The organism is Bartonella sp. AS69XJJH (genome assembly GCF_042195585.1).
Classification (GTDB): Bacteria; Pseudomonadota; Alphaproteobacteria; order Rhizobiales; family Rhizobiaceae; genus Bartonella.
The window spans coordinates 115,343-173,013 of sequence record NZ_JBHIOO010000002.1 but is presented as its reverse complement, the minus strand read 5'-3'; the positions used below and the strand labels follow the sequence as shown (position 1 = coordinate 173,013).

The 57,671-nt window shown below is 37.5% G+C and carries 41 protein-coding genes and 2 pseudogenes (1 of these 43 cut by a window edge); 20 read left to right on the top strand and 23 right to left on the bottom strand.

What is annotated here, in order from left to right; genetic code table 11:
- Positions 1-723: part of a DEAD/DEAH box helicase family protein coding region (locus tag ACFIK6_RS02000; protein ID WP_375641552.1), annotated on the bottom strand (this coding region is incomplete at its 3' end). The annotated region extends 616 nt beyond the left edge of the window; the window shows 723 of its 1,339 annotated nt.
- Positions 724-983: 260 nt separating this feature from the next.
- Positions 984-1,298: an SH3 domain-containing protein gene (locus tag ACFIK6_RS01995; protein WP_273788409.1), complete on the bottom strand. Its 315-nt coding sequence runs from the start codon at positions 1,296-1,298 to the stop codon at positions 984-986.
- A gap of 338 nt (positions 1,299-1,636) precedes the next feature.
- Between ACFIK6_RS01995 and greA the strand changes: the two genes are divergently transcribed.
- On the top strand, positions 1,637-2,110 hold the full coding sequence (gene greA / locus ACFIK6_RS01990) for a transcription elongation factor GreA (RefSeq protein ID WP_007347010.1): 474 nt from the start codon (positions 1,637-1,639) through the stop codon (positions 2,108-2,110).
- A 17-nt stretch (positions 2,111-2,127) separates the two neighbouring features.
- A complete protein-coding gene (locus ACFIK6_RS01985) occupies positions 2,128-3,186 on the top strand; it encodes a glycosyltransferase family 4 protein (RefSeq protein ID WP_375641551.1) in 1,059 nt (352 codons plus the stop codon).
- Between the two features lie 1,190 nt (positions 3,187-4,376).
- Here ACFIK6_RS01985 and ACFIK6_RS01980 read toward each other — a convergent pair.
- Positions 4,377-5,771, bottom strand: coding sequence for a TrkH family potassium uptake protein (locus ACFIK6_RS01980; protein ID WP_375641550.1), 1,395 nt, complete (start codon positions 5,769-5,771; stop codon positions 4,377-4,379).
- Between the two features lie 309 nt (positions 5,772-6,080).
- On the opposite strand from ACFIK6_RS01980, the gene trxB reads away from it, so the two are divergent.
- Both trxB and ACFIK6_RS01970 read left to right on the top strand, forming a co-directional pair.
- Entirely contained in the window at positions 6,081-7,037 is a 957-nt protein-coding gene (gene trxB / locus ACFIK6_RS01975) for a thioredoxin-disulfide reductase (RefSeq protein WP_375641549.1), read from the top strand.
- 42 nt (positions 7,038-7,079) lie between these two features.
- Positions 7,080-7,985 carry a LysR family transcriptional regulator gene (locus ACFIK6_RS01970; RefSeq protein ID WP_375641548.1) on the top strand — a complete coding sequence of 302 codons (906 nt, stop codon included), beginning with the start codon at positions 7,080-7,082 and terminating at the stop codon, positions 7,983-7,985.
- Between the two features lie 1,160 nt (positions 7,986-9,145).
- On the opposite strand, the gene ACFIK6_RS01965 is transcribed toward ACFIK6_RS01970, so the two are convergent.
- The 3 genes from ACFIK6_RS01965 to carB all read right to left on the bottom strand — a co-directional run bounded on the left by ACFIK6_RS01965 (position 9,146) and on the right by carB (position 14,610).
- Positions 9,146-10,348 (bottom strand): pyridoxal phosphate-dependent aminotransferase, encoded by a 1,203-nt coding sequence (locus ACFIK6_RS01965; RefSeq protein ID WP_375641547.1) that lies wholly within the window; start codon positions 10,346-10,348, stop codon positions 9,146-9,148.
- A 321-nt stretch (positions 10,349-10,669) separates the two neighbouring features.
- A complete protein-coding gene (locus ACFIK6_RS01960; protein ID WP_012754908.1) occupies positions 10,670-10,879 on the bottom strand; it encodes a cold-shock protein in 210 nt (69 codons plus the stop codon).
- Between the two features lie 245 nt (positions 10,880-11,124).
- Positions 11,125-14,610 carry a carbamoyl-phosphate synthase large subunit gene (gene carB / locus ACFIK6_RS01955; protein WP_375641546.1) on the bottom strand — a complete coding sequence of 1,162 codons (3,486 nt, stop codon included), beginning with the start codon at positions 14,608-14,610 and terminating at the stop codon, positions 11,125-11,127.
- A gap of 777 nt (positions 14,611-15,387) precedes the next feature.
- On the opposite strand from carB, the pseudogene ACFIK6_RS01950 reads away from it, so the two are divergent.
- Positions 15,388-15,911, top strand: a pseudogene (locus tag ACFIK6_RS01950) (methylated-DNA--[protein]-cysteine S-methyltransferase).
- Here the strand turns inward: ACFIK6_RS01950 and ACFIK6_RS01945 are convergent.
- The 9 genes from ACFIK6_RS01945 to thiC form a co-directional block, all read right to left on the bottom strand.
- Entirely contained in the window at positions 15,908-18,229 is a 2,322-nt protein-coding gene (locus ACFIK6_RS01945; RefSeq protein WP_375641544.1) for an ATP-binding protein, read from the bottom strand. The pseudogene ACFIK6_RS01950 and the gene ACFIK6_RS01945 sit on opposite strands and share 4 nt — an antisense overlap.
- Positions 18,230-18,515: 286 nt before the next feature.
- Complete coding sequence (pepN, locus tag ACFIK6_RS01940; protein WP_375677305.1) at positions 18,516-21,143, bottom strand: aminopeptidase N; 2,628 nt, start codon at positions 21,141-21,143, stop codon at positions 18,516-18,518.
- Between the two features lie 69 nt (positions 21,144-21,212).
- Positions 21,213-22,052 (bottom strand): uracil-DNA glycosylase family protein, encoded by an 840-nt coding sequence (locus ACFIK6_RS01935; protein WP_375641542.1) that lies wholly within the window; start codon positions 22,050-22,052, stop codon positions 21,213-21,215.
- 438 nt (positions 22,053-22,490) lie between these two features.
- The gene (locus ACFIK6_RS01930; protein WP_375641541.1) at positions 22,491-23,249 is read right to left on the bottom strand and encodes a hydroxymethylpyrimidine/phosphomethylpyrimidine kinase; all 759 of its coding nucleotides are present in this window, start codon (positions 23,247-23,249) and stop codon (positions 22,491-22,493) included.
- Positions 23,240-23,845, bottom strand: a complete 606-nt coding sequence (locus ACFIK6_RS01925; RefSeq protein WP_375641540.1) for a thiamine phosphate synthase — start codon at positions 23,843-23,845, stop codon at positions 23,240-23,242. Before ACFIK6_RS01925 ends, ACFIK6_RS01930 begins: the two co-directional genes overlap by 10 nt.
- A complete protein-coding gene (locus tag ACFIK6_RS01920) occupies positions 23,842-24,615 on the bottom strand; it encodes a thiazole synthase (RefSeq protein ID WP_375641539.1) in 774 nt (257 codons plus the stop codon). Before ACFIK6_RS01920 ends, ACFIK6_RS01925 begins: the two co-directional genes overlap by 4 nt.
- Positions 24,616-24,619: 4 nt before the next feature.
- Entirely contained in the window at positions 24,620-24,817 is a 198-nt protein-coding gene (gene thiS, locus ACFIK6_RS01915) for a sulfur carrier protein ThiS (protein ID WP_375641538.1), read from the bottom strand.
- Positions 24,818-24,820: 3 nt separating this feature from the next.
- Positions 24,821-25,771 carry a glycine oxidase ThiO gene (thiO, locus tag ACFIK6_RS01910; protein ID WP_375641537.1) on the bottom strand — a complete coding sequence of 317 codons (951 nt, stop codon included), beginning with the start codon at positions 25,769-25,771 and terminating at the stop codon, positions 24,821-24,823.
- Positions 25,768-27,603 (bottom strand): phosphomethylpyrimidine synthase ThiC, encoded by a 1,836-nt coding sequence (gene thiC / locus ACFIK6_RS01905; RefSeq protein ID WP_375641536.1) that lies wholly within the window; start codon positions 27,601-27,603, stop codon positions 25,768-25,770. Before thiC ends, thiO begins: the two co-directional genes overlap by 4 nt.
- Positions 27,604-30,860: 3,257 nt before the next feature.
- Between thiC and ACFIK6_RS01900 the strand changes: the two genes are divergently transcribed.
- On the top strand, positions 30,861-31,835 hold the full coding sequence (locus tag ACFIK6_RS01900) for a tail fiber protein (RefSeq protein WP_375656948.1): 975 nt from the start codon (positions 30,861-30,863) through the stop codon (positions 31,833-31,835).
- Between the two features lie 1,154 nt (positions 31,836-32,989).
- On the opposite strand, the gene ACFIK6_RS01895 is transcribed toward ACFIK6_RS01900, so the two are convergent.
- The 5 genes from ACFIK6_RS01895 to ACFIK6_RS01875 all read right to left on the bottom strand — a co-directional run bounded on the left by ACFIK6_RS01895 (position 32,990) and on the right by ACFIK6_RS01875 (position 39,337).
- On the bottom strand, positions 32,990-33,823 hold the full coding sequence (locus tag ACFIK6_RS01895) for a heme ABC transporter ATP-binding protein (RefSeq protein ID WP_375641534.1): 834 nt from the start codon (positions 33,821-33,823) through the stop codon (positions 32,990-32,992).
- Positions 33,820-34,917 carry a FecCD family ABC transporter permease gene (locus ACFIK6_RS01890; protein WP_375641533.1) on the bottom strand — a complete coding sequence of 366 codons (1,098 nt, stop codon included), beginning with the start codon at positions 34,915-34,917 and terminating at the stop codon, positions 33,820-33,822. The genes ACFIK6_RS01895 and ACFIK6_RS01890 overlap by 4 nt, the downstream gene beginning before the upstream one ends.
- 5 nt (positions 34,918-34,922) lie before the next feature.
- Entirely contained in the window at positions 34,923-35,825 is a 903-nt protein-coding gene (locus ACFIK6_RS01885) for a hemin ABC transporter substrate-binding protein (RefSeq protein WP_375641532.1), read from the bottom strand.
- A gap of 18 nt (positions 35,826-35,843) precedes the next feature.
- A complete protein-coding gene (locus ACFIK6_RS01880; protein ID WP_375641531.1) occupies positions 35,844-36,887 on the bottom strand; it encodes a hemin-degrading factor in 1,044 nt (347 codons plus the stop codon).
- A gap of 272 nt (positions 36,888-37,159) precedes the next feature.
- Positions 37,160-39,337, bottom strand: coding sequence for a TonB-dependent hemoglobin/transferrin/lactoferrin family receptor (locus ACFIK6_RS01875; RefSeq protein WP_375641530.1), 2,178 nt, complete (start codon positions 39,335-39,337; stop codon positions 37,160-37,162).
- A 241-nt stretch (positions 39,338-39,578) separates the two neighbouring features.
- On the opposite strand from ACFIK6_RS01875, the gene ACFIK6_RS01870 reads away from it, so the two are divergent.
- Entirely contained in the window at positions 39,579-40,349 is a 771-nt protein-coding gene (locus tag ACFIK6_RS01870) for an energy transducer TonB (protein ID WP_375641559.1), read from the top strand.
- 1,009 nt (positions 40,350-41,358) lie between these two features.
- Here ACFIK6_RS01870 and ACFIK6_RS01865 read toward each other — a convergent pair.
- Positions 41,359-43,449, bottom strand: a complete 2,091-nt coding sequence (locus ACFIK6_RS01865; RefSeq protein WP_375641529.1) for a lytic transglycosylase domain-containing protein — start codon at positions 43,447-43,449, stop codon at positions 41,359-41,361.
- A gap of 251 nt (positions 43,450-43,700) precedes the next feature.
- On the opposite strand from ACFIK6_RS01865, the gene dapA reads away from it, so the two are divergent.
- Both dapA and smpB read left to right on the top strand, forming a co-directional pair.
- Complete coding sequence (dapA, locus tag ACFIK6_RS01860; protein ID WP_375641528.1) at positions 43,701-44,585, top strand: 4-hydroxy-tetrahydrodipicolinate synthase; 885 nt, start codon at positions 43,701-43,703, stop codon at positions 44,583-44,585.
- A gap of 18 nt (positions 44,586-44,603) precedes the next feature.
- The gene (gene smpB, locus ACFIK6_RS01855) at positions 44,604-45,080 is read left to right on the top strand and encodes an SsrA-binding protein SmpB (protein WP_012231306.1); all 477 of its coding nucleotides are present in this window, start codon (positions 44,604-44,606) and stop codon (positions 45,078-45,080) included.
- A gap of 48 nt (positions 45,081-45,128) precedes the next feature.
- On the opposite strand, the gene ACFIK6_RS01850 is transcribed toward smpB, so the two are convergent.
- Positions 45,129-45,797 (bottom strand): uracil-DNA glycosylase, encoded by a 669-nt coding sequence (locus tag ACFIK6_RS01850; RefSeq protein WP_375641558.1) that lies wholly within the window; start codon positions 45,795-45,797, stop codon positions 45,129-45,131.
- Positions 45,798-46,354: 557 nt separating this feature from the next.
- On the opposite strand from ACFIK6_RS01850, the gene rpoZ reads away from it, so the two are divergent.
- The 11 genes from rpoZ to panB all read left to right on the top strand — a co-directional run bounded on the left by rpoZ (position 46,355) and on the right by panB (position 55,782).
- Positions 46,355-46,753, top strand: coding sequence for a DNA-directed RNA polymerase subunit omega (rpoZ, locus tag ACFIK6_RS01845; protein WP_273791104.1), 399 nt, complete (start codon positions 46,355-46,357; stop codon positions 46,751-46,753).
- A 127-nt stretch (positions 46,754-46,880) separates the two neighbouring features.
- Positions 46,881-49,106: a RelA/SpoT family protein gene (locus ACFIK6_RS01840; RefSeq protein ID WP_375641527.1), complete on the top strand. Its 2,226-nt coding sequence runs from the start codon at positions 46,881-46,883 to the stop codon at positions 49,104-49,106.
- A gap of 16 nt (positions 49,107-49,122) precedes the next feature.
- Positions 49,123-49,701: an orotate phosphoribosyltransferase gene (pyrE, locus tag ACFIK6_RS01835; protein ID WP_273723667.1), complete on the top strand. Its 579-nt coding sequence runs from the start codon at positions 49,123-49,125 to the stop codon at positions 49,699-49,701.
- 121 nt (positions 49,702-49,822) lie between these two features.
- A complete protein-coding gene (locus tag ACFIK6_RS01830; protein ID WP_375641526.1) occupies positions 49,823-50,413 on the top strand; it encodes a DUF2062 domain-containing protein in 591 nt (196 codons plus the stop codon).
- A 20-nt stretch (positions 50,414-50,433) separates the two neighbouring features.
- Positions 50,434-50,835, top strand: a complete 402-nt coding sequence (gene acpS, locus ACFIK6_RS01825; RefSeq protein ID WP_375641525.1) for a holo-ACP synthase — start codon at positions 50,434-50,436, stop codon at positions 50,833-50,835.
- 80 nt (positions 50,836-50,915) lie between these two features.
- The gene (gene lepB, locus ACFIK6_RS01820; protein ID WP_375641524.1) at positions 50,916-51,728 is read left to right on the top strand and encodes a signal peptidase I; all 813 of its coding nucleotides are present in this window, start codon (positions 50,916-50,918) and stop codon (positions 51,726-51,728) included.
- Complete coding sequence (gene rnc / locus ACFIK6_RS01815; protein WP_375641523.1) at positions 51,709-52,416, top strand: ribonuclease III; 708 nt, start codon at positions 51,709-51,711, stop codon at positions 52,414-52,416. Before lepB ends, rnc begins: the two co-directional genes overlap by 20 nt.
- Positions 52,409-53,314: a GTPase Era gene (gene era, locus ACFIK6_RS01810; protein WP_273723653.1), complete on the top strand. Its 906-nt coding sequence runs from the start codon at positions 52,409-52,411 to the stop codon at positions 53,312-53,314. The genes rnc and era overlap by 8 nt, the downstream gene beginning before the upstream one ends.
- Positions 53,315-53,339: 25 nt before the next feature.
- Entirely contained in the window at positions 53,340-54,086 is a 747-nt protein-coding gene (recO, locus tag ACFIK6_RS01805) for a DNA repair protein RecO (protein ID WP_375641522.1), read from the top strand.
- Between the two features lie 23 nt (positions 54,087-54,109).
- Positions 54,110-54,970 (top strand): pantoate--beta-alanine ligase, encoded by an 861-nt coding sequence (gene panC / locus ACFIK6_RS01800; RefSeq protein WP_375641521.1) that lies wholly within the window; start codon positions 54,110-54,112, stop codon positions 54,968-54,970.
- Positions 54,967-55,782, top strand: a complete 816-nt coding sequence (gene panB / locus ACFIK6_RS01795; RefSeq protein WP_375641520.1) for a 3-methyl-2-oxobutanoate hydroxymethyltransferase — start codon at positions 54,967-54,969, stop codon at positions 55,780-55,782. The genes panC and panB overlap by 4 nt, the downstream gene beginning before the upstream one ends.
- 64 nt (positions 55,783-55,846) lie before the next feature.
- On the opposite strand, the pseudogene ACFIK6_RS01790 reads toward panB, so the two are convergent.
- Positions 55,847-56,149 (bottom strand): annotated as a pseudogene (locus tag ACFIK6_RS01790) (integrase arm-type DNA-binding domain-containing protein); the annotation flags it as partial.
- Positions 56,150-57,671 lie beyond the last annotated feature (1,522 nt).

Here is a 57,671-nt window from a genome sequence, read left to right as displayed (position 1 = left end):
AATTGTATCCCCTCTAACACGAAAGGAACCACGAATAAAATTAATATCTTGTCGATGATAGTGTTGGGCAACTAAATCGGCCAGTAATTGCCGTTGATTGAGTTTATCACCTTTTTCTATTTTGAAGGTCATAGCAGTATAAGTTTCTACTGAACCAATCCCGTAGATACAGGATACAGATGCGACAATAATGACGTCATCACGCTCTAAGACAGCACGTGTTGCAGCATGGCGCATACGGTCGATTTGTTCATTAATTGAGGATTCTTTTTCAATATAGGTGTCAGAGCGTGCAACGTAGGCTTCTGGCTGATAATAGTCATAATAGGAAACAAAATATTCGACAGCATTGTGGGGGAAAAAACTTTTAAATTCTCCGTAAAGCTGCGCCGCTAAAGTTTTATTGGGTGCTAAAATCAGAGCTGGACGCTGTGTTTTTTCAATGATTTTGGCCATTGTATAGGTTTTTCCTGAGCCGGTAACACCCAAAAGCACTTGTGTACGTTCATCTTTTTGAATTCCATCAACCAGAGTTTTAATGGCTTGAGGTTGATCTCCCGCAGGCTCAAAAGGTGTTTCGAGTTGAAATGGAATACCACCTTCAGACTTTTCAGGACGAATAGGGCGGTGAGGTGTCCATAATGCACCATTCTTAAAAAGAGGATTACCTGAAGCAATGAGAGCAGAAAGAGCTTCGACGGTTGCTGTCACACCATTTTTCATTGTTGTATCCTTTGATAGAAAAGTGCTGGTGATTTTAAAGAAAATACTAATTTTTACAATTTCATCACGACAACAGCAAAACGTTATTGAACAGATTTATTTTGGTTTATTGGAGCTTTCATTAGGGTATTGATCAAGTTTTTTCTATGAGACGAATTCTTCGAAGTGTTTCTTTTGAGGGGACATATTTGTGGTTGTTCGTGGACACTATTGCATTTTTGCCATGATGATATTCAAGAGGGCATAAGTTATTATGGCTGTTATGGAGAATAATCGGTACGTTTGGGCACTAAAGACATTGTGTATGTGTGATAAAGATCATTTCCATCTTTAAATGAAAGATAACGAGATGACACCCAACCTATTTGAGTGTTATATCGGATATGGCACCAATTGCCTTCACAGTTTTTAACAAAAACCAATTCTCCAGCAGAAATTAAGCCGCAAAGTGCATACTGAGTGCTGGGACCTGTTCTAAAATTAAGATTTCTCGTAACAAAAGCATCCGCAGCTTCAGATACTGTTGTGGCGAAAAAGAAAGAGCCAAACATAAAAAAAATGACGATTTTTTTCATTTTTCTGTAAAGAATTTCTTTAGAGATTTTCTATCCTTCTCTCTTCATATCCCATATGATTTCTTTTGCTAGATTATGATAAAACAGAAAAAAATACAATTCTTTCTTTTTTAGGACACTTTAAAGAGAAGCGTGAAGTTTAAGGTTTTAAACACCAAAATGAGATGTTTTAATCACTATTTGTGCATGTTTTGTTTTCTTTATTTATTTTTGTATGGAAAATAGCGATACTGTACTATATAATAAAAGAGATCGTAGTTTTCGGATTCCAAAAGTAATTTTGGAAGCCGTTTTTTGTATTTTTATTAAACCTTCCGTGTAATAGAAAGGGACGGATTATGGAAAAAGTTCCGATGACTACAGCTGGTTTTGAGAGTCTTAAAGAAGAGTTGCGTTGGCGTCAACAACAGGAGCGTCCGCGAATTATTGAAGCAATTTCTGAGGCGCGTGCACATGGTGATTTATCAGAAAATGCTGAGTATCATGCAGCTAAAGAAGCGCAAAGCCACAATGAGGGGCGTATAAATGAGCTTGAAGATTATATCGCACGAGCAGAAGTTATAGATGTCTCGCGTCTTTCAGGCGACAAAATAAAATTTGGAGCAACCATTAAACTCTTGGATGAGGATACTGAAGAAAAAAAAGTGTATCAGATCGTAGGAGATCAAGAAGCTGATGTAAAGGTTGGTAAAATCTCTATTTCTTCGCCTATTGCACGTGCACTCATTGGCAAGCAAGAAGGTGATGTGATTGAGGTGAATGCACCCGGTGGTGCGCATAATTACGAGATCATTAAGGTTCAGTACATCTAAATAACATATGGATTATTATGCGTGTATCTTTGGACGAAACTGAGATTATTGCGCCTCACTTTAAAAGGCGTTTATCGGGAGTAACATCTACGATTATTCAGCTTATTCCACTGCAACGCGAACAGGGGGTGCGTATATCCACTTTGGGGTTTGGTTTACCACAAACTTTGCCGGCTCTTGCCTTTAGAGACCTTTTCAGACTTTGGAAAAGTCCGAAAGGGAAACCATTTCGTATTTGGCATGCACGACGCAATATTGAGATGCTTTGTGGGATCTTTTTGCGCGATATCTTGAAAATGAAGCTGAAACTTATCTTTACATCGGCTTCACAACGTCATCATAAGCCTTTTACCAAATGGTTGATTCGCTGTATGGATAAGGTTATCGCTACCAGTACACGTACGGGAACCTATCTAGAAGTGCCTCATAAGGTTATTATGCATGGGGTGGATGTGAGGCGTTTTACTCCACCCCAGACCTTTGATGATTGCTTTTCTTCGACAGGATTTCCAGGAAAATATGCGGTAGGATGTTTTGGGCGTCTGCGCTACTCAAAGGGAACAGATTTATTTGTTGATGCCATGATAGCATTATTGCCTGATTACCCCGAATGGACAGCACTTATCGCTGGTCGTACAACAGAGCAATATTATCATTTTGAAAAAGAATTACGCCAAAAGATTGCTGAAGCTGGTCTAGATGATCGCATTATTTTTCTTGGTGAGATTCTGGACATCCCTTTGTGGTATCGTCGTTTAACACTTTATGTTGCACCTTCTCGTACAGAAGGTTTTGGTTTGACGCCATTGGAGGCAATGGCATCACAAGTTGCGGTTGTAGCGAGTGATGCAGGGTCTTATAAAGAACTGGTTGTAGAAGCGACAGGAACAGTTGTTAAAGCAGGAGATGGAGCGGCTTTAACAGCAGCAATTGAACCTTATTTTGCTGATGTAGAAAAAACATTGGTAGCCGGAAAGAAGGCTTTAACCCATGTTCGTACTCACTTTCCTTTGGAAAAAGAGGCAAGCAAGATTGAAAGTGTTTACAAAGAGCTGTTTGCGGAAAAAACACTTTGATTATGATATCAAAAATCATTCTTGAGGAATGATAAAAGGTGTTTCCTTAAAGGTGTTTCATCGTCATCAAGAAAACAGCTCAATGATATAAATGTTATTTTACAAAATTTATATTGTCTTTAGTAGAACGCTATAAGAAGTTCTCAAAATTTTAGATAAAAGATTAAAAATGTATACGCTTGAGAGCGATATGTGGTTTATGATAAAGCATACTAGGAGAGAGGAAAGCTACTTTCATTCAGGGATATTTTAGAATAAGAAAATAATGCTTTAACTCAAGTCCAGAGATTTATGCACTATCTTATGCGGTGTTGTATTGGTATTGTTACATTTTGGAGGACTTAAATAGATAGCAAAAAAAAACGTTTTCTTGTCTTAAAAAAGATAATGATGGTATTTCTATAGATAAAATAGTTGTAAATATTTTCAATAAATTCATAATAAGATCGATTGAAGATCAATATATATATGATTTTTATAGATAAATTACCTTTTCAATTTGAATAAGAGCTTTGAATACCTTAAGATTTTCTCATGCCAAATCTGTTGATATTAAATCAATGAGAGCTATCCTCTTACACATTACAATTGGAAGAAGGCATGTAGTGGATAAAAACTATTGGAGACAAGGTGTAAAGAGATTTCTTATAAATTGTCTGAAATGCAGGCTGTTACGACATTAACAGAAAGAAAATAATATGGTGGTACTAATTTATATCTTATTTTGTGGTGCCGATTTGCGCCTTATTATTATTTAAATAAAAATGATGGTGCCCATTTTATATCTTTCATGAGGGCTGTCGTGAAATGGGGGTGATGAATATTGTGAGATGTTTTTTACAAGTTTGTGAATTCGTCATATAAGAGCATTACGGATGTCACTCTATTAAAGAGAAAAAACGCTTTTATTAGCAAATATTCATATTTTTTGCATGAGAGATTATTCGTAAAAAAGAATGTTCTATGCGTCCACTTTATTTGATAAAGAAGATCAATAAAGTGGAGTTTTATATGTTATGGCTTTGAAACTCTTGGTATTTAATTGTTTTTATATCATTGATATGATGATTTGTATGAAATTTTAGGAAATCTTCCATGGATTGAATGAGGGGTGAATATTGTGACGCATACTGTTTACACCTTTTTATCTTGTAAATTTTTTATCACGGTAGAATAAAATGCTCTATGCATTAGAATTGTTCACGCCAGAAAGCGGGAATAAAAAGGACGAATATTGTTATGATTTCAAGGCGTCCAGCTAACATTAGAAAACTTAAAATCCATAAAGCATGATCGTTGATTGTAGAGAAATTACCAGCGGGGCCAATAATATCTCCAAAGCCTGGACCAACATTTGAAAGTGCGGTTAAGACTCCCGTAAAGGCAGAGGTAAAGTCAAGACCGGTTGTGAGCAAAAGTGCAGTGCCGATAACAAGGCAAAACATATAAAGACAGAAAAAAAACAAAACAGCTTGAGCAGCATCGTTTGATATATTTGAGTGATCGTAGCGCGCCTTTACAACGACATTAGGAGAAAGAAGTTTCTCTATATTTGTTTGTGTAATACGCCAAAGAATAATGAGGCGATTGATTTTCATGCCGCCAGAAGTAGAACCAGCACATCCGCCTGTAAAAGAAACAATGAAGAAAATTCCAAGCGCAAACGGTCCCCAAAGTTGATAATCTTCAGCGCTGTAACCTGTGGTGCTAATAATGGATGAAAGGTGAAAAATGACATCAAGGAAAATCAAGTGGAACGCGCGATGATCATAAAACCGTAGCCATGCCGCTAAAGCAAAGCTAAAAAGGAGAACGATATGAATAAAAACAATCACTTGTGGGTCAAGAAAGCGTTTGGAGTGTCCAGGAAGGACTAATTTAACATAAAGTACGAAGGGCAAAGCAGAAAGCAACATGAAGATTGTTGAAATAATTAAGATGGCTGGTTTATCAGAAAAATAACCAAAAGAAGCATCATGCGTTGAAAAACCAGCTGTTGCTACTGTACTCATTGCATGGTTAATGGCATCAAATAAATTCATGCCTGCAGCAAAATAAGAAAGCATACAAGCCAATGTTAACCCAACATAAGCAATGATAATTCCGTTAGCAATTTGGTTGATGCGAGGCAATATTTTTTCAGATTTATCAGATGATTCCATATGAAAAAGTCGTACGCCACCCACACGCAGTGAAGGCAAAAGCAAGAGAGCTAAACCGATAAAGCCAATGCCCCCAATCCAGCATATAAGAGAACGCCATAACAAAATACTTCGCGATAAATTATCAAGATTAGAAAGGACTGTGGAGCCTGTTGTCGTAATTCCAGAAACAGATTCAAAAATGGCCCCTGCTAGAGAAATGGGAAGAGGAGAAAGATAAAGAGGTAAAGCACCTACGATGCTCCCTGTTAGCCAAAGACAAACAGTAAGCATAAAGCCAAGCCGTGCTGAAAAACGACAAGTAGCTCCCTTAGTTGCTAAAAGAATTAGGGTTGCTAACATGGTGGTTATGGCACAAGAATAGAGAAAAGTTATCCAATTATGATTGTTATCATGCAGATCCACAAAAATTGGCAAAAGCATTGCTCCTCCCATGATTAAGGCAAAACGTGCACAGACATTGATAATAAATTGAAAAATGATCGTTCCCTATCTTTGTATCTCTTTTTATTATGGTTTTGTGCTCATAAGAATTTACGTTTTTCTTTTTATAGGATAAGGATTAATTCGTAACATTAGCATGCCTTGATGAATTGGTAATCAGACCTTTTCATAAAACTTGAAAAGAAATATGTATAACATAATTGAGGCGCTTGAAAAATATTTTTTTAAAGGCTGTATTCCGTTATCATTTATAGAATAATTAAGTTATAATAAAGTGAAGGGGATTTAATGGTACAATCGCATATTCGTCTGCTGATTATTGGCTCAGGTCCGGCTGGTTATACAGCGGCGATCTATGCAGCAAGAGCAATGCTTAAGCCGGTTTTGGTGACGGGCTTGCAGCAGGGTGGACAATTAACAATTACAACTGATGTTGAGAATTATCCAGGTTTTGCAGATCCCATTCAAGGACCATGGTTGATGGAACAAATGGCGAAACAAGCTGAGAATATGGGGACAAAAATTGTCTATGATACAATTATAAAGGCTGATTTGTTGAAGTATCCTTTTGTCTTATATGGGGATTCAGGAACACAATATTCTTGTGATGCACTGATTATTGCAACAGGAGCTCAAGCGCGTTGGCTTGGTTTAGAAAGTGAACAGACCTTTATGGGCGGTGGTGTTTCCGCTTGTGCTACATGTGATGGCTTTTTTTATCGTGATAAGGACGTTATTGTCGTAGGAGGAGGAAATACGGCGGTTGAAGAAGCACTTTATTTATCGCATTTGGCAAAGAGTGTAAGCGTGGTTCACAGGCGGGGACAATTTCGGGCAGAGAAAATTTTGCAAGATAGGTTGCTTGCTTGCAAGAACGTGCATATCATTTGGGATCATGTGGTTGAAGAAATTGTTGGTTTGCCAGCTCAAGATTCAAAGGGCGCTGTTGTAACAGGGGCACGTCTGAAAAATGTTAAGACAGGTCACGAGATGACAGTGAATGCAGAGGGTATATTTATTGCTATTGGGCATGATCCTGCTGTTTCTCTGTTTGAAGGACAGCTGAAACAAAAACGAGGCGGTTATTTATGGACAGCACCGGACTCAACAGCAACAAGCATTGCTGGTGTTTTTGCTGCAGGCGATGTAACAGATGAAACATTTCGCCAAGCTGTAACGGCTGCGGGAAGGGGGTGTATGGCAGCGCTGGAAGCAGAACGGTTTTTGGATATACTCAAGCGTTAGTAACTCATTGAGAACATAAAGAATCTAGAGGTAGAATTAATTGTGGCGCCACCATTGGATTGGGATAAGTTAAGGGTTTTTCACGCTGCAGCAGAAGCGGGATCTTTTACGCATGCTGCTCAAAAGCTTCATTTATCTCAATCAGCCGTTTCACGACAGGTTTCGGCTTTAGAACAAGAGGTTGGGGTATCCTTATTTCAACGTCATGCGCGTGGTTTGATTCTTACAGAACAGGGAGAAACTCTTTATCGTACAGCTCATGATGTTTTGATGAAGCTTGAAAGTGTGCGTTTGCAATTAAGTGAAAGCTATGCAAAACCAACGGGGCATCTGCGTGTGACCTCGACCTTTGGAATGGGAGCAGGGTGGATTGCAGAGCGTATGCCAGAATTTCTTAGTCTTTATCCTGATATGCAGGTTCAGCTTTTGCTTTCCGATGAAGAGCTTGATTTGACAATGTGTCATGCGGATTGTGCTGTTCGCTTACATCAACCCCAACAACCTGATCTTATACAAAGAAAACTCTTTACAATTCATATGCATGTTTATGCTTCGGAAAAGTATATTGCAAATTATGGAAAGCCGGAAAAATTGTCTGATCTCGATGAACATCGTATTATTTCGTTCGGTGAACCTGTCCCACCTTATTTGTCTGGTTTAAATTGGTTGGAAAAGGCTGGTAGAAGTGATGGATCATTGCGCGTTTCAATTCTACAAATCAACAATATCATCTCAATAAAGAATGCGCTTATGCGTGATCTTGGGATCGCTGTGCTGCCTGATTATATCGTCAATAATGATGAGCATTTGGTGCGTCTTTTTCCTGATATGGTTGATATTCCTTCTTTTGATACTTTTTTTTGTTATCCTTATAATTTAAAGAATTTGGCAAGGTTAAATGCTTTTCGAGATTATATTTTTTTAAAAGCCCGTCAGTGGTCTTTTTAATGTTAATACCTTAATTTATAAGGAATAATTAACTGTTTTGCAACTTGAGATTCCCGTAATATTCTTTTGTTTCAAATTTTTCCATATTGAATCAATTAAAACTATTCATTGCACATTAAAAGTGGAGGGAGTCCGTGTGGATAAATACTTTTGAAAAAAGAGATAAATGTTCTTTATGAATGCTAGCAAGCATGAGGGATATTATATGGTATTATATATTGAAAAATGGACAATCATGTGATGGCATAGCTTACATTGTTATATTTAATTAAAGAGAGTGGTACATGATGGAGAAAAATGTAAAGCTATGTGTTTATTGCATAGCAGGTACGCTTAAGTCTTTATTGTACTTTTTTTTATAAAATGACATAGAATGTTATCTCTTGATTATGTTGCCTCCCAGTGCGTTTTCTTGAGTGTTCCCTTACGAAGATCTATCAGATTGATTTTATCTCTGAGGATTTTCCAAATTTGCCGGACATATGTCCGGCTTTTTTTTTATTTTTGAAAGAGTCCCTATAAATTGCAATATATGGGAGATGATAAGGAAAAAATTTCAAAATTTATGGATATCCAACAATTTTTTAAGAATAGTAAAATTCAATGAGGAGTTTGAGAGAGATTTATCCTGTTGCACCAGTCTATCTTTTAGTGGTGTGATATAAAAAATTTAAAACCTTATATATGAAATGCTTTTTATGAGAGTGTGAGGTGAATGTTTAAGGCAGGTCTTGTTCATAAATCCTATGAAGTAAATCAAGTAGTTATTAGAACTTAAAGGAAACTGGATTGTTTGCCCAACGAGGGGAGTGGATTCTTATTCATTTTAGGACGAAGAAGAAGCCGAGAAATAGAAAAGATTTGATTGTAAGGGCCGTTGATTATAAGGGCAATTGTGTTTAAAAGTGCTCGGTCTTTTTTAGAGTTATAAATTGAATAGAAAAAGCAGAATAGTTTTTTCATCATCTCATGATAATAGACCGATTCATTATATTTGATTGTTAGATTTTTTTGATCTTTATCTACAGCCTCTATTGTTGTGTTTATTCATGGATATTTTTGCTGAATCGATTGATTCAGATCATAATACAGTTTCCGATGTTTTATCGGATATACTGACATTCGGCAAAAAACGATCACAAGAGATGATATTAAAGATTTTAAATTAAATTGTTACAAAAGCGCTGTATACGTATACAAGCTTCTTCAAGTAATTCTTCTGATGTTGCATAAGAAATACGAAAAGCTGATCCAAGTCCAAAAGCAGATCCTTGGACGACAGCAACAGCTTCTGTTTCTAGAAGCGCTATGGCAAAATCTTCATCATTCGTAATACGTTGACCGTTAGGTGTTTTCTTTCCAATAAGTCCTGTGCAAGAAGGATAAACATAAAAAGCACCTTCGGGCGTTGGACAGTGAATGCCAGGAGCTTGGTTTAGCATGGAGACAACGAGATCACGGCGTGCTTGAAAAATACTTTTATTTTTAGCGATAAAGTCTTGTGGCCCATTGAGTGCTTCAACAGCAGCCCATTGTGAAATGACACTTGTTCCAGATGTTTGCTGGCCTTGAATGGTATCCATAGCTTTAATTAATTCTTGTGGTCCGCCTGCATAGCCGATTCTCCATCCCGTCATCGCATAGGCTTTAGAAACGCCATTCATTGTGAGTGTACGCTCATAAAGCGCTGGTTCTACTTGAGCTGGAGTAACAAAGGTAAAACCATCATATGTGAGATGTTCATATATATCATCGGAAAGGATATAAACATGAGGATATTTTACTAAAACATCTGTGAGTTTTTTCAATTCATTGTGTGTATAAGCGGCACCTGATGGATTTGAAGGAGAGTTAAAGATGAACCATTTGGTTTTGGGGGTAATGGCAGCTTCTAGCTCTTGTGGTTGGAGTTTATAAGAAAATTCAGCTTTTGTTTCTAAAAAGACAGGCGTACCATCGTTGAGTGCGACCATTTCTGGATAACTAACCCAATAAGGGGATGGAATGATGACCTCATCTCCTTTATTCAAAGTTGCCATGAATGCATTAAAGAGAATTTGTTTTCCACCGGTACCAACAATAATTTGTTCTGGTTGGTAAAGAAGGTTATTTTCTCTTTTAAACTTTGCAGAAATTGCTTGGCGCAATTCTGGAATTCCAGATATGGGAGGGTATTTTGTTTCTCCCCTTCGAATAGCTTCAATAGCCGCGTTTTTGATGTTGTCTGGGGTATCAAAGTCTGGTTCTCCAGCACTTAAAGCAATAACATCGCGCCCTAATGCTTTTAAATGGCGGGCCTTTTGAGAAGCAGCAATTGTTGCAGAAGGTTTGATACGAGACAGTTTGTCGGCAATAAAAGCCATAATTTTAAATCCTTATATTATATCAACAAATGGTTATTGCTTTAAGGATATTCTATAAGAGATTATATTGTATGCAATAAAAAACTTCCAAAATACCCTTACACGGGCTTTATATTCTTCTTTTTTGAGATTTTTACAAGATAATCTCGTTGTAGATTTTATGAAAGTTTTTGAGGAAGTATAAAGGAGGTTTGATAAATTGTACAAAGGAGATAAGAAGTCTTTTATTTTAACAAGGTAAAATGATGCTTTATAAAAATAAAAAAAATCTTCGTCGTTACAAACGAAGATTTTTAAATAAAATATTGCAGAATTTAAACTTTAAAGAGCTGCAAGGTTACCAGCGGCAAATTTTCCTGAACGACGATCTTGAAGAACATCATAAGAAATTTTTTGCCCTTCATTAAGACTGTTTAGACCAGAACGCTCGACGGCAGAAATATGTACAAATACATCTGCACTACCATCACTAGGTTGAATGAATCCGAAACCTTTTGTTGTATTAAACCACTTAACTGTTCCTGTAGACATAGGAAACTCCTTAGAATATATATTATATTGAGTATTGAAGCTTTCATTCCTTCAATACGGTTGTAGATCGAAATTAGGTGGGAGAAGTTTCGTCAAAAGTGCAGATTGCACAGGAAAGAAAGTCACGTAACCGAAAATTCGATGAAACCTCTATAAAAGTTTTTAGAACAAAAAGCAAGTCTTAATCAATTTTTATATAAAGAAAAAATAAGAAAACAGTGTACATTTTGCTATGTAGAAAAAATTTAACTAAAATAACTTTGTAGGGAACGTACTTCAAGGCGCCTTTTTTTGAGTGCTTTGATCGCTTCTACGACGGCTTCAGCCCCAGCTATTGTTGTATAGTAGGGAACATTTTGCATGAGTGCTGCATAACGTAATGATTTTGAGTCTGAGATGGCACTGGCAGTGCTAGTTGTATTAAAAATCAATTGAATTTGGCGATTACGAATAGCGTCTTCAATATGGGGGTGTCCCTCTAGAACTTTGTTGATTTTTTTTGCTTCAATGTGGTGTTCGGTGAGAAATTTTTGTGTTCCACTTGTGGCGACAACAGAAAAGCCGAGCTCAGTTAAACGTTTTACAGGATTTAAGATGCGTTTTTTATCTTCATCTCTTACAGAAACGAACAAAGTTCCCTCTTTAGGGAGTTTGACACCAGCTCCAAGTTGGGCTTTAGCAAAAGCAAGCGAAAATTCATAGTCAAGTCCCATAACTTCACCGGTTGAGCGCATTTCTGGACCAAGAAGTGTATCAACACCTGAAAAACGAGCAAAAGGAAACACTGCTTCCTTGACGGCAATATGTTGTTTTTCCTGTAAAGAAGGTAATCCACCATAAGCTTGAAGAGCATCATGGAGCGTTTCTCCTGCCATAATACGTGCAGCCATTTTAGCAATAGGGCGACCAATCGTTTTTGCAACAAATGGGACAGTACGTGAAGCACGGGGGTTGGCTTCTAAGACATAAATGGTGTCATCTTTTATAGCATATTGTACATTCATTAAGCCGCGAACATGAAGTGCTTGTGCTAATGCTTTGGTTTGGCGCTCTAATTCAGTAACTATTTTATGTGAGAGCGTATGGACTGGTAAAGAACATGCTGAATCACCAGAGTGGATACCAGCTTCTTCAATGTGTTCCATAATACCAACGATCAGTGTTTCTTTGCCATCACATAGACAATCAACATCTACTTCAATTGCTTCTGTTAAATAGGTATCAAAGAGAAGCGGATTTTTACCAAGCAATATATTGATTTGTCCTGTTGTATCGTTAGGATAACGGACTTTGATATCTTCTGGAATTAATTCAGGGACACTCTCAAGTAAATAATTTTGTAAGCTACGTTCATCACGAATAATTTGCATAGCACGTCCTCCTAAAACATAAGAGGGACGTACAACCAATGGGAAGCCTAGTTCGTGGGCAATGAGGCGTGCTTGTTCGATGGAGTGGGCTATACCATTTTGAGGTTGTGTTAAGTTAAGTTTAAATAACAGTTTTTGAAAGCGATCTCTATCTTCTGCTAAGTCGATAGCGTCAGGTGAAGTACCTAGGATGGGGATGTTGTGTTTTTCTAGAGCGCTTGCCAATTTCAAGGGTGTTTGTCCGCCAAATTGGACGATGACTCCAACCAAATCGCCTTTTTCCTGTTCTGCTTCTAAAATAGCGATAACATCTTCTGTTGTTAAAGATTCAAAGTAAAGGCGATCAGAGGTATCATAGTCGGTTGAAACTGTTTCAGGATTGCAGTTAATCATAATCGCTTCAAAACCTGCATCACGCAGTGCAAAAGCAGCGTGACAGCAACAGTAATCAAATTCAATACCTTGCCCAATGCGGTTTGGTCCACCGCCTAAAATAGCAATTTTTTTGCGTTCAGAAATGTGTGCTTCCGAGTGCTCTACACCTGCAAAGGGAACTTCATATGTCGAATACATATAGGCTGTAGGAGAAGAAAATTCAGCGGCACAAGTATCAATCCGTTTGAAGACGTGTTTAACATTCAGTGATTTGCGTAAAGCGGCAATATCATCGGGTTCTTTCTCAGTAAGGGAGGCTAATCTCGCATCTGAAAATCCCATAGCTTTTAACATACGTAAGTTATCTGCGTCTTGGGGTAATCCATGAATGCGGATACGCTGCTCCATTTCAATGATGGAGGCTATTTGTTCTAAAAACCACGGATCAATTTTGCTAATTTGGTGAATCTCATTTAAGGGTAAGCCTGTGCGCATGGCTTGAGCAATATAGCGTAGACGATCAGGGCTTGGTATGGCAATGGCTGAGCGTATAGAACTTTTTTCATCGCCTTCAGCATGCTCTGGAATAACAATTTCATCAAGACCCGTAAGTCCTGTTTCAAGTCCACGGAGTGCTTTTTGTAACGATTCTTGAAAAGTGCGTCCAATTGCCATGACTTCTCCTACAGATTTCATCGCAGTTGTGAGGACAGGTGATGAACCGGGAAATTTTTCGAAAGCAAAACGAGGAATTTTTGTCACAATATAGTCAATAGACGGTTCAAATGATGCTGGTGTTGCACCGCCCGTTATATCATTTTTTAATTCATCAAGTGTATAACCAACAGCCAGTTTAGCCGCTACTTTGGCAATGGGAAACCCCGTTGCTTTTGAGGCAAGTGCTGAAGAACGAGAAACACGCGGATTCATTTCAATAACAATGAGGCGCCCATTTTCAGGATTGACAGCAAACTGTACATTGGATCCCCCCGTTTCAACACCAATTTCACGTAAAACAGCAATCGAAGCATTACGCATACATTGATATTCTTTATCTGTTAAGGTAAGAGCAGGTGCTACAGTGATCGAATCACCGGTATGAATCCCCATTGGATCAATATTTTCAATAGAACAAACAATGATACAGTTGTCGTTCTTATCACGAACAACTTCCATTTCATATTCTTTCCACCCTAAAACACTTTCTTCAATTAAAACTTCTGTTGTAGGCGAAGCTTCAAGACCACGTTCGATAATTTCATAAAATTCAGAACGATTGTAAGCGATTCCACCACCGGTTCCACCAAGGGTAAATGAAGGACGAATAATAGCTGGAAGCCCAACAACATCAAGAGCTTGAACTGCTTTTGCTGTTGCATGGGCGATATAATGTTGTTTGCGATCAGTTTCGGTATGTCGCCAGTTGCGCTCAAGTTCTTCGAGAGCTTTGTCAAGCGCAGCACCAGAAAGTTTTGCTTTAAGTTCAGCACACGTTTTTGCGTGTTGTTGGCGATTTTCTTCTTTCAGTTCTGTTGCATTGGCTAACATAGAGCGTGGCGTTTCCAAACCGATTTTTGCCATCGCTTGGCGGAATAAAGCACGATCTTCAGCTTTATCAATAGCATCAGCATTAGCCCCTATCATTTCAACATGATAGCGGTCTAAAATACCCATACGCTTTAACGATAAAGCAGTATTGAGGGCTGTTTGTCCTCCCATAGTGGGCAAAAGGGCATCGGGACGTTCGTGGGCAATAATTTTGGCAACTATTTCAGGAGTAATGGGCTCTATATAAGTTGCATCAGCTAGATCTGGGTCTGTCATAATCGTGGCAGGATTAGAATTTACCAAAATAATTCGATAACCTTCTTCTTTTAATGCTTTACAGGCTTGTGTACCTGAATAATCAAATTCACATGCCTGACCAATGATAATAGGTCCTGCTCCGATGATAAGAATAGATTTTATATCTGTGCGTTTGGGCATGGCTTTTTCCTATGACAAATATCTGTGCGCGATTGTTGTGGGCAAAATATTTCAGTTCTGAGGCTACAGTTATTTTATAAGTTAAGTGACAAAGAAAGTAAGCACTAAAATACCTTTTCCATGCTTTTTTTCATAAAATTGAAGATAAATTTCTTTTTTTGAATTGAGTCATCTCGCCAGTATATCAAAAGTATGACCTTTGATAAAAAATAATAATAATGCTCCAACAAATTAGAATATTCAAGCATACTGTGGAGAATAAAAAGCCGGAACATCTTTCTAATCCATTGCCGGCATATTTTGTGTTTTATGACGTTGTTTGCCTAAGAGAGTACGCGCTTTTTCTGTTGCTTGTAAAACATAAGCCATTATTTATGGTTTGATGGGATTTTGCACGATGAAATGGGAAGCTTATCGTATTGTTCCGTAAAATACTGCCGTTTAGAGCTGTGATATAAGGTATGAAAATTTACCACATTAAGGTGTTTTTTGTTAGAGCTTATGAAATAAACCATATAAAATGGTCTCAGTTGGAATCTGTTAGATAAAAAGCAAGATTGTTGATAGATCGGCTCTGGTCGAAGTTTCCATTTTAGGGTAGGAAGAACGTCAATCTATGGATGTTTCCATTTGATTAAAAGGGTGAGAGTGTATTTTAATACAATGGCTAAGGAGATAATTTCAGAATAATTTTGTTTGTTTTTAAAAGATAGTGATTACTCCTCCTTTATTTTATGGATGATGTTCAAAACTTTTTAAAATATAAAGAAGGCTAAAATGCTGAACATTTCCCAAACGAGAATATTCTGTCTGAAAGATGTATCAATAGGAAAGCTTTTGGTGGCTAGGTCTCAAAGAGGGATTTGTTATATAGCGTTAGGAGACACTATAGAGCAATTATTACAGGAATTTACGATACGCTTTGGTGATGCACAACAAGTTGTAGGTGACAATACATTTAAGAGAGAAGTTGCCCATATTATAGCCATGATAGAAACACCTAAGTTGGTAAAAAAATATAATTTCCCTTAGATATAAATGGTACAGTTTTTCAACGACAAGTATGGGCAGTATTATGTGATATACCATGTGGTGAAACAATTTCATATAAAGTCTTAGCGTGCCGTATTGGTATGCCGAGTGCTTTTCGTGCCGTTGCTAATGCCTGCGCACGTAACGAATTGGCTGTTATCATTCCTTGTCATCGTGTTGTGCGTAAAAATGGTTTTATTTCAGGGTATCGTTGGGGGGACAAACGGAAACAGATTTTACTACAACGAGAACAAAATGGAGAAATTTAACTTTGTGTGATGGGCATTATAATCGTTACAGTTGTCCCTTTCATTTCTTTTGAAGTAATTTCAAGTTTTCCTTTGTGGAGTTCTAGCAAGGAGCGTGAAATGGCTAAGCCAAGACCTGAGCCCGTGTGAGATTTAGTAAGCTGATTTTCGACTTGTTCAAAAGGTTGTCCAAGTTTTTTAATCGCTGATTGGGGAATACCAACACCTGTATCTGTAATTTTAAAAATAAGGTTGTTTTTTTTCCTAAAAGCGCAGACATCAATATTTCCGCCAGAAGGCGTAAATTTAACGGCATTAGAGATGAGATTAAGGAAAATCTGTTTCATTGCACGACCATCAACCTCAGCATGAAGTTCTGGGGTAATGTTTGTTGTAACAACAATATTTTTTTCTTGAGCTTGAGGCGTTAGTGTTCGTACTGCTTCACTAATGATGGGCTCAAGATCGGTACTCTTACAATCAAGCGTAAATCTTCCAGCTTCAATTTTTGACATATCAAGGATGTCATTGATAAGGGTTAGAAGATGGGTTCCTGAATTGTAAATATCATGCATATATTCCTTGTAGCGTTGTGAACCAAGAGGGCCAAAAGTTGATTGCAACATGATATCTGAAAAACCGAGAATAGCATTCAGTGGCGTGCGCAATTCATGAGACATATTGGCTAAAAATTCTGATTTAGCCTTATTAGCACTTTCGGCGCGCTCTTTTTCTGCTTTCAAACTTTTATTAAGTTTTTCAACTTCTGTTGCGCGTTGTTGAGCACTCCCTCGCGCGCGCTTGAGTTCTTGAATGAAAGAAAAAAGACGCCTTTCACTATCTTCAAATTTCTCCTGTTGTTGTTTAAGCTCAGAAATGTCAGTACCAATACAAACCAATCCTCCGTCTTGGGTTCGCCGTTCGTTAATTTTGAGCCAACAACCATCTGCTGTTTGGCGAATACTGGTTAAGTTACCAGTACCATCATCTTTAAGGGGATATTCACTGAGTGCAGGGCGTGCCATGGCTTCGACGGTTGCACGTTGGATACCTGATTGTAGAATTTGTTTAGGAATAGCGGCATATTCGCAAAATTTGCTGTTGGACATGACTAAACGTCCTTCAGCATCCCACAAGACGAAAGATTCTGAAATGTTTTCAATCGCATCACGGATACGAAGGTCGGCTTGCGCTGTTTGTTCAGCCAATTGTTGCTGTTCACTAATATCGAAGGAAATACCAACCAAATGGGGTTCTTCTTCTTCAGTAACTTCGGCACGAATGCGCATCCAGACATAGTGGCCATCGGCATGGCGCATGGGAACGTTAATATCAATATGCTTTTTTTTACCGCTCATTAATTCCTGAGCAAGATCAAAAAAATTCGCATCATTTGGATTGATAATGGCGCTAATTTGGGAAATTGAGAGCAATGCATCCTGAGGGACATAGCCGAGCATTTCGTACATTGCTCGTGACCAGTAGACGCGTCCACTTGCCATATTCCAATCCCATAGTCCACAGCGTCCACGCATCATTGCCATATCAATACGATTTTGATTTTTTTCTGAAACAAGATCTGTTTTGCGTGCTCGTACAATTTGGTTGTAATAAGCATAAAGAAGAGCGAGGATAATGCCACTAGTTCCAATGAACAGAGTTATATTTAACGAGAGAATTTTCCGCCATTCTATGGCGCTATCTTGCATCTTTTCGCTAATGAATACGCCATATTGCCCATTTTCTGTTTGGTGAAATGAAGCAAGAGCAGGGGCATCTTTTCCTATTGTGATTTTCATAATTCCAACATGCTGTCCAAGAGATTGTAAAGCAATGCTGTCAGAGATAAAATCTTGCAAAGGTTTCCCTAAAGCAATCTCTGAACTGGATGAAGCCAAGACATTTCCTTTTTGATCAACAATGGCGATCAGAGTGCTAGGATTAATAAGCTCTTGATTACGAAAAGTGGTGAGGATATTTTGTAAATGACTATGAGAAAGGGTAGAGACTTTTCCTTTCTGAGAAACAGCCAGTAAGTCATGATTAATTGTATTGGTAATATGAGAAGCTAAAAGAGTGATGGTAGAACGCGTGTTTTTATCAATCGTGTTACGCCAATCATAGAGTGATACAAAACGAATTGATGCAAGTACAATAAGAAATGCTACAATGACAAATGGAAGTGAGCGACGCAACCAAGGCTCAATAAAGAGAAGCTTTTGATAGGCAGAGCCAGAAAGCAGATGAATACGTTTTTTCTGCGCTTTATGACTTGGAGCGCTCGATTTTGAATCAGCACATATCTCCCTTGGCGCATTATATGCGTCCAATTTAGCCATCTCTTGTTCCTTTAATTCCAGAATAATGTGATTTAAAAACTGCTTCGATATTCATAGTAACCCCATCGAGTGCAATGAATCAAAACAGGAGTCTTCTGTCCAGTCTTTTTTTTAAAAAAAATAATTTTACTTCTATGAACTTGGAATATGAAAAGGAAAAGGTACTTTAAACATGATCTATAAACAGGCTTAGATTGCCTGTTTATAGGTTTAATGATGATCGAATAGTTTGTAGAATTTATTTAAAAAAATATTATAGCATATTGATTTAAAATAATTTTTCGTTTCAAGTGAGCAGGCGGTTGATAATATCAGCGACATCACTTGATAATTTTGGCGCAGCAGCAATCGTTTTTAATTCAGTTTCAAGTTTTTGTTGTCGAATGGGTTCTAATTGTCGCCAAGAGCGCATCGTTGTTAATAATCGTGAAGCGAGCTGTGGATTTTTTTTGTCAATTTCCAAAATGATTTGGCAAAGAAAATGATAAGACGCTCCATCCATCCTATTAAAGCCCGTGAGATTGTTAGAGGCAAAAACACCGATTAGGGAACGTACACGATTGGGATTGTCTTTTGAAAATAGCGGGTGTTGCATGAGCTTTTGAACATTTTCTAGCGTTGATGTGCCAGCAACCATTGCTTGAATAGAAAACCATTTATCCATGACCAAAGGATCATGCCTATAGCGGTTTTCAAAATCATTTAAGGCATTTTGTGCCTGCTCACTTTCATTAAAACGTTTCACGAGAATAGCGATACTAGCCATACGGTCAGTCATATTATCAGCAGTTGCATATTGTGTGGCAGCACGATTTGGATTGGCTTCAGCAATGGAAAGATAATCCAATATGATATTCTTTAATGCTCGCTTTCCAGCTTGTACAGCGTTTGCTGAATAGGGCGCTTGGGTTTGCATTTGTCCATAGAATTTTGTTAAGAGCTCTTGATGGGTTTGTGCAAGTGAAGTTAAAAACTGATTGCGGACATAATGAATACGATCTGGATCAACATTTTTACCGATTGTATGAGCAAGCTCAACTTCACTAGGTAAATTTATACAGAAGGCACGAAATTCAGGCTCTAAGTTTTCATCTGTTATGATCGTTTCAATCAGCTTTAGCAAAGCAGAAGGAAGTGTTGCTTTTTCTTGTGTTTTACCTTGAATGCTTTGAATCAAAGCTTGCGTCATTAAATGATTAAGAGATTGCCAGCGATTAATGTGATTGTCATCATGTTGTGCAAGAAAAATAAGTTCTCTTTCATTGAATGGAGTGTGTAGAATGATTGGCGCTGAAAAGTCTCGCAGCAGTGATAAAACGGGTTTTTCACGCAGTCCCTTTAATGTAAACGTTTGGCTTTCCTTAGATAAAAGCATAACATCTGATTGAATATCTGTATCTGCTTCATAGGTGAGGTTTTCTCCGTTGTGTCCTAAGAGTCCAAAAGCGATAGGGATAAGCATAGGTTTTTTTATATTTTGTTGTGGGGTTGCGGGAATATGTTGCTTTGCATGAATTGTTAAAACACCATCACTATAATGACTATCGATTTCTACATTGGGTGTTCCAGCTTGTTCATACCACAACATGAATTGGGAGAAGTCTTGACCAGATACTTCAGCAAAACAAGCGATAAAATCTTCAATTGTACAAGCTTGTCCATCATGATGTTGAAAGTAAAGATCAGTACCTTTACGAAACATAGAGGGTCCTAAAATAGTCCGTATCATGCGAACAACTTCAGCACCTTTTTCATAAACAGTTGTGGTGTAAAAATTGTTAATTTGGCTATATTGACGAGGACGTACAGGATGAGCGAGGGGCCCAGCGTCTTCGGCAAATTGCGTCGCTTTTAATGTTTTTATATTTTCAATTCGCTGTAGGCTGCGTACATTTTGATCTGATGAAAATTCCTGATCACGATAAACAGTGAATCCTTCTTTTAAACAGAGTTGAAACCAATCGCGACAGGTAATACGATTACCGCTCCAATTATGGAAATATTCATGTGCAATGACACGTTCAACATTTCTATAATCCTGATCGGTTGCTGTTTCAGGATCGACAAGAACATATTTATCATTAAAAACGTTAAGGCCTTTGTTTTCCATTGCTCCCATGTTAAAGTCGGACACTGCAACAATATTGAAAATATCAAGATCATATTCGCGCCCAAAACATTGTTCATCCCAACGCATGGAACGTTTAAGAGCATCCATTGCATAAGCGGCGCGTTTGGTTTTTCCTTTTTCTACGTAGATACCAAGCTCGATACGTCTTCCAGATACAGTTGTAAAATGGTCTTCTAACTTATCGAGATCTCCACCTACTAAAGCAAAGAGATAAGATGGTTTGGGATAAGGATCTTCCCAAATGGCAAAATGGCGATTATTCTCTAAAGTTCCTGTTTCCACCAGATTACCATTTGAAAGCAAGATTGGGATTGCTTGGGAATCTGCTTCAATTTTCACTCTATAGGTAGAAAGAACATCTGGGCGGTCGTAAAAATAAGTAATACGACGAAAACCTTCCGATTCGCATTGTGTGCAATAAACACCATTTGAAAGATAAAGGCCCATAAGTTGACGATTGCTTTCAGGATTCAGTTCCGTAACCAATTTCAATGTAAAAGGAGCCGTTGGTGGCGTTGTAATTTCTAAACGTGAAGGCGTCACTTTATAAGCATTTGGGGCTAATGTCTCATCATTAATAGAAACGGAAATTAAAGTAAGATCATCACCAGAAAGAACAAGAGGTGTTAATTCTTTTGTATCGTGACGGGATTCAATAGACAATATGGCTGTAACATAAGTTTTTGTTGGTGCCAATTGAAAGGAAAGTTGTGTTTTAGGGATAGCGTAAGGGGTTGGCTGGTAGTCTTCCAAACGATAAATATATGTTGTTGGCTGTTCCATAGTTGTTCCCATTCGTATTTTAAGAGTTAAAGAAGGTGTTTAATTTTAGTGTCAAAGAAGATTACAGAATTACAAAAGGCTATCGAGGCGATTTTTTACTTCTAAGAAGTCTATCCATGTAAGCTTCTTTTGACTAGGGGTTCGAAGAAGGTAGGCAGGGTGGAAAGTTGGCATAACAGGTATTTTTATATTATCCTCACTTTCATAAAGATGCCATTTTCCTCTTGTTCGGATAATCCCATTTTGAGATCCCGTAAGAAACTGTGCAGCAACGCCTCCCAGTGCTATAAGTACACGAGGACGCGCTAAATAAATGTGTCGTTCAATAAAAGGGCGGCACAAGGCAACTTCTCTTGGTGTTGGTGTACGATTTCCTGGTGGACGCCAAGGAATAGTGTTGGCAATGTAAACATTATTTCTTGTTAAGCCAATTGATGCGAGGATTTTATTAAGCAACATCCCTGCTTTTCCCACAAAAGGAATTCCTTGTATATCCTCGTCTCGTCCTGGTGCTTCGCCTATAAGCATCAGGGGGCTTCCTGCTGTTCCATCTGAAAAACAGGTATTTTTTGCTGTCAATTTTAATGAACAGCCATTAAATGCAAGGAGAGCAGATTTTAACTCATCGAGTGTCTTTGCATTTTTTGCACTCTCTATAGCGGTGGATTCATTTTGTAGAGCCCCAGAGTTATGCAGCGGATGATGATTTAATTTTACGGTTGGGGATGTTTTGGGAGATGTTTGTTGATTATGAGAAATGCTCACGACAGGTGTTAATTTTTTCTCTAAACAAGCAGACTGTTTAAAACGATCAATAGGGAAATCTGTCAGAACAGCATCCGCACCACTTTCTTTATAAAAGTTTAAGAGTTCTTCATAAGAAATTGAGCACGGCGTTTGATTTAACATTTTATTTTTTCTAATGATCTAGCAACTATAGATCAAACAAATTTATCCCTCAAGTTTTATAAATGCATTTGCTAGCCGTTAATGTATAGGAACGCTGATAGGATTCTCTCTTTTCACAAAAAAGGCAAATCGTAAAATGCAAGTGTTCTCGATTATATACATCTTTAAATGTACAATTTGTTTAAATTACGCTATTTTAATTTTTTAAACAAGTTAGGCTCTTTATAATAAAAGAATTCTCTACTGAATGCAAGTGGTATGATAATATTTTTAATCATTATATCCTATATTTAATAATTAATGCGAATGAACTTTATAGTATTTAATTTGTAAAGTTAAGTATAAATTTTTTATTATTATATTTTTATCTTTTTTATTAAAAATATTAAATGAATAAAATATATAAATATTGCTTTTATATGAGAAAATATTAAGACTTTACAAACTGTCTTTACAATGGGTTAAAAGCAATGTGTGGATATATGCTTTTGCTTTTTTTACAGCTGAAATGAGGGGTTCATTTAATGCTAAATGCGCAGCAATAGCGCTTGAGAGAATGCAACCTGTTCCTCGCATTGTTCCTTTTAAACGTGGAGTAGAAATATTTATGACTTCAGTTTTGTCAATGAATCTATCAATTGCAAGAGGACCCTCAGCATGTCCTCCTTTTACTAAAATAGAGCGAGCTCCCAATGACAAAAGTTTTTTTGCTTGTTGTATTGCTTGCTTATCATGAGATGCCAATGGACTTTGGCTAAGAAGAGCGAGTTCTTCTCTATTCGGAGTTAAAAGAGTAACATGAGAAAGCAGTTTATCGATCATAGTGTCGATGATTGTTTCCGTTGTTAGTTTTCCTCCTGATGAAGCGACAAGTACAGGATCCAAAATAACTGGAACATGGGGATAGTCTTTGAGTACGTTACTGATTGCTGCTATAATTTCTTTTGTCCCCGTCATACCGATTTTTATTGCGCTTATTGGATTTGCTTCTAGGGCGGAACGCATTTGCGCAGCGACGAGGTCTCCGCGCATTGGAATGATTTCGACAACGCGATTATCATCTTGTACGTTAACACAAGTAATTGCTAAATTTGCTTTTATTTGAAAATATACAGCGGTTTCTATATCACGAACAATACCGGCACCTCCCGTTGGATCAGTGCCCGCAACAATAAGAATGGAAGGTATCAACGCCATGTTTGTGTCACTTTTATCCACTGCTGTACACGCTCTTCAGGTTTTTTATGAAGGATAATATCAGTTACAACAGCAGCACTATTTGCGCCTGCTTTTAAAACACCAACTGCGCGTTCTGGTGTTAAACCACCGATACCCACCAAAGGTAAAGCACCAATCCGCGTTCTCCATTGTTTGATTTTTTCTAGTCCTTGCGGCATCCATTTCATTTTTTTTAAGATTGTCGGATAAATAGGACCAAGTGCAATATATTCAGGATTAGCAGAGAGTGCCGTATCCAATTCATGTTCATCATGCGTACTAAGACCAACTTTTATACCACTTTTACGAATTGCATGAAGATCAGCATTGCTTAGGTCTTCTTGTCCCAGATGAATAAAATTGCACTTTTCATCAATTGCTATTTCCCAATGATCATTAATAATTAATTGCGCTCCTAATTTATTGCATATGTTTTTTGCGCGCTTGATATGTTGACGGATTATTTGTTGATTTTCATGTTTCATACGCAATTGCACGAGCTTGATACCAAGAGGAAGCAAACGCTCAATCCAATCAGCGTTATCAACGATGAGGTAAAATGGATCCAGTTTCATGAAAATACTGCTTTTCCGATGATTGGCGTTGAAGGGACTGCCACATTGCGTGCTTCGATCATGCCAGCTTTATATCCCATACGTCCTGCTTGAACAGCTTTAGAAAATGCTTCAGCCATTAAGACAGGATCACCTGCTTTAGCAACTGCGGTATTAAGCAGTACTGCATCATAACCGAGTTCCATCGCAATGGCGGCATGTGATGGGCGTCCAATGCCGGCATCAATAACAAGAGTAGCGTCCGGAAGGTAAGCACGGATAGAACGCAATCCATCAGTATTATGAGGTCCTTTGGCAGAACCAATAGGAGCACACCAAGGCATAATAACACGACAACCAATGTCAAAAAGTTTTTCAGCAACAATAAGATCATCCGTTGTGTAAGCAAAAATTTTGAAACCTTCATTGTTTAAAATTTGCGCAGCTTCGATTAAGGAAAAAATATTTGGCTGTAAGGTGTCTGGATTTCCTATCACTTCGAGTTTAATCCAAGCTGTTTTAAAAAGATCTCTTGCTAATTGGGCTGTCGTTACGGCCTCTTTAACAGTATAACAACCAGCAGTATTAGGAAGCACTGTTACTCCAAGTTTTTGAAGAAAGTGCCAAAATTGTCCGCCTTGTTTTCCGCCTGCAGTTTCACGGCGCAAGGAAACAGTCACAATTTCCGTATTCGATTTATGAATAGCATCACGAAGGATTGCTGGTGAAGGATATTGCGCTGTACCTAATAGAAGACGGGAAGAGAATTGTCGTCCATAAAGATTCAGCATATTATTAGCCTCCTTGCATTGGGCTCAAAATTTCAATTTTATCTCCTTCACGTAAGACAAATTGGCTTCGTGCATCTATGGGAACAACTTCAGCGTTAACAGCGGTCGCAAGCCAATTTCCTTCATATCCCAATTCTTCAAGTAGGAGACCGAGAGTCATAACTTCTGTTTGGACTGTTTCACCATTAACAAATATTTTCATGCTTTATTCCAATGCCAATTTCATTGCTCTTTTTGCCATTTCTGGAGACAAAAGAAAACCATGTCTATAAAATCCATTAATAAAAATACAGTTACCATCTTTATGCACAGAAGGGAAGTTATTAGGATAACATGGACGAACACCAACGCCAGATTCAATAATTTCTGCTTCAGCAAAAGCAGGATGTAAAGTATAAGCCGCGTTGAGCAGTTCCATCATTGATCTCACAGAGATTGCACCATCAAAGTCACTTTCAATCATTGTTGCGCCAATCATAAAAATATTATCTTGTCGAGGTACAATGTAGAGAGGAAACCGTGGATGAAGAAGACGAATTGGACGCGAAATTTTAATATCGGTGCAGCGCACGAGAAGCATTTCGCCGCGTACGCCCCGTATATTTTTGTCCTTTCCTAAACGTGCTATTCCTGTCGCATCAATAACAATATCAAAATTTGTTTCAGCGGTCTCTACATCAACAAAACACGCTCCATTGTTGAGAAGCTTTTCTTTTAAAGCCATAAGTGCTTTGCGAGGATCAATATGGGCTTCATTTTCATAAAAGAGCGCACAGTTAAAACGTTCTGCAAGATCTGGTTCAAGATGAGCTATTTCTGTATGATCTATAGTTTTGTGATTATGCGTGCGCACAGAAAATCGTTCAAGCTCTCCTCTATCTCGTGTAGGTGCAACCACTAAAGTGCCTTTTTGTATGACAAGGTTGGGGAGCGTTTTCCGCCACCACTGTATAGCTTGTACACCAAGATCTTCAACAATCTGTTCCGCATTTTCTCTTTCACAGTAAGGTGCGAGCATTCCTCCTGCATACCAACTAGCACTTCCTAGAGGAGAACGAGGGGGAGCCGATATAGTAACAGAAACACCTTTTTGCTGTAACATAAAGGCAACCGTTAAGCCGCCTATACCTGCACCTTTGATAAGAATGTTCTTCAACTATTTACTTTCTCTTTTTGAGGAGGAACAACTTCCATATAAAGGTCACCATTTTTCTGATATTTCTCGGCCATGGCGATCATACCTTCTCCTTTTGTTTTTCTTATTGCTGCTGCCTCACGAATGTCATGGGAAATACGCATAGAACAGAATTTGGGTCCACACATGGAACAAAAATGCACCAATTTATGGGCTTCTTTAGGCATTGTCTCATCATGAAAGGCACAGGCTGTTTCTGGATCAAGAGAAAGGTTGAATTGATCATGCCATCTAAAATCAAATCGTGCACGCGAAAGAGCATTATCGCGCAATTGTGCTCTAGGTAAACCTTTGGCAAGATCAGCAGCATGAGCAGCAATTTTATAAGTGATCACACCAGTTTTTACGTCATTCCTATCGGGGAGTCCTAGGTGTTCTTTAGGTGTTACATAACACAACATAGCTGTTCCAAACCATCCAATCATAGCGGCACCAATTGCTGATGTAATATGATCATAACCAGGAGCAATGTCGGTTGTAAGAGGTCCCAAAGTATAAAAAGGCGCCTCATGACAAAGATCTAATTGTTGCTCCATATTTTCTTTAATTTTGTGCATTGGGACATGCCCAGGACCTTCAATCATAACCTGAACATCTTTTCCCCAAGCAATTTTTGTCAATTCTCCCAAAGTTTTAAGCTCTGCAAATTGAGCTTCATCATTGGCATCGGCAATAGAGCCAGGGCGCAATCCATCCCCCAATGAAAGAGAGATGTCATACGTGCGTGCGATATCACAGATTTCATCAAAATGTTCATAGAGAAAACTTTCTTTGTGATGATGCAAACACCATTTTGCCATAATAGAACCACCTCGTGAAACAATACCTGTTACCCGATCAACGGTCAAAGGGATAAAAGGTAATCTTAATCCCGCATGAATGGTAAAATAATCAACACCTTGCTCTGCTTGCTCAATAAGGGTATCACGGAAAATATCCCATGTTAAGTTTTCGGCAATACCCTGTACTTTTTCGAGTGCTTGATAAAGTGGAACAGTTCCAATGGGAACAGGAGCATTTCGAATAATCCACTCACGAATATTATGAATATTTCGACCTGTTGAGAGATCCATAACTGTATCTGCGCCCCAGCGAATAGCCCAAACCATTTTATCAACTTCTTCTTCCATAGATGAAGTCACTGCTGAATTGCCAATATTGGCATTAATTTTAACACGAAAATTACGCCCAATAATCATAGGTTCGCACTCTGGATGATTAATGTTTTGTGGAATAATGGCGCGTCCACAAGCAATTTCATTGCGAACAAATTCCGCAGTATAAATTTCTGGTATTGATCCAGCAAATGTTTCATTTGATGGTACATTCTGCCGTTCTTTTACTGCTAATCCTTCATTTTCTCGTATAGCCACATATTCCATTTCCGCTGTAATAATGCCTGCGCGTGCGTAAGCCATTTGTGTAATTGCTTTGCCATTTTTTGCTCGTAAAATGGGACGTTTTTGTTTAAAGGCTGGTGTAAGGTTTTTATCAGAAATTAATCCATTATCTTCAGGTTTCACTGATCGTGCAGGATAAGTTTCAGTATCATCCCGCTTAGAGAGCCAAGGCAAGCTAATTGCTGGTAAGCCTTTTGTAATGTCAATGATCATATCTTTATCGGTGTAGGGGCCAGAAGTATCGTAAACGTTTAAAGGTTTTTCACCACTGCCATCAGTCAGTGAAATTTCACGCAATGGTACGCGCACATCAGAAAAGAGAAGGCTCTGTTGATAAATTTTGCGTGAAGCGGGAAAGGGGCTACAACTGATTGATGGGGTATTTTTCTGCACAAACTTTTTCCTTATAGACACAGAGTTCAAAAATAGGTTGCGATGTTAACGGGGGTGTATTCAAATTATCAGTCACGAGCATTCGGATGAATAGGAGTAGTATTGCTTTATAGCAAAGCAAATTCAATACAGCTCAAGAAAAGTTATTTTGAAAAATTGATACAATATCTATTCTCATATTTGCATGCCTCCTCCCACTTAAAGTATTTTTGTTAATACGAACATGGTTGGCTCAAATATCTATATTGTCAATCATAAAAATATATTTTAAACGATTTTGGTGTGTTTTTTTAAGAGTGCAAATAGACATTATTATAAAGCGATAAACTATGATCTTGAAGATTTTATAAACCAGAATAAAGTTAAAAACGGATTATCAAGGAAAAATTAGATAGTTTAGAGCTCTGATTGAGATTTTTTCATATTAAAATAAAATTCAGAATACCATAAGATTCTTTCATCATACATCTTTTCATATAAAATCATTTCTTGCACATCATAAGTGGGGGCGTATGGGGCAAAACACTTGAAGAAAGGAAGCCAAATGTCATTTATGAACATTCTCAGAGGCGAGGACTGTCGCAATGTGGGGACCAACAAAATATATGATGGGTTCCAGCTTGTATCGTCAAAAGCTTAAAGATGATGATCTATAATGGCTTACTATTGTATCATTGGCGTGCGCTGTCGTAAAATGAACGGAGTATATTTTGAGCAATATTTCTTTAAAAGTGCGTGATATGCAATATCATTATATTTTGTTTGGAGCATTCTATTCTTCATGAGGGGATGTTCCCATTAAGAGTGCGATAAACAAAAGCGTAAAACAATACCTAATCTTTATTATTAAAAATAATATTGCCTTTAATGTTTTGAAAATCGTAAAGCTGAATTAAAAAATGATGATGAAAATGAACAAAGGCTATTCATCTTAAAATTTCATCAACACTTTTAAATAGTTGGAAGAGAGAGAAAAGCAAAAGGATGTATCTCAGCATAAAGTACTACGTAAATTCATTAATTAGTTTGCAATAGAAATGCGCAAAGCGCTGTGTTTTAGCTTAAGACGAGGTGAAAATTCATTTTCTGAGATATAAAGCTCTTTGTTTTCAAGGTAAAGTTATTCACGAGTCATGTGATATCATGCAACAATATTACAGATAAGAAATCGCTAATTATATACAAAAAGCTTTCTAATCATAATGAAGTGCTCTTATTATTATAATACAACAAGAGAAAAATTAAGTAAATTTGCGTCAAAAAAATTTTTAAACACTAAAATAGGTAATAAATAAAACAAACGCAAACAAAGAATTATTATGATAATGATTAACAAAGCCTAAAACCAATTTTTGAATAAGTAGGGAATTATGAGGAAAAGTAACCAAATTTCCACTAATATTGCTATTATGAGCAATGTTACAATTGATAGCCCTATAAAAGCTGCAGCTGTACAGGAAAAAATGATTGGCATACCTCAGAGATAGGCAAATGTATTAACAAAATATTCATAGATAAATTCGTTAGTGAATTATTTATCTGCACTATCATAGCATTCTATAATCGCTTTGCATTGTCCTACTCACATCATAAAACTCGTTATGCATATTAGGAAGGATATAAAGCTTATCTTTTATATCTTATAAAAAAATCATATTTAAGTAGTGCAATTATACTAAATCGTGAGGTCAATGCTGTCAGGAATAGAAAAGAACACCTAAAGTATTCTTTTTCCATTTTAATGTAATTATTTTCGTATTCACCATCCAACGAAAAGATTATAAACAAAAATCCTAATATACTGCATACTATAAGATCTCCAAAACTCATATCTCCATCGTTCTTTTTGAGTGTTCATTCTGTTGATTAATTAAGTTTTTTATTATCTAAAGAAAATGTTTCTGACATTAGAAAATATAGTGATAACTTCAAAAATAGTAAAAAATAGACCCCGTCTAGAGCTAGTAAAGGGCGTGTAAATGGTCTAGCTAATAATGATGTGTATTTTAAAGGGAAGATAGAAGTTAAAGGTGCAGAGAACACTGAAAATAAAGTTGGTAATGAGTGGAGGGGATATTCTATTTGGAAAAAACAAGCCATGGATAGTCCAGTTATCTGGCTACTTACTTAGCAAGATTTTGTAAGGTGCTTTCTTTGATAGTTAAGGGGATAGCAAGTGTTAAATCGATGGAGCATATTTTTTTGTTTGGATTGATGAGGCAGATGAGTTAGCAAAACAGTTTAGAGAATGCTTTTTGATATTGTCATGAATGAAGAAGAACACCAATAATTGCAAGATGTTGTTGAGAATGATTTATTATTCTTGCAAAAAAAATATACATATAATAATATATAAAAGGTATGCTACGTGTTGGAGGGGAGAAGTTGATTACGGGGCGTTTAAAAAATAAGGATATTGTTCGTAAAAATTGGGGGAGGGCGCTGGTTTGTGCTTTTTAATGTTTTTCGGATCGGATGCAACCTTCAAATTTGGTGAAGGTGTGTGATATTTCTCTAGTATTTCATTTCCAGTTCAATGAAAGTGTGAAGAAATGGCTATATTGAATATATTCTCTATGGTGCATTTGGATTGGATAAAAGCTTGTTCAAAAAAACATTGGTGCTGATCTTGTAACACAATTTCAGGAATAAATTGAATAAAATAGAACAAAGTATCTGCATGCGAATAAAAACATGATGAAGCATGCAAAGAATTTGAAGCTAACTTTTAAAATTTTAATACAAATGATAGCCAAAAGATAGAGTTTCTTTGTTTAAAATGCATGGTATAAAATATCGACGAAATAGATTTAAACTATTGAAAAAATAAAAAAAGATAATGTTTAAGTTAGAAACTTTCTATGTGGATGATAAGTTATTACATTCAATAATGGTTATATGAAATCCATAATAAGGAAAATTCTGAACAGTATTTATAAATTTTGCAACAAGAAGCAAGATTTGAAAAATAAGTATATAACAACAGCAAAGCAACAAAAAAGATATTAAGTAACATCAGATGAGGTGATTACATTACACATTAGAAAAGAAAGCATCAATACTAATGTTATGTAAAGCATCTGGTGAATTTAGGTTATTAAATTACAAGTTATTAAATTACAAGGAGTGAAGAGAGGTAAAATGCGTAAATACAAATGGTGCAGTGGTTATGATAAACCAATCAACGACGGTAGCACATTTTAGTGCACAGAACGAGAAGTTGTTAGAAAAACTATGAAAATAAAGGGGGATTTATAATGTCTAATATTTACGATTGGTCTCTAAAGGCTGATGAAAATGCTTATTCAGATAGTATCATTAATTGGGCAGAAGGTCAGCCGCCTAGTTCTGTTAATGATAGTGCACGGGCGATGATGCAGCGCGTGCGTGAATATCTTGCAGATAATGGTGGTTCTATTAATTCAAGCTTTACAGTAAATGTGGAAGATAAAACAACATTAATTACCTTAAAGACAGTTTCACCTATAAAGAAATACAACAATGATATCATCATACGTTTTAAAGCTTGTGGTGTAAATATTGGCGCGACAACAATAACTGTTAATAATATAGGAGAAAAGCGTATCTATAAAGCCACTGATGCGGGGGTTATGCCATTAGAAGGTGGAGAATTTCAAACAGATGGCATTTATGAAATGATATACAATAATGGTGTTTTAATAAAAGAGCATGAGGGTTGGTATTTATTAAATCCTACACCACCAAAGATAGAAAGTTTTCCTGCTGGATTCATTGCAACATTTGCTATGCAAAATGTGCCAAATGGTTGGCTTTTATGTGATGGTAAGGCCTATAAGCGTGAAGATTATCCGCAGTTATTCAAGGCAATAGGTGATAAATGGGGTAAAGACAGCAATAAAACGTTTAAAGTTCCTGATTTTAGAGGCATGTTTTTACGCGGCTTTGATAATGGTCGGGGGGTAGATGGTGGTAGAAAATTTGCAGATGAACAACAAGATAGCATAAAATCGCATACGCATATTGGGAGCATTGAAAATGCAGGCGAGCACGCGCATAGTTTTGAGTATAAAGGAGTTGGATGGCCAACTGGTGATATTGGGAGACTACCGAATCATTATACCTATGATGCGACCCTGAAAGGGAAAACAGGTTCTGCTGGTGCACATACACACAAGATAACTCTTTCCCATACAGGTGAGGCAGAAACGCGCCCTGTTAATACAACCGTTGTCTATGCTATAAAATCATGAGTATGTTTGAGTAATAATAATCTATACACCCTGATAATTTTGTTAGCGCGGAGTAATTCCGCGTTATTTTCTTCGTCTATGAAGAGGAAATCTATATTGTTAATACGATACTTGAGGGAGTCAAAAAAAACGATTTTAAAATGATTAAAAGAAAGAGTTAAGGATATAATTTATTATCAGAAAAAGAAAATCATAACTTTTTTATAATTGTATGATAACATAGAGAAAATGTGTAAAACTTATTTAAATTGTGCCGTGAAGTGATCTGGGATGTATTTTTTCATAAGGTGTTTTGATAGGGGGTAAGGTGATAAAATTATTCAACCTGAGGCATAAAAAGGTACAATGTTTTTAACGTTTTTTGTGCAAAAACAGCATACTCTGTATGAGTTAATTCGTCTCATAAAGATATCTCTTATCTTGTTGTCAATTTCATTTCTTTGCATTGCCATGGTGTAGGCTTTATCTGTAAATGATAGTACTCTCTTGAGTGGAATCGTCGTTATGCTTGTGAAGCAGCAGACAAACACTTTTTCTATACTTTCTCCCCATCCCTATATTCCGCATTTTTTTGCATTAAGGGGCTTACAAGAAGCGTTATTGAGTTTATTTTAAAGTTTTTATTCAATAGGTTAACTTTTTGTAATATGCCAATAAACAATTATATATAGAGAGAGAAGTAAAAAGTATCATTATAAATCAATATTTATTTATACAAAAAGCTAAAGTATATATATATATATTATAAAGAAAATATTACTATTACAGCTACAGATAAATCTTTTATAGATGGGAGAAAGGTACTTGATTTCTATATGGTCCTTAGAAGGTATAAATAATACACCCCATTATTATAACAAAGGCATTTGTACACATTTCTTGAATCATTTTTATAAAGATAAAAGTGATAGAAAGAGTGGGGAGCGCATATGTATGTTTTATAAATTCATACTATCTAACAGTATGATAGCAAAACAAAATTTCACATGTTTTTAGTTACGTAAAATCTTGAAGGATTTTAAACGAGTAGTTTTTTCCAAAAATATCTTTATGGTGCTTAGTCTTCTTGTTTAAAATGACAAATGACAAAAAGGAGTTCATATAAAAATAAAAAAGATTCTCAAATATTTGCGTGTTTTATTTTGCTATGGACTTTAGTTTTTAGATTGAAGCCGATAGCTTAGAGGTCTAATTTCGTAGGAGGATGCCGTTTGAGGAAGTACAAAAGGGATATCTTCTTTAGGTAATTCAGAAACGTTTAAAGAACAATGATAAACATCGCGGAGATTTTGTGTTGTCAAAACGTTCGTTGCATTTCCTTCGCAATAAATCTCTCCGTCCTTGAGCAAGATCATGTTATCTGCATAATGTGCCGCGAGATTGAGGTCATGAAGAACAGCAAGAACGCCGCCACCAGAATGGGCAAATTGTTTAGCAATATCCATAACGATGATTTGATGTTGAATATCGAGGCTAGCAATAGGTTCATCTAATATCATCCAGCGAGGAATCCCATTATGAACAGGTTTCCAGATTTGGCAAAGTACACGGGCAAGTTGTACTCTAGCTTGTTCTCCGCCTGATAATTGGTGATAATACAGGTTGCCATAATCAGAAAGGTCAACGCACTCTAAAGCCTTTTGGATAAGATTTTGCAATTCGGTTTTGGCAATGGTAAATTGGTTTACAGAAAGGCCAAGTCCTACAACTTCATGAACTAAAAATGGAAATACGAGCGTTGTTGATTGTGGTAGCACAGCACGCATTTTTGCCATTTCATGCGTTTTTGTTTGGCATACATCACAACCATTTAAGGTTATTTTTCCACTGTAAGGAATTTCACCACTCAGAGCTTTGATAAAAGTACTTTTTCCTGATCCATTAGGACCAATAATAATGGTAAAAGCACCACTTTTAGCTTGAAGATTAATGTGTTTAAGAATCTGCTTCTTTCTGCGCTGAACACAAATATTTGTCGCTTCAATCATGAAAAGTCTGTTCCTCGTTTGCATATAAGGATCCATAGAAAGAAAGGAGCACCAAAAAGTGCTGTTACAATTCCAATCGGCAATTCTGCGGGGGCAACAATTAAGCGTGCAAACGTATCAGCAAAAATAAGTAATGCTGCTCCCAAGAGAGCAGAGCAAGGAATGAGATAGCGATGATCAGGACCAATGAGCTGACGTAAAATATGAGGAACAATAATACCAATAAAACCAATACCACCACTGACAGCAACAGCACTACCACACATAAGAGCAACTAGGGGAATAGCAATATTTTTAACGCGTTGAATATGGAAACCAATATGGCCAGCAACAGCTTCTCCAAGAGCAAGGGCATTAAGTGCTCGTGATAAAAAGGGAGAGAAAAGAAGACCAATAACAATGAAAGGGAGAACGAGCCATACTTTCAACCATGTAGCGCCCGCAAGAGAGCCAAGACTCCAAAAAGTGATATCACGGAGTTGTTGGTCATTTGCGATAAAAATCAATGTTCCAACAACTGCACTGCTTAATGCACCAAGAGCAATACCAGCAAGCAGCATGGTTGCAATAGAGGTAAAGCTATTATGCGTTGCTATGATGTAGAGAATAATCGTGGACAAAAGTCCACCCAAAAAAGCACCCATGATAACTTTGTAAGGCTCTAGAAAAGGTGCAAATGAAACAGGAAAAGCAAAACCTACAACAATTGCTAAGACTGCTCCAAGTCCAGCACCTGCTGATACACCTACAATCCCAGGATCTGCAAGAGGGTTACGGAAAAGCCCTTGCATAAGAACACCGGAGACAGCTAAAGCTGCTCCAATCAATAATCCCAAGATAACGCGGGGAAGCCTTATGTCGATAAGCACGAGGTAATCACGCGTTTTACTACTTACCGAAAAATCTTGTGTAAGCATTACATGGAGGAGATCAACGAAAGAAACCTTTGCTGCACCATTCAAGAGCCCAGCAAAAATACTGAAGATAAGGAATATTATTAAGCTTAATAATAAAATCTTTCCCTGCTTTGAACGGTTTATTTTTTTACCTTCTTTTGCTTCGGGTAAATGCATCATCGATGTACCGTCTACCATGTTTGTCAGCTCTTACCGTTTTGATTTGCACCATAAAGCATATGAATAAGTTCTCTTGACGCGTCTGCAGTGCGTGGACCGAATCCTAAAAAATACATAGCATCCATCTGTTTTATGGCATGATTTCTTGCTGCAGTTGTTGCTTGAACTGCCGGTATGGCTAAAATCTTATCAATACTGGTTGATTTTGCACCATGTTTTACAAGTAAGATAACATCGGGATCTGATTTCAATAACGCTTCGCCGTTGAGAAGTTTATATCCTTTATAATCGGTGATAGCATTGATAGCGCCTGAAAGTTTTATCATACTATCAGCTGCAGTACCTGTTCCAGATGCCATGACGCGTCCATTTTGCACAGAGAAAACAAAAAGAACACGCTTTGGTCTTGTTACTTTCGCCAAAAGCGCATCGTTGTCTAAAAAATTACGCTTCAATTTCTCAATTAACGCAGCCGCTTGCACTTCCCGATGAATGGCTTGACCAACGAGACGAATCTTTTCTATCACATTTTCACGGGAATAGTCTTCTGGTATGATCACCAGAGGTATTGATGTTTTTTTGAGAATATCAATTGTTGAAGCGGGACCGCTTCCTTCAACAAGCAATATGCCTTCTGGGGCAAGTGATAAAACACCCTCAGGTGAAAGAGCACGCATATATCCAAGCACAGGAAGCTTGAGCGCTTCTTGTGGGTAGACGCTTGTACTATCACGGGCGACAAGTTGATCTTGGGCTCCCAATGCATAGACAATTTCTGTAAGTGCTCCGCCGATAGAAACAATACGAGCATTTTCAGGAAAACGGGTTGTGGGTTCAGCAATCACTTGTTTAGAAAAACAGGTAAGAGAGAGCAGTAAACACATAAGAAAAAGGTTTGATAACCTATGTAAAAGAGATATGAACATGTCCAACCTTACCTTATCTTAGTCACTGCTGTTTTCTTGGCATGATGGCAAACTATTCAATAAAGAGCGCCAATCTTCACGTTCTTTTTGACCTTCCTTGCGTACGCCAAAGAATTGAATAATCATCTCATCATCTTTATCGAAAACTTCAAGTGAGCTGACATAACCATCAATCGTAGGTTTGCGAACACGCCATACCTTATCAAATCCAGAAACGAGTAAATGGAGATGAAATTTTTGATCGAGAACATTAAGCCAAGGTCCCACTTGCTTAATGTTCTTTACTTTCCCAGTGAAAATTTGGACGCACCCTTTGTTACCGACAAAACACATAATTGGTAACTCTTGTTGTGCAACGTGTCTGAGCATCATCTCAACAGCTTCTATCTGTAATTCATCGGCAAATTCATTGCCGGCATGTTTCACAGCATCATGTCGATTAATTTTCAGTTCAGAAATAATCCTATGAAGCTGATGTACATCAGTCATCTGACGCCAACAATCTCGAAATTTTTCAACATCCAGCTTTGCCATATCACATTGTACTGGAGGAGGAACGGGAGAAATATCAAGTACAGGTGACTGATCGTCATGAAGCAATTTTTCAACAAGTACGGCCCATTCTTCCATATTTGTCGTGTCTTTAGAATAGAGTTTGAAAATAGCCATGCCAGATTGATCAAAGAATTGCAAACTTTTCATAGGTGTTCCGAGAATAATCACGTCATGCTCGAAACCAAACTTCCATTGTTTTGAAAAAATACGCAAGTCAATTTCACCGAGTGTTATCGGGATATGCTGGCTTTGAACAATCTTCTCAAAACATCCTGTTATTTCATGGACAGCATTATCATTACGTGTCAATGCCATAACTGTGCCAAGTTTAGGAGAATTTTCCAAGAAAGTAGCGACATCAGCGCGCAGTCTTTTTGCTTTTCCAATTGTACAATAAGCCGCAATGAGTTCTGCTTCGGATATACCAATAGAGTCCGCGAAATCACGGCTACGCATCTCTTTTTTTTCTTCACGCAAACGAAGAATTATTTCGGCTGTGTATGACATGGGCTTATCCTTATGTTACCTGTTTGAAGGTTAATTGTTTAATTTTACAACTAGAAAGACAGTGAGTCGAACCACTATCAACTAATGGTTCAACCCACCACGAAACAAGCCCTTATTTTATCAACAGTAGAACAATAAAAACCAATAAATTACCAAGAGTTAAAGCGAAAACTTCAAAACTTGTTGTTCAAAGAACAATGAGAACAGAAACGCAATAATTTATTTTTTATCAATATAACCTTTTTCATTGATCTAATGGTTAACAAAAGCGACTAGAATTTTTGCACGAACGAAACTTTAAAGTTACGACCAGGCTGACTATAATAATCCTTCGGTGTTGAGCTTGCACCGGAAGGAAGATCTGAAACATTCCAATATTTTTGATTGAACAGATTATAAACACCAGCCCTTATAACAGGACCCGGTTCACCGAATGGTTTCCACCACCCTGTCATATCAACGACATAGTATCCTGGAATTTTTTGGTAATCCGATGCCTTAGCTACTTTGTCACGTTTGGCTGCTACAGTAAGGATAACATCGCTTCCCCAAACTTCTTTTGCATATCCTAAACCGATAACTGTTTTCAAAGGAGAAATTGAGTTAAGATACTCTTTTTTATCAAGATCTTTTCCTTGTGAATAAGAAAGAGCAATATTGCCATGAAAACCATTTTTAAGAACTAGATGCGCTTTTGTTTCAACACCAAAAATTTGCACGCGGAAGCGATTCATGTAATGCCGACGCGCAAATTTGAATTCTTCTGATGGACCTCTATCCTCGGTATCTATGAAATTCTTATATTGGTTGATAAAGGCATTGAAGGAACCACCGAAATTTACATTTCCATAGCGTATCCCCACATCATACCCATTGCTTGTTTCTGGTTGAAGGTCAGGATTTCCTTTCACGTAATAAGCAGAAGGTTTGATATAAGAGACATAAAGTTCTGAAATACGTGGTGCACGAAAAGCTTGTGCCCATTGAGCATAGAGCGTTACTTGATTACGAACATCCCACTCCACGCGTAATTTAGGAGAAAAGCGTGATCCATTTCTTTCTGGAGGGAATTTATCAGAAATCAGTGATTTCTCATAAGAAGATGTTTTCTGAGGAATATATTTGTACCAATCATACCGGATTCCCGGTGTTACACGAAAACGATCATCAACGAATCCAATTTCATCTTCAAAAGCAAAACCCAAATTGTAACCATTTGTGTCTGGCGAATCTGATCGATTAGCAGGAACAAAAAGACATCCTCGAGCATATTCTTTTATATGACAGTTGTCTTTACCAAACAAATAGTGATGAGATTTAGATGACGAAACATTCGTTGCAAACTTTAACGTGTGGCTTACAGTGCCAAAATCCACTTTTTTAAGTGCATCAGCATTGAAACCATAATTGATATTCCGCAAAAAATTATCTCTCAAATAATCCCCTTTAGGAGCTGAAACACGAACGCCAGTCGTAACGGAATGACTTGATTGCCTTTGCCAATAAAGCAGCCCACTAAACGCATCAAGAACCGCATCACCATTACCATTATAATTGTAAGAAAGAGAAAAACGCTCACGGAGTCTATTATCCCGTTCATAAACGGAACCTGGAGCATATCTTTTAGACGAATTTAATGCATGCGCGTTACTATTATGACCAAAACGCTCTGCAGTAAAACCAAGCCGATGATTATCACTCAAATATTGATGAATTTTAAAAAGCAAGTTATTTTTGTCAAAGTGAGAGGGGTTTTTACGTGTGCGTTCTTCATATCCTCCCACTGTTCCCATATTTTTGCGCTCATGACCTTCTACATAAGACCCTTGGAAAAGCAAAAATGTTCGGTAATTACGCACAGCAAAAGCTTGATCGATGCGCCAACTATTATCAACAGAATGATAACCACCTTTTATAAGGCTACCCCAATTCTTTCCTTCCACGATAAGATCTTCAGGATTAAGGGTACGCAGAGCAATTATTCCTCCTAGGGCGCCAGAACCATAAAGACTAGAATCTGATCCTTGAATAGTATCAAACGTAGAAAGAGCATTGAAATCAAAAGTTGTGTTTCCGCCTCCACCACGGAATATATCATTATACCATGGAAGAGAAATACCATCCATTGTCGTAAGAACACGGTTTGCATCTAAACCACGGATAACGAAACTATTACTTCCCGAGTTATAGGAGACAGAAGGATTAAGACGACTCACATCATAAACATCAGTTATTTGTTTTTCATCAATATTCTTATTGGTTTTACGGTCAGTTAGAATGGTTATTGAATTTGAAGCATCTTCTATTTTTTTTCCTTTAATAAGGATTGGCTTGAGCTCAGTTACAGTACTCTTATCGCTGTTTTGTGCAAAAACAAATGAAGGTATACAGACCGATAATGCACTTAAAATTACACAGCTTTTATAGATATTTTTTCGTCTTATTTGCATAACACATCATAACCCTTTTAACATCCCCTCTGTTTGAAATTTTATATTCATACAAAAAGGCTGGGCCCGCTGATTAAAACTTGCCAGCCAAGTAGAAATGATTTTGACAACAACACAAAATCACTGGAAAACCATATTAAACATGACAAAATCAGTCAAGAAAAAAGTTGCAATTTCAAAATAGCCTGTTTTAATGAGATTGAACACCAATATTAAGCTTAAAATAGTGGCAGAAGAAACGATGAATTTTGCAAATACGAAGCAATTATTAACTCTTTGGATTGGTGCATTTGTTGGAGCTTTCTTTTTGCACGTATTATTGGGAGCGCAGTTTTATTTTCAAAGTACTGGTGTAAGTAATGGCTTACTCTCGTCGGAGATTATGCTGACTTTTGTGCAAGAAACTATCTATCCGGATGTTGATACAGACTTACCAGATATTCACACAGAGTCAGATATTCATACAGAGCCAGAAGTATTACGGACTGATCTCCTAGAGCAGGAGTCAGAGGAATTGGAATCTGTGGATGAAGTTCAATCGGAAGAACCTCAGCATATGGCAGAACAAGATGACTTAAAGTCTTTGGAAGAACCCCTTCCTCAAAAAGTGGAGCATAAAGCGTTTATCAAAAAGACAATACCGACGCCAAAAGCTGTAGTAAAGCGCTCCAATGCAAAGGTGGTACGTTCTTCTTCCACCAACAAGGGTGGTGGTACAGCAGGGCTTGAAGATACGTTGTTAATGGAGTGGTTAGCAAAGGTACAGTCACAATTAGAAAGGCAAAAAAATTATGTTGTAGGACAGCGTACCAGTCGAGCAAAAGGAACGGTGAAGTTAGAATTTATGGTGCATGAGCGGGGGAGTATTTTTTCTAGCCGTGTCGTCGTTTCTGCTGGAGATCCAGAACTGGATCGATTGGCTATGGCAGCACTTCAACGCGTTGGTTCTTTTCCTCCCCCTCCACCATCAAAAGTGAAGAAAATAATCAGAGTATCCCTAATATTTAGCTGATTTTTTATGCGGGGCGCTTTTCTTATAATATATTTATTTATAATTTGAATGAAAGTTCAAATATAGTTCGTTCGAATTTTTTGACGTTGAATCAATCGAAACCATCTGCTTACTTATGACACAAGTTGAGGGGAAGCATAGATAAAAAACTTCTAAAAGCAGTGAATATACTTTTTATAAATACTCTAAATGAAAGGGCTGTTGCAACATCGGGCGTTAAGAGATGATAGAGCTATAGCTTTTATGAAGTAAAGGTTAATCGTGTCTAATCGATTTTTATACCATTCGTAAGAGGATTTTCGTAAGTACTTTTCAGATACACCGTTGTGAAATAGACTTAGAAACATTAAAATAAAACAAGAATATAAATAAGAAAAACATACTATTTGGGGATGCTCTATTTTGTGTAAAGGATGTGAGCTTATATATAAAAATGAGAAAAACAAAAAGCAAAGCTTCATCTTCATCATTAAAAGATATTGACATATTTAAAAGTCGTAAAACCGAATAAAAAGGGAAGGGGTAGAAGAAAATTGTTTGTCTTTAAGGCTTTCTAACTCAATGAGTCTGCCTTTCTGTTATCAAAGATAATCCAAACGACATATATATAACGTGCTCTTATTTGGTATAGAAATGTTATAAGCAGAAAAAAATAGTCTTAAAATATGCTATTTCGCAAGATTTGAATATTGACTAATAAGCAACAGTAAAAGGATGAGTTATTTGTTTTACTCTTCTCTTTATAATTTCTATGATATTGTCGTTTATGTTGAGAAAAAATAAATTATTTGTACAACATATTGATTTATAATGATAATTTATCATTTTGTATTTGGAATAAAAGACCCGAATAGCGGAGGGTTTTCTCATTTCGAATTTATTGATACTGAATCAATTAAAATTAATTGCTTATACATCATAAGCAGGTTGGTATGTGGGTACCATTTAAAAAGGAATAAAAACACTTCTTATGAACGTTTTCAAATGCTATTTGGGAAGTTAAGGCATATTATTTCCATCGACCAGAAAGCAGGTCGGTTTTTATATCTATTTTCCCAGTAAGTCTTGCTTTGTAGACACCATAATTTTCCATGACACGCATCACGTAATTACGTGTTTCTGTATAAGGAATACGTTCAATCCAATCAATGACATTATCGAGAGATTGTCCTCGAGGATCGCCATAACGTTTTATCCATTCATTGACTCGACGGGGACCCGCATTATAGCCAATAAGAGTTAGTATATAGGATCCATTAAAACGTTCTAATTGTTCATTGAGAAAATGGGCACCTAATGTTGCATTATAATGAGCATCACTGCTAAACTTTTTAGGAGACCATGTGATTGAGTATTTTTTTGCCAGTGCTTTTGCTGTTGTAGGAAGCAATTGGAGTATACCTTGTGCACCTGCTTTTGATATGGCTGTTGGATTAAATTCGCTTTCTTGGCGTGCAATGGCATAGATAAGCGATTTTTCTTCTACAGAAATATTAGTAGAAGCTGGTATAGCTCCCAGAGGATGAGAGAGTGCCCCGACATTTTTTCCCTGAATAACAGCCATTTTTCCAATTTTGAGGCTGGTATAATAGTCACCATTTTTTTCTGCCATAACAGCTAGAAGAGCTAATTCACCGGGGCTTTCTATTTTTTTTCCGAGCTCTCTATAAAAAATTTTAGCAAAATCAGCATAGCCGGCTGCTTCAAGACGTTGAATTGCTTTGATCGCTTTTCGTGCACTGAAATGTTGTCGCTCAGCGGTTGTTGGTTTGGGAAAAGACACTTTAAGCTTTTTTTGGTTGAGTCGTGCAGCGGCTAATTGACCATAGTAAGTTGCACCAAAATGAGCTGCGCGATGAAAGTATTGCTGGGCATTTTTATGTTCTCCTAGCTTTTCTGCTGTTCGTCCCATCCAGTAATATCCACGTGATGCAGAAAAAGGTAAAGAAGAGAGTTGAGGAATACGTGAAAAATGCTGCATTGCCAATTTAGGGTTATGAAGAAACCGTAGTGCGTACCATCCTGCATGAAACTCAGCATCGATAGCTAATGCAGATGTTATACCAGTGTGCATTGTAACGAGTTGATAAGCGATTTTTGGTTTGTTTAAATCGAGCATTTCACGAGAAAGGGCGCGTTGTTCTTTCCACAATGAATGAGGGTTCATAAGGCGGAATGCATCTTTTGATGTTTTCATCATGAGTGCTGCGGCTGCATCATATTGCTCTGTTCGTCGAAGATGGCGTATTCGAGCAAACTGAAAAAGAGGATCTTTTTGCCATGATCTCTCTACAGCTTTCAATTTTTGTGTAGCTCTAGGATCATTTTTTTCAACGGCCACAAAAGCATCAAAAAGAGATTGAGCATGGGCTAATTTTGCAACGCGTGCTGCTGAATCAAAACGATGTGTATACAGCATAAACTGCATGCGTTTCAAATGATCAATAGGTTTTAATGCAGCGCTTGCATTTTTAAGAACAAATACTTCTTCTTTTGCATTAAGCTGTGTTTTATGCCACCATGGTGCAATAACGTGTTGAGCACGAGTGGTTTGTCCCGTTGCGATAAGTGCTTTAGCGAAGAGAGCCATTCCTTGTGCTGTTTGGGGCGGGTGATGAGAAAATTTTTGGATGATTGCGCGTGTGACGTTGGTTTCGTTAAGAAAAGCACGTTCAGCATTGCGTTGCATCGTTTCTATACCTGGCCATCCTTTTAGCATGTTGATTGCATTAAATATTTCAGAACTTGGTATATTCGCTTGGTTTGATACCCCCAACGCCCATGTCAAAATATGACGATCAAGGCTATGTTTTTCCATTGAATTACGAAGATTTATTGTTTTTGCAATATTGTTATTTGCTAGTGCATCTAGCCCAGCTTTCAGTTGCTGAAGTGTAGCAGCATTGTGCGGTGTCGTGTGTATCTGTTGAAGAGATTCTTGAGCTTCTTTTGCGGTAAAGGGAGTAGGGCGAACCAAAGGGATTGGCGTTTTCCCTTGTAAAAGGGGTGTTTGCGCGTATGCACTTGAAAATAAAATTCTTATTGCCAGTATAAGTGCAGTAAAGGTTGATACGAAAAGAGAGGTGGCAAATACACGCATAGAGAAAAGACCTTGAGACCTTGCTTTTTGTAAAAAAACTTAAGGATTTATAGAACACAAGCGTGAAAAACGCGTTAATATAGACGGCTTATTTAAAAGAAATGTTCAACATTTAAGGAGGGGCATTTTCATCTTATAAGGGCTTTTTTTGAAATTCATCTTGCTTCAATGATAGAGCAAGATTATGCTCTATTTAAAATTTATAAAAGGCGATTATAAAAAATAAAAGCAAACATTATAGGGAGTTTATCATGCTCAAGGGAGCGATAACTGCGCTTATCACACCGTTTGATAACAAGGGCGCAATTGATGAGAAGGCGTTTTGTGATTTTGTTGAATGGCAGATCACACAAGGGATTAACGGCGTAAGCCCTGTTGGGACAACAGGTGAATCAGCAACGTTAAGTCATGAAGAACATAAGCGGATTATAGAATTGTGTGTTGAGAAGGTCGCAAAGCGTGTTCCTGTTGTGGCCGGAGCGGGATCAAATAGCACAAGTGAGGCTGTAGAGCTTGCACAATATGCGCAAAAAGCTGGTGCAGATGCAGTTTTGGTTGTCACTCCCTATTATAATAAACCAAATCAATCTGGTTTATACAAACATTTTTCTTCCATTGCCAAAGCTGTTTCTATTCCGATTATAATTTATAATATTCCTGGTCGTTCTATTATCGATATGGCTGTAGAAACGATGAGAGACCTTTATCAAGATTTTAACAATATCATTGGTGTTAAGGATGCAACGAGCAGAATTGAGCGCGTTAGTGAACAAGGTGAAAAGTGTGGAAAAGATTTTGTGCAGCTTTCCGGCGATGATTGTACGGCATTAGGTTTTAATGCACATGGAGGTGTGGGGTGTATTTCAGTTTCCTCAAATGTTGCTCCAAAGCTTTGTGCAGAGCTTCAAGCTGCTTGTTTTCGTGGTGATTATAAAACAGCACGAGAACTAAATGATCGCTTGATGCCTCTTAATCGTGCTGTATTTATTGAACCTAGTCCAGCAGGTATTAAATATGCCGCTGCAAAATTAGGATTTTGTGGTGATACAGTGCGTTCTCCTATTGTTCCATTAACAGAAAGCACAAAGAAGATTATTGATGCTGCCCTCAGTCATGCTGGTCTTTTAAAAGCATAGAATGATATTGACAAAGCCATGAATAAAAAAAAGAACGCGCCCGTACGGAAAATAATTGCTGACAATCGTAAAGCACGTTTTAATTTTGAAATCCTTAATAATCTCGAGGCTGGTCTTGTCCTTCAGGGAGCGGAAGTGAAGTCCCTACGTTCTAATCATGCCAATATTGCGGAAAGCTATGCGAGTTTTGAGAATGGGGAATTATGGTTAGTAAACAGCTATATTCCTGAATATACGCAGGCTAATCGTTTTAATCATGAACCGCGACGTTTGCGCAAGTTATTACTTTCAAAACGTGAGATGGCACGTTTTTTTAATGCAACGTCTCGTGAAGGAATGACACTTGTTCCTCTCAAACTTTATTTTAATGAACGAGGGCGCGTTAAGTTGGAGATCGCTCTAGCGCGGGGGAAAAAGCTTCATGATAAGCGCGAAACAGAAAAAAAACGCGATTGGGGACGTGAAAAAGCAAGACTTTTAAAAAGGTATGGATGACGGATGCGATCTAGATATCCTTTATTTATAGCACTTTTTAAAACAGTTTTAGCATTGATCTAAGTATGTTTTTGCTGCTTGAAAGATTTGGTGAAACATGGCGTCTGTCAAGCGTCCAGTATTTGTATTATAACGAGAACAGTGATAGCTCGAAAAGATGCGTAATCTGCCGATGTTATTGATTTCACCGTGTCCAAAAGGGTGAGATAAAACTTTTGCATTAAGGGCACGTATCGTTGAATGGTGCGCAATGGTGCCTAAGGTAATAACGGCTTTAAGTTTGGGAAGATTTGTTAAAAGAGGTGAGAAGAAATAGCGGCACGTGTTAATTTCTGCACCGGTGGGTTTATTTTCTGGTGGAACGCAACGAACAGAGTTAACGATTGCCGCATCAATAAGTTCGAGAGTATCGTCTGCTCTTTCTTCAAAGGTTCCTTGGGCAAAACCAAACTTTTTTAAAGTTGAATAAAGTAAATGCCCAGCATAATCACCAGTAAATGGACGTCCAGTTCGATTGGCTCCGCGTAATCCAGGAGCAAGCCCAACAATAAGAAGGCGTGTTGTGTCTGGCCCTTTATAAGGAAAGAATGGGCGCACTGGTGCGTTATACCAACTTGGTTCTTTTACACGCCAGTCAGCGATAAACTGATGGAGCCTAGGACATAAATTGCAATTTTGGGGCGGTTCTGGGCAAAGTGATGTTAATTGGCTATTCATGGTGTTAGGCATCAATCGTTTTTTCTATTTTTTTGAGTCTTTTATAGCGTATATGACGGGTTATGTTTTGAGAAACAATCTATAATGAATATAAAGAAAGTTTAATATAAACTTATTACTAATTATTGTGTAAAGAGAGGTAATCTTTCAGTAATTTATTCGATGAATAAGAGTGCAATACACATGATGTTCAAAGAAAAAAAGCTCTCTCTTTAAATACAGATATTATCATAAAAAGTATGCATAAGGCTGCTGTTATTGCAAAGGATTTTAAACAGCTGGTATTCCTTTTAAAAGGATGAAGACTCCAGACAAACATTTTGTCAAGAAAGATCTCCCTTTGTTTGAAGCCAATTTATTGGAATGCTTTTAAAAGCAGCTTTGATAACGAGCATGTATAGGCTATATATTCTTATAAATTTTCCAAGAATTTTCTTAAATAAGTTCTGTAATTAAAAAATATAAAAGTTTGTGTTGTTTTTCTTGTGTTTTATTTTGATTATTGTATATACTTCCCTATCCGCTATTAAATTTTTTTATTTGAGAAAGAGGCATAAATGGCCCGCGTAACGGTAGAAGATTGTATTGATAAAGTTGACAACCGCTTTGAATTGGTACTTTTAGCAGGTCATCGGGCGCGTCAGATTTCACAAGGAGCGCAGATTACGGTTGATCGTGATAATGATAAAAATCCAGTTGTTGCTTTGCGTGAAATAGCAGAAGAAACGTTGTCGCCTGCTGATTTAAAGGAAGACCTTATTCATTCGCTGCAAAAGCATGTGGAAGTAGATGAGCCAGAAATGGCAAGTGAATTTATTACTCATTCAGGTGAAGCTGAAAGTGTTTTTAATACGTCGTCGCAAGAAGAAGGTACTTCATTTGATCATATGTCAGAAGAAGAGCTTTTAGCAGGTATTGAAGGTTTGGTTGTTCCAGAAAAAAGTGACGATTATTAATTGCGGCAATTTATATTACAGGAGTAAAGATACCTTATATGTAAGGGGCAGTTATTTTTCTTGTCTTTTATTGATAAGATGTGTTCAATAAGGATTAGGGGTGTGAAAAGATAAAGGATATGCTCGTATGATGCGTCAGTGTGAGCTTGTTGGACGTGTTCAGCGTTACAAGTCTGACGTAGATGAGGCTCTTTTAAACAAGGCCTATGATTATGCAATGAGAAAGCATGCACATCAAAAGCGTGCGTCGGGTGATCTTTATTTTTCTCATCCTTTAGAAGTTGCTGCTATTTTGACGGATATGCGGTTGGACGAGGCAACGATTGCTGTTGCTCTTTTGCATGATACAATTGAAGATACAAGCGCTACACGAGCAGAAATTGATCAGCTTTTTGGTTCTGAAATTGGGAAGTTGGTTGAAGGACTTACAAAGCTTAATAAGCTTGATCTTGTATCAAAGAAAGCCGTACAGGCAGAAAATCTTCGTAAACTTCTTATTGCCATTTCTGATGATGTTCGCGTTCTTTTAGTCAAACTTGCTGACCGCCTTCATAATATGCGTACCCTTGGTGTTATGCGTGATGATAAACGTCGACGAATTGCTGAGGAGACGATGGATATTTATGCGCCACTTGCAGGCCGTATGGGTATGCAGGATATGCGCGAAGAATTAGAGGATCTCTCTTTTTTTTATTTAAATCCAGAAGGTTATCGTACGATTACCAATCGACTTTCTGAATTATTGAAACACAACCGTGATTTGCTTTCCACAATTGAAAATGAATTGACAAAACTTTTTTTCGAGCATGGCATTAAAGCAGATGTTAAAAGCCGTCAGAAAAAATCTTATTCAGTCTTTCGCAAAATGGAAAGTAAAGCATTATCTTTTGAACAGTTATCGGATATTTTTGGTTTTCGTGTGATTGTTGAGTCCGTGAATGATTGTTATCGTGCTCTTGGGGTCATTCATACGACATGGCCAATGGTTCCTGGTCGTTTTAAAGATTATATCTCTATACCAAAGCAAAATGATTATCGTTCTATTCATACAACAATTGTGGGACCATCGCGACAACGTGTTGAGTTGCAAATTAGAACGGCTGCTATGGATGAAGTTGCTGAATATGGGGTTGCTGCTCATTCCATATATAAAGAGCACGGTTCCAATTATTCGACTATGAAGTTATCAAGCGAAACGAATGCCTATGCATGGCTGCGTCAAACGATACAATCTTTGTCTGATGGAGATAATCCAGAAGAGTTTTTAGAACATACAAAACTTGAGCTTTTTCAAGACCAAGTTTTTTGTTTTACGCCGAAAGGTCGATTAATTGCTTTTCCTAAAGGAGCTACACCCATTGATTTTGCTTATGCCGTCCATACAGACATTGGTGATTCTTGTGTGGGTGTAAAAATCAATGGTCGTATTATGCCTTTAATGACCAAATTAAAAAATGGTGATGAGGTTGATATTATTCGTTCACACGCTCAAATTCCGCCAGCTGCATGGGAATTTCTTGTTGTCACAGGTAAAGCACGTTCAGCTATTCGACGAGCAAGTCGAGCAGCGGTACGTAAACAATATTCGGGTTTAGGATATCGTATTCTTGAGCGTTCATTTGAATATATGGGAAAACAATTTTCAAAAGACATTTTGAAGAAAGTTTTGCCACGTTTAGCGCGTAAAGATGTAGAGGATGTCTTAGCTGCTGTTGGGCGTGGAGAGCTGTTTTCCGCTGATGTGATTAAAGCGGTTTATCCTGATTATCAAGATCACCGTGTGGTACAAAAGTCATCTTTTAAGCCTGGGGAAGAAGGTTGGTTTAATATTGAAAATGCTCAAGGTATGATTTTTAAAGTTCCAGAAAATGAAAAGAATGCAATGGTCGAGAATCATCAATCTAAAGCATTGCCTATTAGAGGAACTGGTGGAGATATACCGGTACGTTTTTCACCGGAAGGAGCAGTACCTGGAGATCGGATTGTTGGTATTATGCAGCCAGGGGCTGGGATCGTTATTTATCCAATACAGTCTTCAGCTTTGATGGCGTATGATGATCAGCCAGAACGATGGATTGATGTCCGCTGGGATATTGATGCCCAAATGAATGAACGTTTTCCTGCACGGATGAATATTTTGGTTGTAAATAGTCCTGGTTCTTTGGCTGAAATTACACAAATAATTTCTGCTAACGATGCCAATATCCAAAATTTATCTTTTATCCGCACAGCACCAGATTTTACAGAAATTATGATTGATTTGGAAGTGTGGGATTTAAAACATTTGAATCGTATTTTTTCTCAGTTAAAAGAGGCAAGTTCAGTAAGTACAGTACGGCGGGTTCATGGATAAAAAGAAAGATTTTGCAATGAATACACAAGATGTCATTGATATTTTTAAACAAGCAGATGCTATTCTAGAAGGGCATTTTATTTTAACATCGGGTCGCCATAGCGCGACTTATATGCAAAAAGCGAAAGTATTCATGCATGCTGACTTGACGGAAAAGTTATGTCGTGGATTGGCTGAAAAAATAAAAAAATCTATCGATGGAAAAATTGATTATGTTGTTGGTCCCGCAATTGGCGGTCTTATTCCTTCCTATGAAACTTCACGTCACCTTGGTGTTCCTTCTCTTTGGGTAGAGCGTGTAAATGGCATCTTTGAGTTGCGTCGTTTTGAAATCAAGAAGGGTGCACGGGTTGTTATCGTTGAAGATATTGTGACCACCGGTCTTTCCATTCGTGAGACTATTGAGGCGCTCGTTGCAGCAGGAGCAGAGGTATTGGCCAGTGCATGTATCCTTGATCGTTCTGGTGGTAAAGTCAATGTTGGAGTTCCATTGATTGCACTTGCTGAATACGAGATAACCTCTTACGCTAGTGATGCTCTTCCTGCAGAGCTTTCTGTTCTTCCAGCGATAAAACCAGGCAGTCGAAATATTTAATTGTCTTTCTATTTTTTTTGTGCAAAAGCTTAAAAAGATTAATTTGGATGATAAAGCTTAAAAAGATTAATTTGGATAATATAGATTATTTCATCATCAAAAGATGTATATTGAGAGTCATATGCTTTTTCGTCGTCGAGAACCAATAGATTTTGTAACGCGTATTCGACTTTGGTTATGGCCACGTCGTTCATTTTCTCGCTCATTTTGCTACATACATAAACGTATTTTGCGTATATCAGCAACACCGCATGAAGTAGCATTGGGGGTTGCTGTTGGCATTTTTTTAGCTTGTTCTCCTTTCTTTGGGCTGCATATTATTTTGGCAATATTTCTTTCTTGGCTTTTGCGTGCAAACTTTGCCGCCGCAATCATTGGGACGATTTTTTCTAATCCACTCACATTTTTATTGATTGTCATGGCTGATTATAAAGTAGGGTATTTTTGTTTATCACTTTTTAGCGATGTCAAAGAGATTTCTCTTTCGCAAATTCGTGCTCTATTTAATGATTTGACATTGTCAAATCTCTCTCTCCTCTTTAAAGGCGCATGGGACACAATTATGAGTCCTATGATTTTAGGTGGAACTCTTTTAGGTATTGTTTTTGGTGGGTTATCTTATATAGGTGTTTACAGAGCAACGGTTCGTTTTAAAGAAAAGCGATATCAAAAGATTATAAAAAAAAGGCGTTTAAAGAAGCGTTCATCGTAAGAAAGATCGGGTAATATCTTATGATTATTGGTCTTGGAAATGATCTGGTTGATATACGACGTATTGAGAAAATGTTGGTTCGTTATGGTGATCGTTTTATCCAACGTATTTTTACGGATATTGAAAGAAAGAGATCCGAAAATCTCAAAAAAATCTCCTCTTCCTATGCAAAAAGATTTGCTGCTAAAGAAGCGTGTGCTAAAGCCTTAGGAACAGGAATCGCTTGTGGTATCAATTGGAAAGACATGGGGGTAGTTAATTTGCCATCTGGTAAACCAATCATGCAATTAACAAATTGCGCACAAGTGCAACTTCAAAAGTTATTACCTCCTCATCATGATGCAGTTATTCATCTTAGCATAACAGATGATTTTCCTTGGGCACAGGCATTTATTATTATCGAGGCACTTCCACGTGGATAGATGGGATGAGAGATTGTGCTTTTGTTATTTGAATATTATGATGAAAAAAAATTATATCTGTGATGAGAAGGCAGTTGGTGATGATCCAAAAAGATAAAGTGCATAAAAAAGAAAAAAAAGGTGGGCTTCGTGAATTTATCTCTGTTCTAATACAGGCTCTGCTTTTAGCAGCGTTTATTCGGACACTTTTTTTCCAGCCTTTTAGTATTCCTTCCGGTTCAATGCGTCCTACTTTGTTGGTGGGAGATTATCTGTTTGTTTCTAAGTATGCATATGGGTATTCTCGTTTTTCCATACCCTTTTCTCCTCCTCTTTTTTCTGGACGGATTTGGGCATCTCAACCTCAACGTGGAGATGTGGTCGTTTTTCGCTTACCAAGTAATCCGAAGATTGATTATATAAAACGCGTTGTTGGGCTACCAGGTGATCGTATACAAGTCCGTCAAAGTGTTCTTTATATTAATGATAAGGCTGTCTCACGTCACTTTATGGGGGAGATTGATAATTCTGATATAACAGAGGTTAGCTATCCTGTTGAGGTTTATCGCGAGACAATGCCTAATGGTGTCAGTTATGATACACTTGATTTAGCTTTCATCCCGAAAGTTGATGATACAGAAGTCTTTGAAGTTCCTCAAGGACATTACTTTATGATGGGAGATAACCGCGACAATTCAGATGATAGTCGTTTAGATGTAGGCTATGTTCCAGAAGAAAATCTTATTGGTCGCGCGAGCGTAATTTTCTTTTCCATCAGTAACGGTTCAAGTGCTTGGCAGATTTGGCGCTGGCCATTTGATGTGCGTTGGAAGCGTTTGTTTTCTTTTATAAATACGGTTCATGATTTGCCGCTTATCAAGCAAGGAAACAACGATGAAACGTCTAATGATTGATCAGCTTTTCAAGCTGACGGGGCATCGTTTTAAAGATGAAGAGAGGTTAAAGAAGGCATTAACACACTCGAGTGTACAGGATTCAGAACAGGGGAATTATGAACGACTAGAGTTTTTAGGGGATCGGGTTTTAGGCCTTTTGATTGCAGAAATGCTGTATCAACTTTTCCCTCAGGCAAGTGAAGGTGAATTATCAGTCCGTTTGAATCATCTAGTCAATGCGCAGACATGTGCTGATATTGCGCGTGAAATGAGGCTTCCTGATATGATCCGTGTTGGTTTTGAGATGAAAAATTTCGAGGGGCGTCGACTCATCAATATGCATGCAGATGTCGTGGAAGCTTTGATTGCCGTGATATATCTCGATGGAGGATTGGAAAGCGTTCGCCCTTTTATTCAAAAATATTGGCAAAGTCGGGCAAGGAAAATGGATGCTGGTCGACGTGATGCCAAGACAGAGTTACAGGAATGGGCGCATATCCAAGGCAATGCACAACCACATTATCAGGTTATAAAACGTTCAGGTCCAGATCACGATCCTGTTTTTATGGTAGAGGTCAGTATTTCTGGGGTTGCTTCAGAGATTGGGCAGGGAAGCTCTAAAAGATATGCTGAAAGAATGGCAGCTGAAAAAATTTTGCGACGAGAGGGCGTATGGAAAACAGTGGGAAAAAATGATCATGAGTGACGTTATGAAAACGCGTTCTGGGTTTGTTGTGCTTATTGGGATGCCTAATGCCGGTAAATCGACATTGGTTAATCAGTTGGTTGGAACAAAGGTTTCAATTGTAACGCATAAGGTACAAACAACACGAACTTTAATCCGCGGTATTGTCATTCATGATGATGTGCAAATTGTGTTAGTCGATACACCGGGTGTTTTTCGTCCCCATAAGCGCTTAGAACGTGCCATGGTTTCTGCTGCTTGGGGAGGGGCTAAGAGCGCGGATGTTCTGCTCGTTTTAATTGACGCTCAAAGTGGTCTTTCGGATGAAGTTGATATGATGTTAGATATTGTAAACAACATGAAACAAGAAAAAGTTCTTGTTCTTAATAAGGTTGATACAGTTGTTAAATCATCTCTTCTAGCGTTAACCACTAAAATAAATGAACGTGTAAAGTTTGCGCAAACATTTATGATTTCTGCTCTAAACGGTTCTGGTTGCAAGGATTTACTTCATGCGTTGAGTAATATGATGCAGGAGGGGCCATGGTATTATCCGGAAGATCAAATTTCCGATATGCCCATGCGTCATCTTGCTGCTGAAATTACGCGTGAAAAACTTTTTCTTCGTCTTCATGACGAACTTCCTTATTCCTCAACGGTTGAAACAGAAAGCTGGGAAGAGCGTTCAGATGGTTCCGTTAAAATTAATCAAGTTATTTATGTCGAGCGTGAGAGTCAGAAAAAAATTGTCTTAGGAGCAAAAGGCGATACAATTAAAGCGATTGGTCAAGCAGCACGTAAAGAACTCATGGAAATTATGGATCAAAAGGTTCATCTTTTTCTCTTTGTGAAAGTACGCGATAATTGGGATACCGATCCAGAACGTTATCGCGAAATGGGATTGGATTTTTTAAAATAAGATTTTTAAAAATAATTAAAGTAAAATGAAGTGGAAAGAACAAGCTGTTATTCTTGGTACACGCCAATATGGTGAAACAAGTGTCATTCTTGAGGTTATGACACGTGAACATGGTCGTTATATGGGAGTGGTAAAAGGGGGGCGGTCGCGTCGTATGGCAGCTCTTCTTCAACCTGGAAATTTTGTGGAGGCTGAATGGTGGGCTCGTTTAGAGGAACATTTGGGACTTTTTCGGCTTGAAGCTCTTGATTTACATGCGGCACGATTAATCTGTCTACCAGAAGCGCTTTATGCTATGCAATTGATAGCTTTTCATTTGCGGCTTCTTCCTGAACGTGATCCGCACCCCGTTTTATATGATATTTTACACCTTTTTATGCGAAATTTTGATGAACCATTTGTAAATGCAGAATTGCTTGTACGTTTTGAAATGCGGCTTCTTGAAGAACTTGGTTTTGGTCTTGATTTATCTTGTTGTGCTGCAACAGGTCGTCAGGAAAGGCTTCATTACGTATCACCAAAATCTGGACGGGCTGTCTGTGAAGAAGCAGGGGAGCCTTGGAAAAAAAAGCTTCTCATTCTACCACAGTTTCTTGTACAGAGAACGACTCGTCCTGCTGATTCTAGTGACATAATGAATGGTTTTATACTGACTGGTTTTTTTCTTATGCGTCATGTCTGGGAGCCACGAGATATACAGCAGCCGTCAGTACGCATGAATTTGATACAATTGTTTGAGCGCCAATTTGGTATACAAGCATTGATTTGTTGATCTGATGATAATTGAATGGGAAAATGAGAGTTTTAAAGACAATTGCTGAAGTCCGCCAATATACTTCAGAGGAACGAAGTTTAGATTTTTCGATTGGTTTTGTTCCAACAATGGGGGCATTGCATGATGGACATCTTGCATTAGTACAGTATGCAAGAGCAATGTGTGATCGCGTATTGGTTTCTATTTTTGTCAATCCAAAGCAATTTGGACCTCATGAAGATTTTTCTCAATATCCAAGAGATTTGAAGGGCGATTGTGCTTTGTTAAAAGAAGCGGGTGTTGAATGTGTTTTTGCCCCTTCTGTAGATGAAATGTGGTCACTGGGAAATGATACAATTGTGCAAGTGAAAAAATTATCACGTATTTTGATGGGAAAATTACGTCCAGGGCACTTTTGTGGTGTAACAAGCGTTGTTGCTAAACTTTTTAACATTGTCCAACCAGACAAGGCTTTTTTTGGGGAAAAGGATTTTCAACAACTTTTAATTATTCGGCGTATGGTTGAAGATTTGGCTTTTCCTATTGAAATCGTTGGAGTTCCTATTCTACGGGAGTCGGATGGTGTAGCTTGTTCTTCACGCAATCAGCTTTTAACATTAGAAGATCGTAAAGCTGCCAAAATTATTCCTGAAAGTGGGAAAGCTGCTGAAAAGCTTTACCATGAAGGTGAACGGTCGGTTGATAAATTATGCACAACTGTTCGTGATATTTTACAACAAGAAACGCGAGCAATCATTGAAGCGATAGATTTACGGGATATGGAAACTTTATGCGTGGTTAAAGGAATATTGAATAAACCAGCAGTTTTACTTCTTACTGTCCGCTTTGGAGAGGTAAGACTGATTGATCAATATATATTGCAAGAGAAGGGCGGAAAATGAGTGTACATAAAACCGTAAAGCGTCTAACATCTTCCGAAATACGTGCAAGAAAGGGACAACAGCCAATTGTTTCTTTAACAGCTTATCAAGCTTATGCTGCGCGGATTGCTGATCCATATTGCGATATCCTTTTGGTTGGTGATAGCGTTGGTATGGTTGTATATGGGTTTGAGACAACGCTTCCTGTTAATTTAGATATGATGATTTTACACGGGCAAGCTGTGGTGCGTGGATCTCAAAAAGCTCTTGTGGTTATTGATATGCCTTTTGGCTCTTATGAGGAAAGTCCAGAGCAAGCTTTTTTAAATGCATCGCGTATTCTTGCTCAAACGGGGTGTGGTGCAGTTAAGCTTGAAGGTGGTGTTTATATAGCGGAAACAATTGATTTTTTGTGTAAACGTGGCATTCCAGTAATGGGGCACATTGGTCTCACACCCCAGGCGGTGAATCGTTTTGGTGGCTTCAAAACACAAGGACGAAAACAGAGAGATTGGCAAAGAATTGAAGCCGATGGGGCTGCAATTGAGGAGGCAGGTGCTTTTGCTATTGTTTTAGAGGGGATTGTCGAACCTTTAGCAGTAAAACTGACAGAAAAGCTTTCTATCCCTACGATCGGTATTGGTGCATCCAATCAGTGTGATGGACAAGTATTGGTTATGGAAGATATGTTGGGCTATGGTGCTCATGTGCCAAAATTTGTACGCCGTTATGGAAACCTTGAACAAGCCATGGAAACTGCAATAAAGAATTATGCAGAGGATGTCACCTCTCGTGCTTTCCCAGCGGATAATGAAGTTTATAAATTAAAATAATTATAAATTAAAATAAAATTCAGTTTAAGATGAGAATTTTAACAAGAGAATATTTGTTGTTTTGATAATGAATGTGCATATATTTTGTATACAATTTGAGCTGTGATTTTTCTATTTCTTTAATGGGGTCACGTCTCTTATGCAAAACAGAACGCGATTGGGTTAGTAATTCATGTGCTTTTTTAAGAAAGCTTTCTTGAGGCACCCAATCCTATTTCGCGACAGCGCCCGTGAAGAGTATACCGTAAATCCATTGAGCACCTCCGTCTTTACGCTTATGAAGAAGCAAGCCGGTACCCATCACACTATTTGCCAGCCCCTAATGTTGTGACAGTCCTTGGCACTTAAGACGATTCATAAGAACCATTTTTAGTTCTTTCTTATACAAATTTGATCCACACACTCATCCCGCTTGTTATGTGCAAACGAGTGGTTTTGATTGATTCAACATAAACAGGTTTGGAATCAGAGAATCTTGCGTTATTCGAGGGGCTAATTCAATATGAATAACGCTAGATTATCATTATAAATCAATATGATTGTATCTTTAATAAGAAATAAAAGTTTGTATTTTGGCGCCGAGTAGAACCTCTTTTAAAGGTAATTTCACCGCAAGTAGATTTCACAAAATTACAATTAAAACAGAAAAATAATTGAAAAATTTTTCTTCTGAGAAGCTGATTTACGCAACAACTATTCTTTATTTCAGCCCAAAAAAACCTTTTTAAAATTACGTGATAAAGCAGAGCATTGCATATTTCTTATTGCGATTGAAGTGAAATAGCCATTGAAATCAGGAATAATATTTTTTGAATGAAATTAATAATTAAAATGGAAATTAGCTGAGCACAAGAGTTTTTCGATTTATACTGGTATAGGCCAATTTTTTTCCAAACTGAATATTGCATAATGCAGTTAAATTGACTTTACAATTATAAAGTTGTAAATTTCTAGGCTTTTTACAAAATACTAATTGTCTTGAATATAAATAAGGTACATAATAACAATATGATGAGGATATTATGTCATATAAAAGATCACAGGTAATTGGCACTGTGTATAGTGCAGCTTTAACTTGTTATAAACCATTGGTGCGAGATAGAAAAAAATAAACAAGTAGGATAAGGGCGCAGCAGTGCCTTTATCCATTGTATTATTAAGAAACAATTTAGGAGGGGAAATGTTTCGTATTAATCTCGACGAGAATAGCATAACTAGATTAAATGATTTTCAGATTATTGTGCTTAATGATTCAGCTATAATTTTAATTGATTCAGTTTTTTACAGAATCAAAAAATGAAACTGTTGCGGCAAAGCTTAATGTAGAGACAGAGATTTAGCATCAGATTTTTCAATCTTGTTAAGAGAACTAGAAAAGAATGGTTTTCTTTTAAAGAAGGAAAACTTGATTAGTGCGTCAGATTCGATTTTTGATCTTAAAAAATTATGGGTACCTGTAACACCTACTATACATATTTATCCAGAATTGCAATAGCCCTTGTACCATGTGCGATTGCTGGAAGATTAAGGAAAAAAAATGGCATACTCCAGAAAGTTTAATATCCTTATTTAGAATGTTGAAAGAAAAAGGAGCTGCCTCAGTGATGCTTTCTGGGGGGAGAACCTTTAATGCATCCGAAGCTTAAAGATATTTTATTAACGTTGAATGAACTAGGTCTGCCTGTTGAATTAAATACCAATGGCATCTTATTGCATAAAAATTTATGGATTTTACAGTATGACATAAAAGAAATTGTTATTTTTATGGATTCGATTAGTGTCCAAGGATATTATGATATACGGGGGCGAATAAATTTGATCGCGTGTGGAAAAACATTGAAACAGTTAAGAATCTTCAACCTCTTCAAAGTATAGGAATAAGAGCGACA

Coding starts and splice junctions, on each gene's coding strand:
- ACFIK6_RS01995 (WP_273788409.1), bottom strand. CDS start 1,298: ATGAAAAAAATCGTCATTTTTTTTATGTTTGGCTCTTTCTTTTTCGCC.
- greA (WP_007347010.1), top strand. CDS start 1,637: ATGGAAAAAGTTCCGATGACTACAGCTGGTTTTGAGAGTCTTAAAGAA.
- ACFIK6_RS01985 (WP_375641551.1), top strand. CDS start 2,128: ATGCGTGTATCTTTGGACGAAACTGAGATTATTGCGCCTCACTTTAAA.
- ACFIK6_RS01980 (WP_375641550.1), bottom strand. CDS start 5,771: ATGCTTTTGCCAATTTTTGTGGATCTGCATGATAACAATCATAATTGG.
- trxB (WP_375641549.1), top strand. CDS start 6,081: ATGGTACAATCGCATATTCGTCTGCTGATTATTGGCTCAGGTCCGGCT.
- ACFIK6_RS01965 (WP_375641547.1), bottom strand. CDS start 10,348: ATGGCTTTTATTGCCGACAAACTGTCTCGTATCAAACCTTCTGCAACA.
- ACFIK6_RS01960 (WP_012754908.1), bottom strand. CDS start 10,879: ATGTCTACAGGAACAGTTAAGTGGTTTAATACAACAAAAGGTTTCGGA.
- carB (WP_375641546.1), bottom strand. CDS start 14,610: ATGCCCAAACGCACAGATATAAAATCTATTCTTATCATCGGAGCAGGA.
- ACFIK6_RS01945 (WP_375641544.1), bottom strand. CDS start 18,229: ATGGCTAAATTGGACGCATATAATGCGCCAAGGGAGATATGTGCTGAT.
- pepN (WP_375677305.1), bottom strand. CDS start 21,143: ATGGAACAGCCAACAACATATATTTATCGTTTGGAAGACTACCAGCCA.
- ACFIK6_RS01935 (WP_375641542.1), bottom strand. CDS start 22,052: ATGTTAAATCAAACGCCGTGCTCAATTTCTTATGAAGAACTCTTAAAC.
- ACFIK6_RS01930 (WP_375641541.1), bottom strand. CDS start 23,249: ATGGCGTTGATACCTTCCATTCTTATTGTTGCGGGCACTGATCCAACG.
- ACFIK6_RS01925 (WP_375641540.1), bottom strand. CDS start 23,845: ATGAAACTGGATCCATTTTACCTCATCGTTGATAACGCTGATTGGATT.
- ACFIK6_RS01920 (WP_375641539.1), bottom strand. CDS start 24,615: ATGCTGAATCTTTATGGACGACAATTCTCTTCCCGTCTTCTATTAGGT.
- thiS (WP_375641538.1), bottom strand. CDS start 24,817: ATGAAAATATTTGTTAATGGTGAAACAGTCCAAACAGAAGTTATGACT.
- ACFIK6_RS01900 (WP_375656948.1), top strand. CDS start 30,861: ATGTCTAATATTTACGATTGGTCTCTAAAGGCTGATGAAAATGCTTAT.
- ACFIK6_RS01895 (WP_375641534.1), bottom strand. CDS start 33,823: ATGATTGAAGCGACAAATATTTGTGTTCAGCGCAGAAAGAAGCAGATT.
- ACFIK6_RS01890 (WP_375641533.1), bottom strand. CDS start 34,917: ATGGTAGACGGTACATCGATGATGCATTTACCCGAAGCAAAAGAAGGT.
- ACFIK6_RS01885 (WP_375641532.1), bottom strand. CDS start 35,825: ATGTTCATATCTCTTTTACATAGGTTATCAAACCTTTTTCTTATGTGT.
- ACFIK6_RS01880 (WP_375641531.1), bottom strand. CDS start 36,887: ATGTCATACACAGCCGAAATAATTCTTCGTTTGCGTGAAGAAAAAAAA.
- ACFIK6_RS01875 (WP_375641530.1), bottom strand. CDS start 39,337: ATGCAAATAAGACGAAAAAATATCTATAAAAGCTGTGTAATTTTAAGT.
- ACFIK6_RS01870 (WP_375641559.1), top strand. CDS start 39,579: ATGAATTTTGCAAATACGAAGCAATTATTAACTCTTTGGATTGGTGCA.
- ACFIK6_RS01865 (WP_375641529.1), bottom strand. CDS start 43,449: ATGCGTGTATTTGCCACCTCTCTTTTCGTATCAACCTTTACTGCACTT.
- dapA (WP_375641528.1), top strand. CDS start 43,701: ATGCTCAAGGGAGCGATAACTGCGCTTATCACACCGTTTGATAACAAG.
- smpB (WP_012231306.1), top strand. CDS start 44,604: ATGAATAAAAAAAAGAACGCGCCCGTACGGAAAATAATTGCTGACAAT.
- ACFIK6_RS01850 (WP_375641558.1), bottom strand. CDS start 45,797: ATGAATAGCCAATTAACATCACTTTGCCCAGAACCGCCCCAAAATTGC.
- rpoZ (WP_273791104.1), top strand. CDS start 46,355: ATGGCCCGCGTAACGGTAGAAGATTGTATTGATAAAGTTGACAACCGC.
- ACFIK6_RS01840 (WP_375641527.1), top strand. CDS start 46,881: ATGATGCGTCAGTGTGAGCTTGTTGGACGTGTTCAGCGTTACAAGTCT.
- pyrE (WP_273723667.1), top strand. CDS start 49,123: ATGAATACACAAGATGTCATTGATATTTTTAAACAAGCAGATGCTATT.
- ACFIK6_RS01830 (WP_375641526.1), top strand. CDS start 49,823: ATGCTTTTTCGTCGTCGAGAACCAATAGATTTTGTAACGCGTATTCGA.
- acpS (WP_375641525.1), top strand. CDS start 50,434: ATGATTATTGGTCTTGGAAATGATCTGGTTGATATACGACGTATTGAG.
- lepB (WP_375641524.1), top strand. CDS start 50,916: ATGATCCAAAAAGATAAAGTGCATAAAAAAGAAAAAAAAGGTGGGCTT.
- rnc (WP_375641523.1), top strand. CDS start 51,709: ATGAAACGTCTAATGATTGATCAGCTTTTCAAGCTGACGGGGCATCGT.
- era (WP_273723653.1), top strand. CDS start 52,409: ATGAGTGACGTTATGAAAACGCGTTCTGGGTTTGTTGTGCTTATTGGG.
- recO (WP_375641522.1), top strand. CDS start 53,340: ATGAAGTGGAAAGAACAAGCTGTTATTCTTGGTACACGCCAATATGGT.
- panC (WP_375641521.1), top strand. CDS start 54,110: ATGAGAGTTTTAAAGACAATTGCTGAAGTCCGCCAATATACTTCAGAG.
- panB (WP_375641520.1), top strand. CDS start 54,967: ATGAGTGTACATAAAACCGTAAAGCGTCTAACATCTTCCGAAATACGT.